Source organism: Bacillus sp. FH (assembly GCF_052216825.1).
GTDB lineage: Bacteria > Bacillota > Bacilli > Bacillales > Bacillaceae_G > Bacillus_A > Bacillus_A paranthracis.
Genome location: NZ_JBQOUU010000005.1, coordinates 120,343 through 178,013 on the forward strand (window position 1 = coordinate 120,343; position 57,671 = coordinate 178,013).

The window sequence follows — 57,671 nt, forward strand, 5'->3', positions numbered from 1 at the left end:
AGTCGTTGCCGCTTTCGTTAATGCCCAAAAACCAACACCAATTAAAACAAGACTAATCGGTGATAATCCGTCATTTCTCCATGCAAATAAATATACAAAAAGTGCTACAATCGTTGCCCCAATAAAAGCTGCTAACGGCATATAATGAATGCTTACAGTTAGCGCATTATTTTTATCACTAAATATAGCTAAAAATAATACCACTGCAACACTTGCACCACCTGTAATCCCGATGATATCCGGAGAAGCAAGTGGATTTCGAACGAGCCCTTGTAAAATACATCCTGCTACAGCAAGTGCGATTCCTACAAGGATAGCAATTAAAATACGCGGCATACGAAACTTATTTACAACCATATTGGACATCGCATCGCCATTTCCAGTAATCGCTTGCCATACATCATAAGGAGCAATTTTCATGTCTCCCATACCTGCACTCGCAAAAAACAATCCTATTAAAACAACTAGTAAACTGAATAAGACGAGACAAGCTCGTTTGTACATTAAAAACGAGAGCCCGCCTTTTCCTATACGAAACGGAATATACTTCTTCATTTGCTAAGCCCTCTCTTACGTGCAATATAAATAAAGAACGGCGCACCAATAAATGCTGTCATAACCCCTACTGGTACTTCTTGTGGCATAATGACATATCTTGCTGCGATATCAGCTAAGATCAATAGTATTGCACCTAATAAGCCGCTATACGGTACTCTCCACCTATGATCTACTCCAACAAGAAATCTGGCAAAATGCGGGGTAACAATACCAATAAACCCAATAGGACCTGCGACCGCAACTGAACCACCGGATAACAGGACAATAATAAGTAGTACGAATGATTTCATTAAAATCGTTCTTTGACCAAGTCCTTTTGCAACGTCTTCCCCCATCATCAATGTATTTACTTTCCCTGCCATCATAATAGATGCAATCCAGCCTATTAATAAATACGGGAATACTGATTGTAAAATTTCTAACTTTCTTCCTTGCACAGATCCGGCAAGCCAAAATAATACTTCTTCAAGCGCCTTTTCATTTAAAACAAGTAATCCTTGTGTTAATGATGAAAATAACGCACTAATTGCCACTCCTGCTAACGTTAATTTAAGAGGCGTTGTCCCCTCTTTTCCTAAAGAGCTAGAAGCAAATACAAGTACAGCTGCAATTGCTGCCCCTAAGAAGGCAATCCACGTGAAAGCTGATAATGATGTCACGGAAAAAATAACAATTGCTACAACTATGAAGAAAGCAGCACCTGAATTTAATCCAATAAAATCTGGAGAAGCAAGTGGATTTTTCGTTAAAGTTTGCATAAGACAACCTGCAATGGCTAAACTAGCACCAACACTCGCTGCAATTAATGCCCTTGGTAGACGCACATTTTGAATAATAATATGTTCATTGGACCCATTAAAATGGAAAAAAGCATCTAACGCTAATTTCCAACTCGTATTTGTATATCCGAAAATAATACTGCCCCAAATACAAGTAATGACTGCAATGATCCCAACAAATAATCCAATCCATTTTGCTCGATTTGTTTTTAATAACATGCAGCGTTTCCCCTTCAATGTATAATGATACGTTGTAAGTGTATTTCAACTTAATTCTCATTGTCAACGGAAATGAGAATTATTTTCAACCGTATGTATTGACAATCTAAAGATAAAGGCTTAATATCATGCTTGCTATTGAAAAAAATTCTCACTATGTAGGGGGTACATAATGAATTTCATGCGAAAGAAATCGTTTACAGTATTTGTATTTTTATTAGCCTTTTCACTACTTTTAAGTGCTTGTGGAAAATCAAATACGAAAGAAGAATCAAAAGAAGATACGAAAAAAGAAATGATTCCTGTGGAACATGCAATGGGTAAAACAGAAGTTCCTGCTAATCCAAAACGTGTAGTCATTTTAACAAATGAAGGTACTGAAGCTTTACTTGAATTAGGTGTTAAACCAGTTGGGGCTGTAAAATCTTGGACTGGTGATCCATGGTATCCACATATTAAAGATAAAATGAAAGATGTAAAGGTTGTTGGTGATGAAGGACAAGTGAACGTAGAAACAATCGCTTCTTTAAAACCAGACTTAATTATCGGTAACAAAATGCGTCACGAAAAAGTGTACGAGCAACTAAAAGCAATTGCACCTACTGTGTTCTCTGAAACATTACGTGGTGAATGGAAAGATAACTTCAAGTTTTATGCGAAAGCATTAAATAAAGAAAAAGAAGGCGAAAAGGTTTTAGCTGATTACGATAAACGTATGAAAGATTTAAAAGCCAAACTAGGTGATAAAGTAAATCAAGAAATCTCTATGGTTCGCTTCATGCCTGGTGATGTTCGTATTTATCATGGTGATACATTCTCTGGTGTTATTTTAAAAGAACTTGGATTTAAACGTCCTGGCGATCAAAATAAAGATGACTTCGCAGAGCGTAACGTATCTAAAGAACGTATTTCTGCAATGGATGGCGATGTATTGTTCTACTTCACATTCGATAAAGGAAATGAGAAAAAAGGCTCTGAATTAGAAAAAGAATATATCAATGATCCACTATTTAAAAATTTAAATGCAGTGAAAAATAATAAAGCATACAAAGTTGACGATGTGATTTGGAATACTGCTGGCGGTGTAATGGCTGCTAACCTACTATTAGATGATATCGAAAAACGCTTTATTAAATAATATTTCCCTAACCAGCTTCCCCTTCTATGGAGCTGGTTATTTTTCAATTCACTTAAATGTCACATTATTTCATTTTGTATTTTTATTCCCAATATGTTATATTATAAAAGTAAATAGAATATATTTTCTCTATATCAGAATAAATATTTTAATCTAAATTTTCTGATTAATCACTATTTTATTTTCTTTTAGAATTCAATTATTACATTTGAAAACGCTTATCATCTTGTTTTCAGGGCAAAATACAGTAACGGTCGAAGTAAAATAGAACTTTTTTAGAAATTTTCTTTCTATTTCCATATAATTCTATTGACTTCTAAATATTTTGTAAATTAAAATGATTACATAAATATCCGTTATACAGGATTAGGGGGAAACAAAAATGGATGCAGCTTTAAAATTAGACAAAGCTGGAGAGCAACAATCACCAAAAAAACATCCACCAGGGTTATACTTGTTGTTCTTTACAGAAGCATGGGAAAGATTCAGTTATTACGGAATGCGTGGCTTATTAGTTCTTTATTTAACAACGAGCTTAGTAAGCGGCGGTTTAGGATTTGATAAAGCAGTTGCAGTTCAAATTTACGGTATTTTCACAATGTTAGTATACTTCACACCGATTATCGGTGGTTGGTTAACTGACCATTTCATTACGAAGCGCCATGCTATTACTATTGGTGGTATCATCATGGCAATTGGTAACTTTGTACTATTCTCAATGAACACAAAAACTGGACTATTTTTAGGATTAGGATTATTAGTTATTGGTAACGGATTCTTCAAACCAAATATTTCGACTTTATTAGGTCAATTATATAGCGAAAACGATTCTCGTCGTGATAGTGCCTTCACTATCTTCTACATGGGAATTAACTTAGGTGCTCTTATCGCTCCATTCATTTGCGGTTACTTCGCAGACTATAGATACGGTTTCTTAACAGCTTGTATCGGTATGATTATTGGACAGCTTGCCTTTAATTTCTTAGCACCTCGTTACTTAGGGTCTATCGGAACAACTGTTGTAGGGAAAAAATCTAAAGAAAAAAATGCAAAAGCAATCGAGAAAAAACCTTTAACAACACAAGAGAAAAAACGTACTGCTGCAATTTTAATTTTAACTTGTTTCGTAGTATTCTTCTGGGCAGGATTTGAGCAAGCAGGTAGTTCTTTAACACTTTACACAGATAAGTTTGTGGATCGTACAATTGGTGGATTTACAATTCCAACACCTTGGTTCCAATCTGTAAACCCACTATTCATTATCTTACTAGCATTACCTGTTTCTGCATTATGGATTAAACTTTCGAAAACAAAAAATGGTGATTTAAAAATCCCAACAAAAATGGCATTTGGTATGATTTTACTAGGGATTGGATATTTAGTACTAACTTTAGCTGTATTAAAAACTGGTAGCGACGAAGGTAACATTACAATGAAAGCAAACTTACTATTCATTGTATTCACTTACATGTTCCATACAATTGGTGAATTATTCTTATCACCAATCGGATTATCTATGGTAAGTGCAATCGCTCCTGTTAAATTAGCATCATTATTAATGGGTGTATGGTTAGCTGGTACTGGCTTCGCAAACTTATTAGCAGGACAATTAGCTGCTTTCACTCAATCTTTAGGATATTTAGAAGTATTCGCAAGTATCGGTATTATCGTAATCGTACTCGGATTAGTACTTCTTATGTTCTCTAAGAAAATTGCACATATGATGGAATAAGAAATAAAAAGACGCTTCTAAACATTTAGAAGCGTCTTTTCTATTACTTCTCCTCTAAAGCCGTCACGTTCACGTGGACGCTTTCTCCAGGATTAGATACATCATACACTTGAGCAACCCCACTCTGCTCGTCACAGCTCTCAATCCATACTGGTACACCTTCATATGTAACGTCGATTCTACTTGAAGAAGATAAAATTTGTTTCACACGTTTTACATCCATTCTACTATCCCTCCTTTTACTTATTACACTCCTTTCTATCTTTTCTTTTCCTTTTAGAATATATTCCATATAGCAACATTTTAATGGTTAGCCTTTTTTCCTTACATATTAACATTCTTTCTCATATCACCTTCTAACAAATAAAAAAAGACGTAGATCCCACACGTCTTTTTCCATAATATTCAAATTTTAAGAAAATAATGTTTTTACTACTTCACTTACTTTATCGTTATGAATTTGATAATACACTTCCAGTCCTCGTCGTTCAAAGCGTACTACTTTATTTTGTTTTAATTTCGTTAAATGTTGCGAAACTGTTGATTGCGGAATTTCTAACACTTCCTGTAATTGTGTTACGTTACATGTTCCACGTTGCATTAGTTCCATTACTAGGCGTAGACGCAACGGATGCGCTAACGCTCTTAACATTTGTACATCTTCTTCTGAAATACGACATTCGAATTGATTTTGGCTCATAAAGTTCCCCTCATTTTCGTTTTTATTTTCTTTTTATTTATTTATATATCTGTTCTTATATTTCCTGTTACGACATAACTTTATCAACCTATAAAGCTGAAAATTTTTTCCACCTTAACCAGCAAAGGACTCAGGAAAAATTCCTTGCTGATTTTGAATATTATACTATACGATATAACGAAAAAGCAAAATAACGGGCTGCAAATACTTTGCTTGCAAACGTTGTTTTATCAGGCTTTTTGTTATATTTTTACCTCATTGCAATGTGCAGTAATGATATTGTAAAATACCGTCTATAATTGATAACCTATCGTAACGTATTTGGGTTATATTTAACCTCTTTGTTACGCTAAAAGGAATTTTCAGTAAAAAGAGCTGCCGTAACATTAAATATTAACTTATTACTTTTTAATTCATATTCACTAGCTTGAACTATGATGGAATACTTCCTATTAAATACATTTCCTGTCCCACTCCTAACTTGATCAAATAGGGCAAGCGGTACATTCTGCAGCTCTATATTTAATACAAAGACGGTCTCTATTATAGAGCTGTAGGATCAATAATGTATAAACAACTATAAGAAAAGAATATGTAAATCATTTATCTCACCCACTCAAATAGATTTGAGTGGGCTTTTTGTCTACTTTATGAACAAAGCATTTCTTTTAACACTATTATGGAATAATTATACTTTTTTACGTTGACAATAGTGTTGAAGGAGAATATACTAAGCATGTAAGTTGATTGTGAATAGTTTCACAAATAATGTGAATTTCTTCACATAAAATAGATAGGAGTTGTCATTATTATGAGTACTTGGACACAAATTTATGACCCATTAAACAATATTTGGTTATCTGCTCTAATCGCAGCACTTCCAATTTTTTGCTTCATCATTTGTTTAATGGGACTGAAAATGAAAAGTTATATCGCTGGGCTTTATAGTGTGATTGTCGCTATTATTCTTGCTATATTCGTTTATAAAATGCCAGCAACAGTAGCTGTAGCATCTGCCGGATTCGGTATTTTATCCGGATTTTACCCAATTTGTACTATCGTTATCGCAGCAATTTTCCTTTACAAATTAACTGTTAAAACAGAACAATTCAACATCATTCGTGATAGCATTTCAAGTATTACAAATGATCAACGTTTACAAGTATTATTAATTGCTTATTCTTTCGGTGCTTTCTTAGAAGGCGCAGCTGGTCTAGGTGTTCCAGTTGCTATTACAGCTGCACTACTTGTAGGTATGGGCTTTAATCCATTAAAAGCAGCAGGTATTTGTTTAGTAGCAAACATCGCTGGTGGTGCTATGGGTGCTATGGGTATCCCAGTTACAGTACCAGCACAATTAACTGAATTAGATGCATTAACTATCGGTCGTCAAACTGTTCTTATTCTACCATTCATTAGTATTGTATTACCTTTCTTACTTGTTTCAATGGTCGATGGAATTAAAGGTATTAAAGAAACTTGGCAAGGTATTCTTGTAAGTGGTATTTCTTTCGCAATTACTCAGTTCGTTGTAACTTACTTCTTAGGTGCAGAACTTACTAATATTTTCGCAGCCGTTGTAAGTATGATCTCTCTTGCATTATTCCTACGTGTTTGGCAGCCAAAATCTTCTGCTAAAGAAGAAAAACAAAAAGAAAAAGAATCTCATACATTCAATCAAATTTTATATGCTTGGTCTCCATTCGTATTCTTAACTGCATTTGTAACAATCTTTAATTTAAAACCAATTAAAGCTTTATTTGCTCCGGATGGCGCACTAGCAAACCTAGTATTTAACATTCAATTCCCTGGTCTTCATAACGCTGTTATGAAAACTACACCAATTACAAAAGCTGATACACCTTTCGCAGCGGTTTTCAAATTTGATGTATTCTCATCTACAACTACTGCAATCGTATTAGCAATTATCGTTTCACTTATCGTGTACCGCGTAAAAGGTAAAATGGTTAAAGAATTAATGGTTGAAACAATAAAAGAACTAAAAGCTCCAGTGTATACAATCTGTAGTGTTATCGCTTTAGCTTACGTGGAAAACTACTCTGGTATGTCATCTACACTTGGACTTGCATTCTCTTCTACTGGTAATGCATTCCCAATTCTTTCTCCAATCTTAGGATGGATTGGCGTATTCATTACAGGTTCAGTAGTATCAAGTGGTTCATTATTCGCACCGCTTCAAGCAGTAACTGCAGATCAATTAAACATCGTTCCTTCTACTCTTGTTGCATTAAACGTAGTAGGTGGTACAATGGCAAAAATGGTTTCACCACAATCTGTAGCAGTTGCTTGTGCAGCAGTTGGACTAGTTGGTAAAGAATCTGCCCTATTTAAAACAGCAATGAAATACAGTTTAATCTTCTTAGCTATCATTAGCTTACTTCAATTAAACGCTGTATTTAATATCTTTTAAAAATTAAAATAAGTGATAATAAAAAAGGAAAAAGTCCCGTTACAAATCGGGACTTTTCCTTTTTTCAATTTCTTAATAAATCATTTTAATGGTTAAATTTAGGAGGGAAGGAAGATTGAACAAAAAATTGATTATATTAATCTCAATTCTAATTCCTATCGTTTTAGTTACTGTATACATTTTATTTACTAAAGAACAAGCGAAAAAAAGTATTTATAACTATATATCCAAACAAGGAATTACAGAAAAGCAATTAAAATACGTTGATTTTAAAAAAGATTATAAACGCGGCGGATATAACTTGTTTACGTACGTAAATGATGAAAAAGAAAACATTCACTATGTATATCATTATCAAGATGGGAAAGTAACTTTCTCCGCTTACCTTAACGACCCAGATTATATTAAAGAGAAAGCTTGGGGTGGAAATAGGTTAACTGCTGAAGAATTAAGCATGCTAAAACATCCTCCATTAAAATAGTTCTTTAATCCATTCAAAAAACGTCTTTTTATAAGACGTTTTTTCTTGTTATATTGCTGTTCGTCTTATATAACTCAAACTCCCTCTCAACATGAAGTAAATTTGAATAGTGATAAAAAAACACCTCCTGAATTTGCATACTACGTATGTAAATTCAATGGAGGTGTTTTTTTACATTACATCTTCTTATTCTTTAGTAAAGAAGCTCCAGCAATTTCAGGATGCGTCATTTCGAATGGATCTAAAATAATATCCAATTCTTCTTCTGTCAGTACACCATGTTCTAAACATAACTCCCGAACAGATTTTCCTGTTTCAATTGCTTCACGTGCAATACGTGATGCTGCTTCATAACCAATATGAGGGTTAACTGCTGTAATAATTCCAACACTTTTCTCAACATATTGTTTCAGCAGTTCTTCATTTGCTGTAATTCCTTTAATACAATATTCACGGAATACACGGAATCCGTTATTCATAATACTAATAGATTGAATTAAATTAAATACAAGCACAGGCTCCATTACGTTGAGCTCCAGTTGTCCTGCTTCTGACGCTAAGCAAATTGTATGATCATTACCAATTACTTGGAAAGCGACTTGATTAATTACTTCTGCCATAACAGGATTTACTTTACCTGGCATAATAGATGAACCTGGCTGACGAGCTGGTAATTGAATTTCCGCCAATCCAACACGTGGACCAGATGCCATAATACGAAGGTCGTTCGCAATTTTAGACATATTCATCATACATACTTTTAACGCTGCAGATACTTCTGTGTATGCATCTGTATTTTGTGTTGCATCAACTAAATGCTCTGCACCAACAAGTGGGAATCCGCTAAATGTTCGTAAGTGTTTAACCACTTGTTCAATATAGGTAGGGTTTGCATTTAATCCCGTACCAACAGCTGTCGCCCCCATATTCACTTCATATAAATGTTGGCGAGATTGTTTAATTCTTTTTATATCACGCGCAAGCACTCTGCTATACGCTTCAAATTCTTGTCCAAGACGAATCGGAACAGCATCTTGTAAATGCGTACGTCCCATTTTAATGACGTGATCGAACTCGTTTGCTTTTGCACGGAAAGCAGCATGAAGTTCTTCCATTGTAATAAGAAGTTCTTCTAACATCATAAGAGTTGCAATATGAATTCCCGTTGGGAACGCATCATTCGTTGACTGAGCCATGTTTACATGCGTATTTGGGCTAATTTTTGCATACTCGCCTTTTTCATATCCCATACGTTCTAACGCTCGATTAGCAATTACTTCGTTTGTATTCATATTAATAGAAGTTCCAGCACCGCCCTGAATTGGATCTACGATAAATTGATCATGGAATTTCCCATCAACAATTTCTTGCGCTGCCTCCGCAATTTCATGTCCAATGTCTTTCGCCAAGTAACCAGTATCGATATTTGCAAGTGCCGCCGCTTTTTTCACAATTGCCATTGCCGTAATGAGTGACGGATGGATGCGATATCCTGTAATCGGGAAGTTTTCTACCGCACGTAATGTTTGTACACCGTAATAAGCTCTACTTGGTACTTCCTTTTCACCTAAAAAATCTTTTTCTATACGTATATCCTTCGTTGCTATCATTTTCATCACCTATACTTTTCATTCTAAATCCCTATTTAAAAAATTCGCCCTCTAAAAATACGAGTATCATTCAGAAGAATTTTTCAGTGTCCACCTTCACTATATAGTACCTTTTTTGAAAGCGCAAACATTTAATTTTCTATATATACCTTTTATAGAAAATCATTCTTCTCCCTTCTTTATTTCCACTCGTTTAATTTGATGCATATCTTTTTCCAGAACTTTAAAAGAAAAGCCGTGTTTTTCAATAATATCTCCTTCAGCAACGATTTGCTTTTGTACCATAATCCATCCACCAATTGTATCTACATCATCAGCGATTAAGTGTATGCCAAATAAATCATTTACTTCACTAATAAGCACTTTCCCCTCTACAATTTTACACCCTTCACTTATATGCTCTATAGGCGGGTGTTCATCTTCATCGTATTCATCTCGAATTTCCCCAACAATTTCTTCTAAAATATCTTCTAATGTAACAATCCCAGCTGTACCACCATATTCATCATACAACACAGCTAATGGAATGTGTTTTCTTTGCATTTGTAATAGTAAATCATGAATTGGAATATTTTCTAGCACTTCAATGACCGGCCTTGTATATGGCATAATCGAGCACTCCTCGTCCCGATTACCATCCATATAACGAATAAATAAATCCTTTACATTAACCATTCCAATGATTTCATCTTTATCTTCACCAAATACAGGATACCTCGTATATTTTTCTTGTGCGATTATTTTAATATGTGTTTCAAATGGTTCGTCCTCATATAAACCTACAACTTCCGTACGAGGCACCATAATTTCCTTTGCCACTCTATTATCAAATTCAAAAATATTATTTACATATTTAAATTCCCTTTGATTAATCTCTCCGCTCTCATAACTCTCAGATAAGATTAATCGTAATTCTTCTTCCGAATGAGCAACTTCATGTTCAGAAGCCGGATGTAATCCGAATAACCCTGTTACAAGCCTTGCTGAACCATTTAAAGCCCAAATAAACGGATACATTACTCGGTAAAAATAAATAAGTGGTTTCGATAATAATAAGCTAACTTGCTCTGCTCTTTGTATGGCGAACGTCTTAGGAGCAAGTTCACCAATAACAACATGTAAAAACGTAATAACTGCAAAAGCAATAATAAATGAAACGGTACTTGCAATTGCAGAAGATAGGTGTAGTTTTAAAAACAACGGCTCTAGTAAATGTTTTATAGTCGGCTCGCCTAACCACCCAAGCCCTAAAGCGGTAATGGTAATACCTAACTGACATGCTGATAAATATTCATCTAAATTTGAAGTTACTTTTTTTGCTGCCAATGCTCCTCGTCGTTTCTCACTAACGAGTTGGTCAATACGACTGCTACGCACCTTAATAATTGCAAACTCAACAGCTACAAAAAAACCTGTTAATGCAATAAGAATGACTACCATCAGTAATTTTAAAATATCCACATATATCCTTTAGCTTTCTTAGCTAAAGTGACACCTCCTTTAAAAAAGAAGTTTCACTTTAGTTTCTTCATTTACTCAAAAGCAACCCTATATAAAATTCACCAATTTCAAACCTCATACAATTCTAAAGGTAAACCATCCGGATCTTGGAAAAAAACAAATTTTTTCCCGGTTATCTCATCAATACGTATCGCCTCAGTTTCAACACCACATTGACTTAAATGTTGCACGGCTTCTTCTATATTTGTAACAGCAAATGCTAAATGCCTAAGTCCAGACGCTTCTGGAAAACTCGGGCGCTCAGGCGGACTAGGGAATGAAAATAATTCAATTTGATACTCTCCCCCTACACATAAATCTAACTTATAAGAATCTCGTTCCTTTCTATATACCTCATTTACCTCTTCAAAACCTAATATCCTAGTATAAAAATCTTTTGACACATCATAATTTGAACAAATAATTGCAACGTGGTGTACTCTACATATATTCATACTCTCTCTATTCCTTTCTTTACCAAAGATGCATATTCTCCCTTGAAATGAAAAACATATATAGCAGAATATCTCTTTTAGGGGGCTTACTATGAAATTTATTACCTTTTTCTTAGGACTTATCGTCGTCTTCTTCCTTGCTTATATCGCTAGTAACAATAAGAAGCATATTAAATTTAAACCTATTTTCATCATGCTTCTTATACAGTTAATTTTAACCTATTTATTATTGAATACAGAAATCGGTCTCATACTTATTCGGTTCATCTCCAGTTTGTTTACAAAGCTACTCGAGTATGCTGCTGATGGTATAAACTTCGTATTTGGCGGCCTTGCCAATAAAGGTGAAATGCCCTTTTTCCTTACTGTCTTATTACCAATTGTCTTCATTTCCGTCTTGATCGGTATACTGCAACATTTCAAAATACTACCATTTTTCATTCGTTGGATCGGTTACTTCCTCAGTAAAATAAATGGTCTTGGGAAATTAGAATCTTACAATGCTATCGCATCTGCCATTGTCGGCCAATCAGAAGTTTTTATTACGGTCAAAAAACAATTAGCTCAAATTCCAAAACACCGTCTTTATACACTTTGCGCATCTGCTATGTCAACTGTATCTATGTCTATCGTAGGTGCCTATATGACAATGATCGAACCTAAATATGTAGTAACCGCACTCGTTCTCAATTTATTTAGCGGTTTTATTATCGTACTGATTATTAACCCCTACGACGTGAAAGATGATGAAGATATTTTAGAAATAAAAGGCGAAAAGCAAAGCTTTTTTGAAATGCTTGGAGAATACATTCTAGATGGCTTTCGAGTAGCTATCGTTGTCGGTGCTATGCTTATCGGATTCGTCGCATTAATGAGCTGCATTAATGATCTATTCCTCATTATATTCGGCATTACTTTCCAGCAATTAATCGGCTACGTCTTTGCACCAATTGCATTTCTTATTGGTGTACCAAGTTCTGAAATTGTCGCGGCTGGTAGCATTATGGCAACGAAGCTTGTAACGAATGAATTTGTAGCAATGATGGATCTTAGTAAAATTTCTAATAGCCTTTCTCCTCGTACAGTTGGTATTATTTCTGTCTTCCTCGTCTCTTTTGCCAACTTTTCTTCTATCGGCATTATTTCAGGTGCGGTAAAAGGATTAAACGAAGAACAAGGAAACGTCGTTGCCAGATTTGGCCTTAAATTACTATACGGAGCGACTCTCGTTAGCATTTTATCTGCAATTATCGTAAGCATTATGTTGTAATTAGGTAAAATTTTATCATTTTCTTATCCCTATCTTTTGTATACAATAACGAATAGATGTCTTTATAAATAATCAAGACATCTATTTTTTATACATGTACAATCGCTTTTATTTAGCGTACAATATTTTTTATGTGTTTAAATGCGCTTCTAGATGTATATACTTTGATAGTTTTAAAGGAGAAAAAATGATGAAATCCGATATGCACAAAGATACTCGAGCCAAAAAGGGACGCTCAAAGAAAAAACGTCTACTTTGGTTCCTTCTTATTCCATTACTGATTATAGCACTTGGAGCAGGAGGCTACTCCTTCCATATATACAGTAAAGCAAAATCAATTCTAAGTAATGCCTATTCTGAACTTGGTCGCGGAGACAAATCCAGCAAACGTGAAAAAGCCGTTAAACCTATGACTGACAACATTTCCGTACTTATTATGGGTGTTGATGAAAGTGATATTAGGGACAAAAATTATGGGAAAGCAACTCGTACAGATGCACTATTACTTGCAACCATTAATAAAAACGATAAATCTGTTAAGCTTGTCAGTATTCCACGTGATTCACGTGTCTATATTAAATCACGTGATAAATACGATAAAATTACACATGCGCACGTATTCGGTGGTGTAGACAGCACGATTGATACAGTTGAGAAATTTTTAGATGTTCCAGTTGATTACTATGTAAAATTCAACTTTAAATCCTTTATCAAAATTGTTGATTCCCTTGGTGGCATTACTGTAGATGTTCCAGTGGAGTTCACAGAACAAAATAGTAAAGATGAAGCAGATGCAGTTCACCTTAAAAAGGGACGTCAACATTTAAATGGAGAAGAAGCACTGGCACTAGCGAGAACTCGTCATATCGATAGTGATTATATGCGCGGTCAACGACAACAGCTTGTTTTAGAAGCTATTGCTGAAAAGGCATTATCTCTGAATTCCATTAATAAAATCGGTGGTTTATTAGACGCTGTTGATAAAGACTTAAAAACAAATTTAACTTTTGATGATATGATGACAATTGCGAAAAATTCAATGGGTTCAAACTTAAAAATGGACAAATTGCAAGTAGAAGGTACTGATAAATATATAGGTGGTATTTATTATTACGTTCCAAACGAAAAAAGCGTCGATAATATTTCGACAACACTACAAGATCATCTCGGTGTTACGAATAAAAATGAACATAAAAAATTATAATAAAAAGGCTGCTAGAACTTTCTAGACAGCCTTTTTATTATAATTTTCAACATATTTTTCGTACACATTGTGACAAAAAGAGACAATTATTACAACAGTGTAACATATTTTATAAAAACATTACACACACAATGAAAATAATAGTATACTAGTACGTACATAATGTTATTTTCATCATTTTTATACAAAAAATGTAATACATATATTTATACAAAAATTTCTGGGGGGAAATAAATGAAGCTAAGTAAAATACTGATCGGTTCTGCAATTGCTGGAGGCATATTACTTTGTGTTGGCGGTGTTGGCGGATATCAATATGTATCCAAACTAAATAATCAATTAGATACTACTGCATTACCCAATACTACATTTGAAGGTATTTCTCTCGATGGAAAAAATAAAAAAGATATTCAAGCTATTATTAATCAAAAAATCACTGAATTAGATCAAAAATCACTTACGTACATATTCCAAAACGATAAACAAACTTACACATGGAAAGATTTAGGGATAAATTATAAAGAAAAAGATATTATCGACAAAATCTTTAAAGAACAAGAAGGCAACGCAATAAATCGTTACAAAATGCGGAAACAAGCTGAGAACGGTGAATTAAAACGTGACTATAAATTAACACCTCAATTAAATACAACTACTTATAAAAGCTTTATGAAGGATAAATATAATGAAACATTAAAAAATCCTGTTAATGCAGAATTAAGTATTGAAGGCACTACAGTAAATATTAGCCAGAGCCAAAATGGAGAAAAAATCGATAAAGAAAAGTTAACTGATTTAACGCGGCAAGCCATTACTTCTGGCACATCTGACGTTACATTACCCGTTACACTATTAAAGCCTGAACGTTCTACAGAAGATATACAGAAAATGGGGATTAAAGAAGTAATTGCTGAATATTCAACTCCAATGGCTGGCCGTAATGGGAATCAATCCTTTAACGTAAATAAGTCAGCTAATACTTTAAGTGGAGTGATTGTCGCACCTGATGAAACATTTAGTTTTAATGGCCGCGTTGGCGTAACGGATGCTGCTCATGGTTATAAATCCGCAGCTGTATATTCACAAGGGAAAGTTATACAAAGTGCAGGCGGAGGCGTTTGCCAAGTGAGTAGTACTTTATATAGCGCAGCTTTAAGAGCAGATTTAGGAATTGTTTCTCGAAGCAACCATTCTATGCCCGTAAATTATTTACCACTTGGGCAAGATGCAGCAGTAGCAGATTATGGTCCAGATTTAAAATTTAAAAACAATACAGGCAATCATATTTATATTCAAGCATTTTCAAATGGAGGTAGTATTACTACACGTATTTTCGGCACAAATACTGGTAAAAATGTTGAAGTTTCTTCTCAAGTAATTAGTAGGACTAATGATAAAATAACAGCAGTTACATATAAAAAAGTTACACAAAACGGTGAAGTAATATCTAATGGGCAAATTTCAAAAAGCGTATATAAAAGCGCTCCAAAACAATAAAACACTATTAAACGAACGAATTCCAAAAAGAAAAAGGCGTGAGTAGATCACGCCTTTTTCTTTTGCAATAATACTAAAAAGGTTGCAAGATGGTCTTTCGTTTCTTCTAACGACCACATACGATTTCCTTGCTTCGCAGCTAGTACGCACGCCTCTTCCCAAGCATCCTTTTTCTTCATATATAATAATTCATCGCGTAATTTCAAAACAATTTCTTCGTCTTCTTGCTCTATAAACTCTTCCATCACGCCTACTATTTCATCTTCATGAATACTTAACGTACAATACGATTTGAAAAAATATTGTAATGTCGTATACATATTTACTCCCCCTTCTTATTTATCAGATGGATAAGAAGTAATGATCTTATATCCTAAATCCCCTGACTTATCTCTCGCTAAAACAGTAACAGTTTTGACTAACTTGTCTTTTACATTCATATTTTTCTTTATTACCGTTTTTCCAACCGGGAATGAATGTGTTGTATTTAATACGAGACGAGCCTCTTTAGAATTTTTTAACCAATCTTGAATTTCCTTATCATGCTGCTTCAAACTATCTTTTACAGCTTTCGTTGCCGTTTCCTTGTCATAGTATGTACTTGCTGCTGATACTTTATCTGTCTTCAAGCGATTCTTCAAATCTTCTTCTGATTTGCCTACATGTCTTTCAATCGTATGACCATTTTTAGGTGGCCCTTCCATTTCGTCTAAAATATTATCACTAATTTTTTCTACTGATGCCGATTGATTCCCTGTTTGTTTCTCTGTTTTTTGTTCTTTTCCTGCACATCCACTTAAGATCAGCATGAGTGCCAATAAACTACTCACGAAAAGACTACTTATTCGTTTCATCATATCACCTCTTTCATGATTATTATCGTAACTTCACTAAAAGTCAATTTCACATCGAAAAAACATACACATTTTTCAAACTCCTCATCTATTTTGCCAAATTACCACCCGTTTTTCATAAAACCGCTATTTTCGCCCTTACATAAATATACCCCTATGTTTTTATGATTATTTCCCGAGTTAAACCTCCCCCTAAAATCATCTATTAACCTTTTAAATAAAGGTTTTATTTGTATTTTTTTAAAAAGTAAAATATACCCCTTACTTCATATACCTAATACCCATATAAGGTATAATAATGGTGTTTTTTAACGTTTTTCTACATTATGTAAATTTGTACTTGCCTACACAATGGAAATATGGTGTAATGCAAAAAAAGATAAAGGATTTTAAACAATGGCTGAAACAATTCAAAACTTCTTAACAGACTATTATTCAATCGCAATTCCACTTAGTATCTTAATCAACATAGTCATTAGCCTTTTAGGTGTTATCCCTAGTATTTTTTTGACCGCTATTAACATACAGCTCTTTGGTGTAACAAACGGAACCCTTATTTCGATCGCAGGTGAGGCATTAGGGGCTATTATCTCGTTTTATATTTATCGTATAGGCCTTCAGAAATTCACTCACAGCAAAGTAAATAAGTATCCAAAGGTAGAACGCCTACTTTATGTAGAGGGTAGAGAGGCCTTTCTACTCGTCCTATCGTTCCGCCTCATTCCTTTCATTCCGTCTAGTATCGTGACTTTATTTGCAGCTCTAGGCAAAATGTCATTACTATCCTTCAGTATTGCCAGTACGATAGGGAAAATACCGGCTTTGTTAATCGAAGTATATTCGGCCTATCATGTCATGAACGGAACAAATGAAGCGAAGTGGATTGTAACAATCGCGGGCACTATTGGATTGTTTTATTTGTGGAAAAAATGGAGAAAAAAATAAAGAAGGAGCCTATGCTCCTTCTTTATTTTTGAGGTATTTTATTAATAGCTATCTATCCTTTAGATCGTTAGTTAATACCAACAGCACTAAATGATTGCTTAACTGCATTTACTTCAGCAGAGTTCGCACCATATAAATCAGCTGCAGCTTGTACTGCACCAGCACGCGCTTGACTAAATGTAGTAGATTGCGTGAAATATTGTGTGTTTGCACGGTAATAAATTGCACCTAGCTTATCTTTACCAATACCAGTTACAGTTACACCGTAATGCGTACCGCCATTTGCTAATAAATAAGCTTGTTTGTTAATAATACCACTGTTCGTATGAACCCCACCGTTATCACTAGTACCAGTGTAACGCTTAGAATAATGATCTGGATCACCATATTTCGTTGGATCACTCATAGAGCGAAGCGCATCTCCTGCTTTACCAGGCGTATAAATATCTTCACCAATTTCCCAATCTGGGTTACGGTTATCATAGAATTCTACTAAAGTACCAAAAACATCTGAAATAGCTTCATTTAATGCCCCTGATTCATTTTGATAGATTAAATCTGAGCTATACTCTGTAACAGCATGCGTTAATTCATGGCCAATTACATCAATTCCACCAGACAATGAAGTGAATGTTACACCATCACCATCTCCGTATACCATTTGAGAGCCATTCCAGAACGCATTATTATATCTACTTCCATAATGAACTGTTGATTTTAATGGCGCTCCTGCATCATTAATAGAGTTTCTATTAAAAGTAGCTTTATAGTAATCATATGTTTTACCCGCATAGTAATGAGCATCTACCGCTGCTGCATCATACGCTGCATTGAAAACATTATCTGCATCTACCCATAATGTTCCTGGCAATGTAGTACGATTTTTCGCATCATATGTGAAAATCGTTGCTCCGCGCGTATTATCTTGTAAGTAGTAAGATGAGCCAGATAACGTTGTATTAAGCGACTTCGTATCTCCTAATACACCTTTACCAGTACCCACTGCATTTGTTCCTGTTACAGGCTTTACAGCTGGTTTCGCTTCCTGTTTAGGTGCCTCTTGCTTAACTGGTGATTTATCTTCATTTGCTACATGATCAAGTTTATTATATTTATTTAACACTTTACCGCTGTCTGCTTCAATGAAATAGTAGTAGTTTCCTGGACTCGGGTCTAAGAAGTTTAAATTTACAACGTATGCATATGTTGTTTCTTCACCGTTTTGATATACATATAAGTCCGCTTTTGGTTCTACCTCATATTTAGGTGTAATCCCTAAATCTTTTTGCGCAATTTCAATTGCTTTTGCGCCTTCGATCTTATTTTTATTTTTCAATTTTTCTTTTTTGTCTAAATCAGGCGCAACTGTTCCAGACAATACTTTTAAAGAACCATCTTTACTTACGTGAGCTACTTGCGTAGACCCCCATACAGGTACTCCTTCATATACTTGTTGCAAACGTAATACTGTTGAATCAGTTACAGCATCTTTCTTCACTTGTTTCACTTTGAAAGAATCTTGCGCACTCTTTTCCCCTAACTTGTAATCACCTTTTGCTGCGTTTAAGTAATCAAACACAACAGATTCTGCTTTCTTACCAGTTGCCCCAGTTAGATCCCCAGAAACAAACTCCGGTGACTGTACTGTCTCATTGTACTTCTTCGTAGAGAGCACATTTTTAGAATCTGCAAATGCAGAGCCTGTCCCTCCGAACGTTGTAACTGCCATTCCTGTCGCTAACACTAATGCTAAACTTTTCTTTTTCATGAACCTTCCCCCTAATAAATTATTTTTTGAAAAAGAGTAGTTTCATATTAGCATTATGTTTCCACTATTAATATACTAAAAATTCAATTAATTTTTTTCTCAAGTTTTGTAGAATTTTGAGGAACAAATATTGAAAAACCCCTTTCCGGTTGGAAAGGGGGTTTTTCATTACGATTCAATTGTTTCAACTATTTGTTGTGTTCCTTGCGTCAAAACATCTGGTCTTGATGAATACTGTTCAATAAACTGTGTCAAGAATACAACCCCAATTACCATACCTAAAAACATCAACTTTTTCATATTATTTCTCCTCCCCTTTTTCCAGTAATGAAATAGTTTCTTTATAGTAGCGACTACTCTCTTCGAAGTTACGAATCCCTTCGAAATAATGTGCAATTTCTAAATATACTTGTTTTAAATACACTAAATTACCTTCACTTTTAAAAAATGGTATAGCTTCTAATTCTAGAAATTTCTTATATTCATCCGATGTACGGAAATATTTATATTGTAAAATAATTAATAAATATAATACCCTTTTATGCTTTTCATGGCGCTGAGCAATAGAGATACCTTTTTCTATCCACTGGTTTGCTTCATCCATTTGTTTTAAATGAATGCACTGTAATGCTGTATGATATAAAGTATCTAAGTAATTATCATCTTCATGTTGATGATATTGCAAACTTTTCAAATAATATTCCTTAGCCTTTTCATATTGTTTTTGGTTACCATAGACTTCGGCAATATTACTTAATGCGATACTCATAATTACCTCATTTTCAGAAAACGAACTCGCTTCACGTAAAATACTATTGTACATATCCAAAGCCTCTTTGTACTGCCCTTGCCTTACAAAACAAATTGCAATAATAAATTGACAGTTTATCACATTACGGAATTTATATTCACTACGGAATCCCTCTATTGCAATGTTAGCAAAATGCAGAGCTTTATACGGATTTTCTAAATGACTATACGCTAATGCTAAATTATAATAAATACCATTCTCATGATAATTTAGCTCTTTCGCCATTTTTTCTGTTTCAATTAAACTCTCTAATCCTATCTTCCATTTGTTTTGTAAACAATTCAACAACGAAACATTATATGTGAATAACATTTTTTGAAACGGGGATAATTTTTTATACCCTTTTTTTAATTTATTTAATCTTTCCACTCCGTTATCAATATCACGTTTAATCATAAGATAACGTACATATAATAGCTCATAATAATTCATAATTTCAAAATCCGTTACTTGCTCCATTTGTTCTTGTAAATCAGCATATATTTGCTCAATGCGTTCTCTTTCTAAATGGACGATAGCTTTATGCCAATCCTCCAACTTCCCCTTCACATCTTCTTCTACATCTCTCAAATCCGTCACGGCAATTTCTAATCTTGCGCAGAGCAATTGTAGAATCTCTTCTGATGCTTCGATTTTTCCATTTTCGATTTTACTTAAGTATGAGACAGAACAAATGCCCTGACATAATTCTTCTTGTGTCATTTTTTGCTGTAGCCGTTTGTAAAAGACTTGTTTGCCTATTTTTTCTAATGTTTGTTGCATTGTCCTCCTCCATTCTCATTTACCCCCATTACTTTAATAATACATAAAATCTTGAGAAATATAAATTGATAAATGTTAATTTTCTAAAAAATATGCAATATTTCATTTTTTTCCCTCTTGACTATACTTTCATATCTATTCTTTGCTACGATCCGTGAAAAATTGGTATACTATAACCAAATTATGGAGGTGTTTTCGCGATGACTTATTATAAAGACGATAGCTATGCCTTACATACAGATTTATATCAAATTAATATGGCTTATACATATTGGAAAGATGGTATTCATAACCGCCGCTCGGTGTTTGATTTATACTTTCGAAAACTTCCATTCGAGAACGGTTATGCTGTTTTTGCTGGCCTTGAAAAAATTGTAGAGTACATAGAAAACTTCAGCTTTACCGAAAGCGATATCGCTTATTTAGCAGAATTACAATTTGAAGAAGAATTTCTTCAGTATTTACAAAATATGAAATTCACCGGGACGATTCGAAGTATGCAAGAAGGTGAAGTTGTCTTTAATAACGAGCCTTTATTACGTGTCGATGCACCGCTCGGGGAAGCACAAATTATTGAAACCGCCCTGTTAAACATTGTGAATTACCAAACATTAATTGCAACGAAAGCAGCTCGTATGAAGCACGCTGCAAATAACGATGAACTTTTAGAGTTCGGAACAAGACGTGCCCACGAGTTCGATGCAGCCCTTTGGGGTACACGTGCTGCCTTTATCGGTGGTTTCTCATCTACGAGTAACGTACGGGCTGGAAAACGCTTTGGGATACCTGTAGCCGGCACACATGCGCACTCTTTTGTTCAAGCTTATCGCGATGAATATGTTGCTTTTAAGAAATACGCTGAAACTCATAAAAAGTGTGTCTTTCTCGTTGATACATATGACACATTAAAATCTGGTGTTCCAAATGCAATTCGCGTGGCAAAAGAGTTCGGGGATCGCATCGATTTTTATGGCATTCGCCTCGATAGTGGTGATATGGCTTATTTATCTAAAAAGGCAAGAAAACTACTAGATGAAGCCGGGTTTACAAATACAAAAATTATTGCTTCTAGCGATTTAGATGAATACACCATTATGCATTTAAAATCTCAAGGAGCAAAAATTGATGTATGGGGCGTTGGAACAAAATTGATTACGTCCTTTGAGCAACCAGCATTAGGGGCTGTTTATAAACTCGTTGCGATTGAAGATACTGATGGAAAGTTAAATGATACAATTAAAATTTCATCTAACCCGGAAAAAATCACTACTCCAGGACTGAAACGAATTTATCGCATTATCAACCGAGTTAATGATCATGCAGAAGGCGATTATATTGCATTAGATTGTGAAGAACCAGGAAAAGAAGAACGCTTAAAAATGTTTCACCCTGTTCACACGTATATAAGTAAATTTGTAACAAACTTTGAAGCGCGCGAACTGCATAAAGACATTTTCGTTAACGGTGAAAGAACATATGAACTACCTGACATATTGGATATTCAAAAATACAATGAACAGAGTCTCGCGTTATTTTGGGAAGAGTATATGCGAACTTTAAATCCTGAAGAGTACCCTGTCGATTTAAGTCAAGAATGCTGGGATCATAAAATGAATTACATTCAAACTGTTCGAGAACAAGTTGAAAAAAATATACAAAAATAAAACAGAGAAGCTGCTCCTTCTCTGTTTTCTTCAATGCTATATATCTTTGTAAAAAATATATTAAAATAACAAGACAAATATTTTTTATTTGTAAATTTTAATATTACGTTATTTATTTTAAAAATAATATTTGTTATTATTTTATTGAGTCAATTTCAACAGAATAACCTAAAAAAGAGGACGCAGGTTGCGTCCTCTTTTTTATCCCGCATTAACGGGCAGTAAGCCCCCCAAAATTCAGCAAAAGCAAGGGCGTTAGATGGGGGATCAACTGTCCGTAAAAGCCCGATTGGTGAAGGCTAATAATCAGCGGGGGATGAAGCCCCCCACTGATTAAGGTTTCACTTTATAAATCTTTCACTCGTAGTACACGCATTGCATTTAACACTGCCAGTAGTGTCACACCAACATCTGAGAAAACCGCTTCCCACATTGTTGCAATACCGAAAGCACCAAGTAGTAAAACTAATCCTTTTACCCCTAATGCAAAGATAATATTTTGCCATACAATGCGTCTTGTACGTTTTGCAATGTTTACAGCTGTTGCAATTTTTGAAGGCTCATCAGTCATAATAACGATATCTGCTGCTTCAATTGCTGCATCTGATCCTAAACCACCCATTGCAATACCAACATCGGCTCTTGCTAATACCGGTGTATCATTAATACCATCACCAACGAAAGCAACTTTTTCTTTTCCATGCTTCGCTGCATCAATTTTTTCAATCTCTTCTACTTTTTGTTGCGGTAATAGTTCTGCGTGAACTTCATCTAAACCTAACTCTTTACCAACAGCTTCACCAACTGGTTTTGCATCACCAGTTAACATGACTGTTTTCTTAATACCTAGTTCTTTTAACTTTTGAATTGCTTGTTTTGAATCTTCTTTTACCTCATCAGAGATAACAATATAACCTGCATATTTTCCATCTACAGCAACGTGAACCAATGTACCTACTGTTTCTGGTTGCTTAAATGTAATGTTCTCTTTTCTCATTAATTTAGCATTACCTGCAAAAATTTCTTTTCCTTGTACTTTTACGACTGTACCGTGACCAGAAATTTCGTTATAATCATCGATCATTTTTTCATCAACTGATTTTCCATATGCATTTCGAATCGATTGTGCAATTGGATGGTTAGAATACACTTCAGCAAATGCTGCATACTCTAATAATTCTTCATTTGTAATGCCTTCGCTCGGTTCCATTTTTGTAACTTTGAAGACACCTTTTGTTAATGTGCCTGTTTTATCAAAAACAATATATTTCACATCATTTAAAGCTTCTAAATAGTTACTCCCTTTTACTAACACACCACTTTTAGATGCACCACCGATACCTCCAAAGAATCCAAGAGGAATAGATACAACTAACGCACACGGACAAGAAATTACTAAGAACACTAAAGCTCTATAAATCCAATCCGAGAATGTAGCTCCTTCTAAAATAAGTGGTGGAATAAACGCCATGATCGCTGCTGTAATTACTACAACTGGAGTGTAGTAACGCGCGAACTTCGTAATAAAGTTTTCTGTTGGCGCTTTTTTACTGCTTGCATTTTGAACTAAATCTAAAATTTTTGATACAGTTGATTCACCAAATTCTTTTGTAACTTCAATTGTTAATACACCATTTTGGTTCACAAAACCACTTAATACATCATTTCCAATTTCAACTTCACGTGGTACAGATTCACCAGTCAATGCTGAAGTATCTACCATTGATGTTCCTTCAACTACTTTTCCGTCTAACGGTACTTTCTCACCAGGTTTCACGATAATATAATCGCCGATTTGTACATCTTCTGGTGATACTTGTTTCGTTTCATTTCCAATCTTTACATTCGCGTAATCAGGACGAATATCCATTAATGAAGTAATTGATTTTCGAGAACGGTTTACCGCAATACTTTGGAATAGTTCTCCTACTTGATAGAATAACATTACTGCAACTGCTTCTGGGTATTGTTGAATTGCGAAAGCTCCTAGTGTTGCAATTGCCATTAAGAAGTTCTCATCAAACACTTGGCCACGAGTTATGTTTCTTACTGCTCTCCAAACGATATCTCCACCAATTAATACATACGCAAGGACGAATAACGGAATTGTGATCATTTGTGGTAAGCCAGCTAATGCAGCAATTGCTGTCAAAATTCCTCCAACCACTAATCGTCCTACCATTTTTTTCACATTTGCTTCTCCATGATCGTGACTATGTCCATGGTCATGACCACCCTTTTCTTCACGAACAACTTTCACATCTGGTTCTAACTTTTGAACGACATTTGTTATATTGGCTACAGTCGTTTCTAATTCTCTTTTATTCGCTACTTCAATTCGTAATTTCTTTGATACGAAATCAACAGTTGCTGCTGAAACCGTCGGCATTTCCTTAACTTTATTTTCAATCTTCATCGCACAATTTGCGCAATCTAAACCTTCTAATATAAACACTTCTTTTGCCATTTTTGTGTTTTTTTCTTCTTGCACTTTAATGTGCGGTTCTAATTTTGTAACGAGTTGTTTTGCTTCTGTAACAACTTCGCTTTCTTTATTTTGCGCTGTTTCTAAAACCATTGTTTTTGTCGCGAAATTTACAGAGCAAGAATTTACTCCTTCTATATTCCCAACGCCTTTTTCAATTTTCATTGCACAGTTTGCACAATCTAAACCTTCTAACATCAGTTTCTTTTTCACTAATGCCTCAGCCATCGTTCTCCCTCCTCGCGTTCTATTTATTCTTCCTCGTTTACGTGTTCAAACGCTTGCTCGAAGATATGAATTACGTGTTGGTCAGCTAACGAATAATAAACGACCTTTCCTTCTTTACGATTCTTTACAAGTTTCGCTTGCTTTAACACACGAAGCTGATGTGAAATAGATGATTGTGTCATTCCTAATAAATACGCTAAATCACAAACACACATTTCAGCTTCAAATAACGCATGTAATATTCTTGTACGTGTACGATCGCCTAATACTTTAAATAATTCTGCTACTTTACTTAAACTTTCATCCGTTGGAATTGTTTGTTTTACTTGATCAACAACTTCTTCATGAATTATCGTTTGAGAACATGTCTCTTGTGGTGTTTCTACTTTATTTCCAGCCATTATAGCTCACCTCTTTATTTGAACATATGAACAATCATTCATATATCTTATACCTTTATTATATGAGCGTCCATTCATATGTGTCAATGAAATCTCATACATTTTTTTGAACATTTCGTTCACATTTTAAAAAGATCTACACATATTTTCCGCATCCATTACATTCTCATACAAAAAAGAATATACACTTTACACAAAAGAAAAAGCCTTGCGCGTTCCCTAGACGCACAAGGCTTACTATACTTATATCCCTTTTAACTAAGCTTTTAATTAGCTTGTTCTAAATTATCCTGCGAACTTCCATCGTCTTTTAAATGACTATGTTTTTTCGAATAAACAAAGTATACAACTACTCCAATTGCTAACCAAATACCGAAGTAGATCCATGTTGTTAATGGTAGGTTAAACATTAAGAATAGACAACATGCGATTGAAATAAGCGGTAGCGTTGGTACAAGTGGTACCATAAAGCCACGTTTTAAGTTCGGATGTGTTTTACGAAGAATAATAACTGACACACCTACCATCGCAAATGTTAACAATGCTCCAATATTCGCTAAATTCGACAATTCTTTTAAATCGATAAATCCAGCAATTAAAGCACTACCAATACCTGTTAACCAAGTTGAGAATACTGGCGCTTCTGTTTTCTTATTAATTTTCGCAAATGATTTTGGTAATAAACCGTCACGGCTCATCGCGAAGAATACACGTGTCGTTGCATAAATGTAAGCAAAGATTACAGCCATAATACCAATTACAGCTCCAACTGCGATTACACCCGCTACTTTATCTTGTCCTACAACTTCTAATACATATGCCATAGCTTCTGGTACATCTAATTCTTTATAAGAAACCATACCTGTCATAACGAGACATACTACAACATAAATAATTGTACAAATAACTAATGAAGCAATAATACCAATCGGTAAATCACGTTGTGGATTTTTTACTTCTTCAGCAGAAGTTGCTAATGCATCAAATCCTAAGAAAGCAAAGAATACTGCTGCTCCGCCGGCAAAAATTCCGCTAATACCGTATGGTGCAAATGGTGTCCAGTTTTCTGGTTGTACGTAGAACGCACCAACTGCAATGAATAAAATAACAATACCAATTTTAATTAATACCATTATGTTATTCACACGCTTACTTTCTTTCGTACCTCTTGATAGTAACCAAGTTAAAACTAATGTAATGACTACTGCTGGTAAATTCACGATCCCACCTTGTGATGGAATCTTTAACAACTCTGTTGGAATTTCTAATCCGAATCCACTCACTAAGTTATTAAAATAACCTGTCCATCCACCAGCTACTGCGGCAGTTGTTACGACATATACAGATAGTAATGTCCATCCCATTAGATGGGCAATAAACTCACCAATTGTCGCATATGAATATGTGTACACACTACCTGAAACCGGAAGTGTAGATGCAACTTCTGCATAACACAACGCTGCAAATCCACAAACAATCGCTGCAATCATGAATGAAAAGATAACTGCTGGACCAGCATCTCTTGCTGCTACTAATCCTGTTAATACTAGTACTCCTGTACCAATTATCGCACCAATCCCTAGCATTGTTAGGTCAAATGCCCCTAGCGTTTTCGTTAAAGTTTTACTTTTACTTTCCCCTAACAATTGCGTAACGGATTTCTTTTTAAATAGGTTGGCCACGATGTATGCCCCCTTTTGCCAAGAAGAGCTAAGAGATATTCACTCTTAGCTCTTATCATGTTGGTTTATATATTGTTCGATTTTGTTTTGTATAATGCTTGTATTAGCAAGATACTGTTTCTGCTTCTAATAATTCTTTAGCACCTTTGTACTCTACACCGTGAGCTTCTGCAACTGCTTCGAATGTTACATAGCCATCTAATGTGTTAATACCTTTTAGTAATGCAGAGTTGCCTAAGCAAGCTTCTTTGTAGCCTTTGTTAGCAATTTGTACTGCGTATGGTACTGTTACGTTTGTTAATGCAAGAGTTGATGTACGTGGAACCGCACCTGGCATGTTTGCAACTGCATAATGAACAACGCCGTGTTTTTCGTAAGTTGGGTTATCATGAGTTGTAATACGGTCAGTTGTTTCGAAAATACCACCTTGGTCAATCGCGATATCTACAACAACAGAACCTGGTTCCATTGATTTAATCATTTCTTCTGTTACAAGTTTTGGCGCTTTTGCACCTGGGATTAATACTGCACCGATTACAAGATCAGACTCTTTTACAGCTTCTGCAATATTGTACGGATTAGACATTAAAGTTTTTACTTGGTTTCCGAAAATGTCATCTAATTGACGAAGACGTTCTGCACTTAAGTCGATGATTGTTACATCCGCACCTAGTCCAACTGCAATTTTAGCAGCATTTGTACCAGCTTGTCCACCACCGATGATTGTTACTTTACCACGTTTAACCCCTGGAACACCTGCAAGTAAAATTCCTTTACCGCCTTTGTTCTTCTCAAGGAATTGTGCACCAATTTGTGCAGCCATACGACCAGCTACTTCACTCATAGGTGCAAGTAATGGTAGAGAACGGTTTTCTAATTGTACTGTTTCATATGCAATAGAAACAACTTTCTTTTCGATTAATGCTTTTGTTAATTCTGGTTCTGGAGCTAAGTGTAAGTATGTGAATAAAATTAAACCTTCGCTGAAGTGTTTGTATTCGCTTTCAATTGGTTCCTTAACTTTCATAACCATTTCCATGTTCCAAGCTTCTTCAGCTGTATCAACAATTTTCGCTCCCGCTTCAACATACTGAGCATCTGTGAAACCAGATCCTAAACCTGCACCCTTTTGAATGAATACTTCGTGATTGTTACGAATTAAATGTACAACACCTGCTGGTGTCATTGCCACACGGTTTTCGTTGTTTTTAATTTCTGCTGGTACCCCAATACGCATAATGAAATGCCCCCTTATAATTAACAGAAAAAAGAAAGTCTTTTTTCTTTTTGTAATAATTAATAACTTATGTCCTTATTCTAGCATAACTTAAAAGTTATGAAAACGCTAACATACCATATTTTTAAAGTTTATATATTTAGAATAGTGTAAATATATAAAACATTGATTCTATTAGCCTCGTTGTTCCATCTCATTATCTATCACTCTATTTTTATTATACTCCTTTAAAATAAGCAGCAATCATTTATTATTCGACAATAATGTAACAATGTAAGAAATACCAATGATGCCGTATACATATACAGTTATAAGTTTAAACAATACTTTAGGGATATATTCTTTCCCTAAAAAAACAGCTGCTAGCATTTAACTAGCAGCTGGATAACTTATAAATAACTTGGAAAATAAATCATCTGTTGTTTCCGTAATTTTATCAAACAGATCACTTTCTTCCTCTTCTTGCTCTTTTAACATCTTAATTGTTTCACGTGCCGATTCAGGATAATCGGTAATGATACCATCTACGTTCAATTTATAATATCCCTTTAAACTTTCCATATCATTTACCGTCCATACGTAAATTGGTTTATTTAACTTCCTTGCTTCTTTTACTAATTTCTTATTTAACATGTATTCTTCCGCTACATAAAAATCAGCCTTTACATTCTTTAAGTGAGCTCTACTTGCATATAATATATATCCTACTTTTATATTTGGATTTGCACGCTTAAACTCTTTTATAAGCGGATAATGTAACGTTTGAATAACACATTGCTTCTCAAATTCATTATCTTTAATCGTTTTTAATACTTTGTTTACAAAGTCTTTTTCGCCCCCATGAAGCTTCACTTCAATATTGAGTTTGATTTTACCCTTTGCCAACTTAATGATTTCATCCAGCGTACTGATTTGTCCTGAAAAACCATCTTGACTAAGGGTAAGCTGCCTTAACTCTTCCATCGTTAAATCCGAAACATGAACGTTAGCATTGGCAAGACGTTTCAACTTCAAATCATGTATAACTGCTAGTTCACCGTCTTTTGTTTGTAATACATCTATTTCAGCGTAGTCTGCTTTCGCATCAATAGCTCCCTGCACAGCTTCTTTCGTATTTTCTACACCTTTTGAAATATAACCGCGATGAGCCATAATAATCGGTTCTTTATATGTGTTTGTAATAAAGGTCACAATGAAAGCAACAACCATTCCCGCCGTAATAATTCCTACAATATATACACCAATAAATTTCCAACGATGTTTTTGGAAGAAACATTTATCTGCCTTCGTCTTTGAATAATCTAATCCTTCTTCTAATAAAACATCTTCGACTGGAACCTTTTGTAAATACAATCTTGTTAACGCCATAATATAGAACGGCGTCATAATAAAGCTAAATAGATACAATGTACTTGTTAGGAAAACTGAAATAGTTGACTCTGCTAGTAGTGCAAATGTCCCTTCTGGGTTTGTAAATTCATATACTCCCCACAGACAAAGTAAATAAACTCCTACACATAAAAGAAAAACAATTCCTACAGATATGAAAAAACCTACTAAAAAGAACAAAACTTTAAAGAAGCTTTCTTTTACTAAGTTTGCGCTTTTGCGTGCTGCCGTACGGAACGGCTTCTCCTCTAAAACGATAATAGGTAAAACAAAAATCCAACGAAGGTTCAAATAGGCAACTACAGCAAAGAAAGTATAATATCCAACTTGCCCCATTGTTGTCTTAAATAGTTCACCTGTAATAAAATTAGGAATTTGAATTTCAGGAATCAATGCAGATTTATATCCCATACTTAATAGTGGTAATAGTACAACTGCATACAAAACAAAGCCAGGTAAGCAATATGTAAACAGAGAAGGTAAATACGTTACTGTTTTATATAAAATCGGACGTAATCTCACCTTTTGCCTTTTATGAGCGAAGTACGAAATGATAATAAGTACTGCAAACTCTGTAAAAATCAGGAACAATGCCAATATAGATAAAATTACGATCGCCAAAATCCCGTATGGGGTTTTCAAAAATGCTAATAACTCATCATTTGTTGCGTTTGCATACCCACCAAAGTACAACAACTTATTGAAAATAATACCGAAAAGCGGGATAAACACAATCGCTGCTAACAATTTATAAGCAAGTTGGAATGTTAACACATTCCAAAAGGCAAATCTAACAGTTTGAAAGGAATGTCTCATTACTCCTGGTATAGATAGTCTTTTACGGTGTTGCATATATTCCTCCACATTCTAAAACGATATTTGAGATGGATTCCACATTTCCATTTCTACCCCATCCCTTTAATAATAATATATTCCGCTTAACATGAACACTCTTATACATACAATGAAAAAAGTGATGGCTACTTCCCATCACTTTTCACTTACTCTATTTTTTCTCTAACCCTTGTCCAAATGCTTTCAAGAAGCTAAATCCGAATGTGATGGCTCTATTGATATCTGGATCTTTTAACACTTTAAAGAAGTCCATCACTTTTGTTTTTTTACCATTCTTTAATTCATCTGTTGCAAATTGCAATCCAGTGACTAAACTCGATGTGATTTGCTTTGTTACTTCTGGGTCAACTGAGGACAGTGCTTCCCCCGCCCCCATCATGTTGTTAAGTGCATTTTTAACTGGTTCACGATTTAATTGCTCCACAGCGATTTTTGAAACATCTTCCTTAGCAGCAAGTAAACTAATCGCCGCATCTAATATTCCAGCCTTCTGTAACTGCGCTAACAGCTGCATCGTTTCTTCTACTGCTTCACGATAATTAGATAGCTCATTTAGAAGTTCATCTGCTACTTGCTGTTTCTGTTCTTCCTCTGTTACAACTTTCTTTTTAATTAAAGTAATCTCTTTCGCCACTATCTCCGCCCCCTAGTCCACGAGTGATACGTATTGTTTTCTTTGCCATTTTTGCTCGATTTCAACACCATTTTGCGGATTACGCTTTTTATCTCGCGGGTTTGAAGATGGTAACGGACGATTTCCTTTTTCACGTAATACACGCATTTTCACCATCGTTTGTTTGTACGCCGGTGTACACGTATAAAGGTCTGTTGCCGTCCCAGTTAAAATATTGATCGCTTCTTCATTTATCGTTGCATGCATCGGTAAGTATAGCTCTTTCCCCGTTACACGCTCAGTAATAAGCGCTTGTACTTTAATTTTGCCAAATGGTGATGCTAATTCTACAAGACCACCATCTTTCACATTGCGCTCTATAGCAAGCTCAGGTGAAATTTCAACGAACACTTCAGATACTTTAGATAAAATACCAGCCGACTTATTCGTCATATTCCCTTCATGGAAATGTTCTAGCATACGTCCATTATTTAAAAGTAAATCATACTCATCTGGCGCTACAACTGGTGGTATCCATTCATCTAATGATAAACGAGCTAGTTTATCTGGGAAGTTAAATCCATCTACATATAATAGCGGTGTATCACTACCATCATGACTACCCCAACATAAACTATTCCATCCTTCTAGACGATCGTACGTTGCTTGAGAGTATAACGGTGCAAGCGATGCGATTTCGTCCATAATTTCACTTGGACTTTCGTAATTCCAATCCCCGCCGAGTGCACGAGCAACTTTTTGTAAAATCCACCAATCTGGTTTTGAATCACCTAGTGGTTTTAATACTTCATATAATCTTTGAATACGTCGCTCTGTATTCGTAAACGTTCCTTCTTTTTCTAAGCTTGGTGCCGCTGGTAAAATAACATCAGCAAAACGAGCTGTTTTTGATAAGAACATATCTTGAACAACGAGGAAGTCTAAATTCGCTAAAATATGTTGCACATGGTTCGCATTGGAATCGACTAAAGCCATTTCTTCCCCCATGACATACATACCACGTAGTTTTCCTTCTTCTGCCGCAAGTAACATTGCGATATTATTTAATCCTGGTGCTTTCGGAATCGTTGTGCCGTATGCTTTTTCAAACTTAGCACGAAGCGTATCATCCGATACTGCTTGATAACCTGGAAGCCAGTTTGGTAATGTCGCCATATCACAAGCACCTTGTACATTATTATGCCCTCGTAATGGATATGCGCCTGCACCAGGACGACGATAGTTCCCCGTAACAAGCAGTAAATTGGAAATGGCAGCAGATGTTGTACTTCCTCCTGTATTTTGCGTTACACCCATTCCCCAAAGTATACAAGTTCCATCTGCTTCATATACCATACGAGCCATTTCTTTCAGGTTTTCTTTCGAAATTCCCGTAATTTCTTCTGTATAATCAAGCGTATACTTTTCTAACATTGTGCTATATTCATCAAAGTTCTTCACATTTTCAGCTATGAACTTTTTATCATGCCAATCTTGATCAATAATATATTTCGTAATACCAGCAAGCCATACGTAATCTGTACCTTGGCGCGGATGAATAAATAAATCCGCACGCTCTGCCATTTCATGTTTACGAAGATCTGCTACAATCAGTTTTTGCTCGTGTAATTTATGAGCACGTTTTACACGCGTCGCGAGTACAGGATGTCCTTCTGTTGGATTCGCACCAACGATAATGACAAGGCCTGCTTCAGCTATATCTTTCACTGTTCCAGCATCGCCGCCCATACCGACAGTTTTAAATAAACCATCTGTTGCTGGAGATTGGCAATAACGCGAGCAGTTATCTACATTATTTGTTCCATATATTTGACGAGCTAGTTTTTGCATAAGATAATTTTCTTCATTCGTTACTTTCGAAGAAGAAATAAATCCAAATGCATCGCTGCCGTATTCTGATTTAATATGTTGCATGTTAGAAGCAACAACTTCTAACGCTTCTTCCCATGAAGCTTCAACAAACATATCTCCTTGGCGAATTAATGGCTTCGTAATTCGATCTTCACTATTTACAAAGTCCCATCCAAATTTACCTTTTACACATGTGGAAATACCATTAACCGGTGCATCTGAAACAGGTTGCACTTTTAATATATGGCGATCTTTCGTCCATACTTCGAATGAACAACCGACACCACAAAATGTACAAACTGTTTTTGTTTTATTCACTTTCGTCTTACGCATCGCAGCCTCTACTTCTGAAACCGCTAAAATACTACTATATCCAGGCTCTACATCCTTTACAAAATCAATCATCGGATCTAACACATCTGGTTTTAACCCTGTCATGAATCCAGCTTCACCTAACATTGATTTTTCCATTAACGCATTACATGGACATACTGTTACACACTGCCCACAACTTACACAAGATGAGTCATTTATACTTACACCATGATCCCATATAACACGCGGACGATCTAAGCTCCAGTCTATCGATATCGTTTCATTAACCTGTAGGTTTTGACATACTTCTACACACTGTCCACAAGCAATACATTGATTTGGATCATACCGATAAAACGGATGTGACATATCCACTTCACAAGCACTTACTTTCGGCTCATACGGATATTTCTGTTCTTCAATTCCCATCATGTGTACTGTATTATGAACCTTACAATTACCGTTATTGTTATCACATACGGTACAATACAATAAATGATTCTCTAATATTCGATCCATCGCCTCAGTCTGCGCCTCTTTCGCACGCTGTGACTGTCTTTCAATATGCATACCATTCTCTATTTGCGTTGAACAAGCACGCATTAACTTCCCATCTACTTCTACAATACACGTATCACAAGTTTGAATTGGATCTACTTCTGGTACATGACAAATTTGAGGATGTTCCAAATTACTCTCGTTAAATAATTGTAGTATCGTCTTTTCACCTGATGCTGAAAATTCTTTACCATCTACGGTTACACGGACTGTCTGTTCTGCCATAGTTTCCCCTCTCCTTACAACCAACTGTACAACACACTTGTGAATCCGTTTTCACAAATGAATTACTGTACATATTTTTGAAACGCCCTGCCTAAATACTTTTCTTATGAAGTCGATTCTAGATGTTTATAAGGTATCACTACGAAAGCTTGAAAATTTCACTATTCTACATTTCTATTATATCGTATATATACAATAATAACCAAAATAATCTGATACCTTCCTTCTAATAGATGTTTTTATTTTTTCAATGTTTTATGATGAATGTGGGAGAAAATACATATAAAAGGGGAATTTCATATGGGACCTACGCAAGAGAGTTATACAATTGTACGCTATCACTCTGGTACATTTTCAAAACAAACTGATGAGATTGTTACAGAATCTCCTATTACTATTAAATTGAATGGTGAAGAATATGTAACAGTCGTATGTACACCAAATTATATTGAAGATATGGTAATTGGTTTTTTAATTTCTGAGGGGATTATTTCTTCCTATAAAGATATTGAAGAACTATGGGTTCAAAAAGATAACGGAATTGTCCATGTAACATCATCAAAAATAAATCCGCTCTATCAAAATTTATATAATAAACGATACATCACTTCCTGCTGCGGAAAAGGTAGACAAGGTTTTATTTTCGCTAACGATGCAGCAAAAGCAAAAGATTTACATGATATACATGTAAAAATTACTCCTGAAGAATGCTTTTACTTAATGAATACTTTACAACAATCTTCTACTACCTTTCGCCAAACCGGCGGTGTTCACAATACCGCGCTATGTGATCGAAACAATATCCTCCTATCAAGAATGGATATTGGAAGACATAATGCATTAGATAAAATATATGGACATTGTTTACGCAACGATATATCTGTTAAAGGAAAAATCATTGCATTTAGCGGGCGTATTTCATCCGAAATTTTACTCAAAGTTTCAAAAATCGGATGTGAAATTGTTCTATCTAAATCCGCTCCAACAAAACTAGCATTGCAACTCGCTCACGATTTAGGCATTACAGTCGTAGGATTTATTAGAAATGACTCTTGTAATATTTACACGCATCCAAATCGAATTGATGGTTATCAATCAAATAACTAAAATAACTCCTCAATCGAGGAGTTATTTAGTTATAAAAATGTAATATATTAAACACTTGAATAGTTAATAAAGTTAATATATAATTTCATTACATATTAAAAAACAAAACATTGTAGCATATATCTTTTCATTCTTTTACAAATTAAAAGAGACTGCTCACAAAACACATACACAATCTTATAAAAGGTTCACTTTATTTGAAATCGACCAAGGAGGTTACAACGATGGAAATTCGCTTATTAACGACAGAGGACGCAGAAATATATTTAAAAGTTTGTATGGAAGGTTTAACGAAGAACCCGGAAGCTTTTAGCTCTTCTTATGAAGATGTTCTTAAACATGAGGATCCTGTAGCTGCTATGGCAAAACGATTAAGCAATCCGGATAAGTATACTCTAGGTGTCTTCAAAGATAACGATTTAATCGGCATTGCTACTTTAGAAACAAAGCCTTTCATTAAACAAGAACATAAAGCAAAAATCGGTTCCGTTTTTGTTTCCCCTAAAGCACGTGGCCTTGGAGCAGGACGAGCTCTTATTAAAGCAATTATTGAAAATGCCGATAAATTACATGTAGAACAACTTATGCTCGATGTTGTAGTTGGTAACGATGCAGCAAAAAAATTATATGAGTCATTAGGTTTCCAAACTTACGGCGTACAAGAGCGTTCATTAAAACATAACGGTCAATATTGGGACGAAGAACATATGGTTCTATTCTTAAATGATTAATACTTCAATCTAGTTTTCCAAAAGCATCTTTTTATTAAGAAAGATGCTTTTTTCATTACAACAATGTAATCTTCATGTCACCTTTATCGATCGTACCAAACCTTTCCATTCATTATACTAAAAATATAAAGTGAAACTTTACTCAGTGGGGAACTACATCCCACGCTGATCGCATGTACTTGATATGTAGAGGAGAATGTGACATGAAACAAAACAAACGAGCTATGCTTTTAATATTTACTACAGCAATTGTAACTTCTGGATTAGCAATTTTACCTTGGTTTATTATATAAAAATACTCCCCCTAACAACGAAAAAAGCTTATTGCTTCTTAAGAAGCAATAAGCTTTTTTTATATTATAAAATCCCCAAAATTTTATTTACACAACTTATAATAATAACCATAGATACGGCAACGCACATGACAACCGTATTACGATCTTGCTTTTCTTTTTTTGAAATTTCTTCTTTTGGATTCATGTGTATGATCTCCTTTTAAAAAAAGTGTGAGATAGGAAATTTTTCTTATCCGATGCGAGGTGAATACGAAAACCCTCTCTATCTCACATACACAATAGAATGGAATTGTCATTTTATAAATAAAATGACATGACGTTATGTCGCAACATAGGGTATTTTGTGTCGCTACGTTTTCTATTATAAAAAATAGTTGTGCAAAACTAGTGCATTTTTTATGTCAATTACTCTGAGCGAGAAATCACTCTTCCACTCAATCACATAAAAAGAGTTTTTTATCATTTTCATGTAAACTATACAAGTAGAATGAACAGTTTGGGGTGCACAAGATTATGGTAAAAATTTTATTAGTAGACGATGAAGAACGTATGTTACGATTATTAGATCTGTTCTTAAGTCCTCGTGGCTATTTTTGTATGAAAGCTACCTCTGGCCTTGAAGCACTAAAGTTAATAGAACAAAAAGACTTCGATATTGTTTTGTTAGATGTAATGATGCCAAATATGGATGGATGGGATACTTGCTATCAAATCCGTCAAATTTCCAACGTTCCAATCATTATGCTAACAGCTCGTAATCAAAATTACGATATGGTAAAAGGCCTTACGATCGGCGCAGATGACTATATTACAAAACCATTTGATGAGCATGTATTAGTTGCACGAATTGAGGCTATATTACGCCGTACAAAGAAAGATGGATTTGTTAGCTTCAATGGTATTGAGTGGGATAAAACGAAACATACTGTCACAGTGTATGATGAAAAAATCTCACTGACTCCTATCGAATTTTCGTTACTTGGACTATTTTTACAAAATACAAACCGTGCTTATAGCCGAGATGATTTAATCGAAAAAATTTGGGGTTATGAAACAGACATTGAATATAGAACAATCGATTCACATATTCGCAATATCCGTGATAAATTACGTAAAAAAGGATTTCCAGTTGAAAATTACTTAGAAACTGTTTATAAGGTCGGATATAAATGGAAAAGTGAATAATTACTTCGGTCAGTGGAAACTAGTATACCACTGACCCTTTATTATGAATAAGGTATGGTGAGAAAATGAGTAAACTTTCACTTAAAATCGGGACATACTTTTTAATATTAGCTTTATGCATTGAAACAATTGCTTTCGTATCTTTTTACAAAAGTATTTCTAAAATGCGCATTGAAGAGGAAACACTCGCTCTTTTAGAAAAAGGTAATCGCTATAGTAAAAAAATTAAAAACCGCGAGAGACGGGATGAATATTATAAAGAAATGCAACACACTGAACATAATAAAAATCCTAAACGCCCCGTGTACCCCGAGTTCGATATTGCGAATGCGGCTGCACACTTAGTTGAATCGGAATCAATTTCTAACTCCGATATAGCTATTATTATTACTGACCATAACGGCAAAATTATTTCCACCTCAGAACCCGTAACAAAAGAAATGCAAAAACAACTTACTTGTAAAACAGAATCTGTCCCAGAAAGCGGATTAATCGTTGAAAGAAACTGGAAAAAGTCAAAATTCATCACCACAGTAAGCCCACTTAACACAACAAAGTTTCAAGGAAAGTTATATATGTTACTAAAAACATCTTTCTTAGAAAATATGTTACTTAAACTCATGAACCAATTTCTTATCATTAGTGTTTTGACTGTTATTTTAACGACTATTTCTGTCTTTGTTTTTTCTCGTGTTATTACAGAACCGCTTATAAAAATGAAGAGGGCAACAGAAAAAATGTCAAAATTAAATAAGCCAATTCAATTAGGTATTAAACGGAATGATGAACTTGGAAGCTTAGCAAAAACGATTGAAGATTTGTCCAGTGAACTAACTTATATGAAAAAAGAACGCAATGAATTTCTTGCTAGTGTCGCCCATGAACTATTAACTCCATTGACCTATATGAAAGGTTATGCGAAAGTAGCAAAGAGAGACACTTTAACGAAAGAAGAGCGAGAAGAATACTTGCAAATCATCGAGGATGAAACAGATAGTGTAACTGACCTCGTCCAAGATTTATTTATGCTTGTACAATTAGAACAACACCAGTTTGTTATAAAAAAACAAAAAGTACTTCTTAGACCATTTTTAGAACGAATGGTTGAAAAAACAAAAACAACATTAACAAATAAACAAATGCAACTTCATGTATATTGCAAAGATGATTTAGAAGTTTGCATAGACGAAAGACGTATGGAACAAGTTATGTTAAATTTATTACACAATGCTTATCAACACTCACTAGAAAACACTACTATTACGATACGCGTACTCGCTGAAACAAATTCTTTTACAATAAGTGTACAAGATGAAGGTGAAGGTATTCCTGAAGAAGATATTCCGCATATTTTCGATCGTTTTTATCGTGTTGATAAATCTAGAACGAGAGCTACTGGGGGACAAGGTATCGGGCTAGCTGTTGCTAAAGAAATTGTGGAATTGCATAACGGTGCCATTCTAGTAACAAGCAAATTAGGGGTAGGAACTACCTTTATAATTGAGCTACCTTTTGAATAATATGTGTGTGAAAACACCAGTAATAGTAAAAACTACTGGTGTTATTTTGTTCATAAAATCAGCTTATATAAGCTAAGCTTTTGAAATTATTCTTATTTCAATATAAAATAAAGATACATTTGTCAAAGATTTGGAGGGTGATATAATTGGATATCCATGTATTAACAAAAGACGAAGCGGAAATTTACTTAGAACTTCGTGTAGAAGGATTAAAGCAAAACCCTGAGGCTTTCAGCTCTTCTTATGAAGATATTATTAATAAAGAGTGTGCGATTGAATATAAAGCACAAAAATTAGCACAAGATGAAAACTATACGCTAGGTGCATTTAAAGATGGAAAATTAATCGGGGTTGCAACGCTGGAAACGAAACCATATGTAAAACAAGAACATAAAGCTAAAATCGGTTCTGTATATGTATCTCCAAAAGCACGCGGACTTGGAGCAGGAAAAGCACTTATTAAAGAATGTCTTGAACTTGCTAAATCTTTAGAGGTGGAACAAGTTATGCTTGATGTTGTTGTTGGCAACGATGGAGCAAAAAAACTTTATGAATCATTAGGATTTAAAACATTCGGTGTGCAAGAACGTTCATTAAAATATAACGGACAATATTGGGACGAAGAGCATATGGTCTTATTCTTAGATGAAAATAAATAATAAAAAACATCCTCTCGTGTATGAGGATGTTTTTTTATTTTTTTCGAAACCACGCTGTATTTAATAGTTGAATCGCTTGCGCAATTTCTTCTTCTGATAAAATCGCAAAACCAAGTAAAACTACATTTTCAGGTGCAGTATCGTCTTTGTAGTACGTAGAAACAGGATATATTTTAATACTATATTTTGCAGCTTCTTTAATTAGTTCTTCTTCTCGCATTCCATTATGCACTTTTAATAAAATGTGTAATCCCGAATCTTCCCCTATTACCTCAACACGATTAGAGAAATACTTTCCTATTTCAAAAACGAGTCGATCCCTCTTTTTCCGATAGACGACACGCATTTTATGAATATGTTTTTCCCAATAACCTTCATTTAAAAACTTTCTAATCACTTCTTGGTCCATTCTTGAAACACTTTGTGTATAAAACAAATATTCCTTTTGATACTTTTTAATTAAATTCTTCGGTAATACTATATAGCTCATCCGTAGTGAGGGCAACAAAGCTTTTGATAACGTCCCCATATAAATAACTTTCCCATCTGTATCTAACCCTTGTAGTGCCGGAATTGGCTTTCCTGAATAACGAAATTCACTATCGTAATCATCTTCAATAATATACCTATCTTCTTCTTTCTTTGCCCATTGTAAAAGCTGCGTCCTTCTTGTAATAGGCATAATCATTCCATATGGAAACTGATGAGAAGGAGTTACAAATACAACATTTGCAGTGCTATTTTCTAAATCTGCCATACAAATTCCGTCCCTATCTAAAGACAACATTTGAACCTTCTTTTCTCCCTGTTCAAAAACGACCATTTTCCTATGGTACCCTGGATTTTCAACAGCGTAATTACTTCCCTTCAACAATTGAAAAAGTAACTTCACTAATATTTGTGTTCCCGCACCTAATACAATTTGACTAGCTGAACAACGTACACCTCTAGATTCATACAAATAGTTCGCAATTTCCTCTCGTAAGCTTAATTCTCCTTGAGGGTGTCCAAGAAAAAGTAAATCATTATTACGCGGCTGCCATACATCATTTATAAGCTTGCGGTACATAGTGAATGGAAAAGTTTTTGTATCAACCCCTGTTTGTGTGAAATCAAATGTATAGTTCTCCTCCCGAAACGATACTTCTTCTACTTTCGCTTCGCTTCCTTCTACATCCATCATTTGTTCAAATTTACATACAAAATAACCTTTTCTTGATATCGACTCAATGTAACCTTCTGCAAGTAATTGCTCGTAAGCCGCTTCTATTGTATTCTTACTCACTTGTAAATAGCTCGCCAGCTTTCTCTTTGCGGGTAATTTTGTAAAAGCGGAAATCGTTCCATCCTTAATCTCTTTTTTTATATACTCATACAATTGCACGTACAATGCCTTTTTACTATTCATATTTAAATTAGGCGTTAATTCTAACATAATATCTGACCCCTTAATAAAACTAAAATCTGATACTTTTTACAGTACCAGAAGTTATATATAATTCCTTTTATCATGTCACACATAAAAAATCAAATACTCGAGAGGAGATGCATGATTATGAACAATAGTAGACGGATTGGACTCATTATGATTATTACAGGAGCTACCTTATGGGGATTATCTGGCCCGATGATTCAGTGGCTATTTCAACATACTAACGTATCATCAATTGATTTTTTAACAATTCGCTTGTTGCTTGCGGGATTATTTATTTTATCTTTTTTACTTATAAAGAAACAAAACATATTTCAAATTTGGAAACACTCTAGACATTCTATACAACTTATTATTTTCTCTATTCTCGGCATGCTCGGTGCGCAATATGCCTTTATCGAAACAGTTCATATTAGTAATGCGGTCACAGCGACATTATTTCAATTTCTAGGTCCTGTTTTTATTACCATTTATGTCGCATTTGGACAAAGAAAATTCCCTGCTTCTATGCAACTACTCGCAATTATTACTGCACTAACGGGAACGTACTTTATTATTACAAACGGTTCAATTGAAAATATTGTTTTATCGAAAGAAGCCATTATTTTTGGCCTATTAACAGCAATTGGATTTGCATTTTATACCCTCCATCCAGCTTCTCTTATTAAAGAATGCGGAACAACCATAGTAATTGGCTGGGGGATGCTAATCGGCGGCATCGCTCTGCTTATTTTTAATCGCTCGTTTGGATGGAGTCAACTTTCACAAACCTTTACACCAAAAACTTTTTCTATGCTTATCCTTATCATTATAAGTGGCACTCTTTCTTTCCTTCTTTATATCGGTAGTCTGAAATATTTAGCAGCAACAGAAACGAGCATTTTATCTAGCATTGAACCACTTGTAGCAGCTATCGTTTCAATCGCTTGGCTAAATGAATCATTTGGAGCGTATCAATTACTAGGCGGCGTATGTATCGTTCTTTCTGTTATTTTCTTAACGATGCCTCAAAAAGAACGAGAACCAACCTTTTCAACTGAACAAATATAAAAAATGTCAAAAGAGGTCGTACAAAACTTACGACCTCTTTTTATACTTTAAAGGAATTGTCCCTCTTTCTGGCAAATACAATTACACTAACAGTAAAAATTAGGAGTGTGACACCATGAAAAAAATTGGAACTATGCTACTTTTCTCCTTTCTCATCGCTGGATGCTCGCAAGCTCAACCCGATTCCGAAGTACCTAAAAAAGAAGCTGTCACAACATCATCCAATCAAGTTAATGCACCTTCCTTCTTTCATCTTAGTGTTTTAAAAGATGTGAATTGGGAAGAAGCTCCATCCTTCGTAGATGGAAAAATACCTTTAAAAGGCATCGAAGGAAAAATCGCAATGGCTGATACCTCTATTATCTCAAATGAACAAAATGAAATAATGTGGTACTTTTTAGATTCTGAAAGGCCAACTGGAAAACTATCTATTATTGCACTAAAACAAGGATCAGTAACCCCAACACCCGTACTCTTTCAACAAGAAACTTCTAAACCAACTTGGACTACTTCAAATACAATTGATTCTACTACAACCGAACTCCCACTCACTATGTCACTACCTTCATCTGGATTATGGGTATTAAATATATACGTGAATGAAAAATATTATGATCAATTTGTAATTACTACTGAGTAAAGTGACAGAACTAAAATAGTTTCTTACAACAATGTAATTTCCACGTCATATACTTCGATAGTTGAAGTCTCTCTCTTCTCTTATACTTAAAGTAAGAAATAAAACGAGGAGAGATGAGAGATGAAAAAAATGATAGAAGTGATCGTAGCAGTAACTGAGGTTTTAGTAAATGGTAAACAAGTTGCAATGGAATTAAATAAATAGTGAAGAAACATAAATAAATAATTTTACACTTCTTCATTATTTTGATTTCTTATCTCAAAAAAAGCAGTGCCTTTTAGGCACTGCTTTTAGCTATTAATAACTTGGTATTTTCGTAATTTGCGCCACGCCTGAATCAATAGCTGCCTTCGCCACAGCTTCAGCAACACTTGGAACAACTCTTTTATCTAATGGATTCGGGATTACATAATTCGCATTACGTTCTTCGTCCGTAATGATGTTAGCGATCCCATACGCTGCCGCTAATTTCATTTCTTCTGTAATATCAGTCGCGCGCACATCTAACGCACCGCGGAATATTCCTGGGAACGCCAATACATTATTTACTTGATTCGCATAATCTGAGCGCCCGGTTCCTACTACAGCTGCCCCAGCCTTTAATGCATCCTCTGGGAAGATTTCTGGAATTGGATTCGCCATAGCGAACACAATTGCTTTCTCATTCATCGTCTTTACAAGCTCTTTCGTTAGTACATTAGGAGCAGATACACCGATAAAAATATCAGCTTGATAAATCGCTTCTTTTAACGTTCCACGTACATGTTCTCGATTTGTCTTTTTTGAAACCTCAATTTGCGCTTCGTTCATCCATGCTTCACCTTCACAAACAATACCTTCTAAGCTAACTAACGTAATGTGCTTTGCACCAGCCTTTAATAATAATTTTCCAATTGCAATTCCTGCCGAACCAGCACCGTTAATAACAATTTTCACATGATCCATTTGTTTGCTAACAACTTTTAATGCATTAATAACAGCTGCTAAAACGACAATAGCCGTTCCATGTTGATCATCATGGAATACAGGAATACTTGTTTCTTCTTTTAATCGTTTTTCAATTTCAAAACAACGTGGTGCCGCAATGTCTTCTAAGTTAATTCCTGCAAACGTAGGCTCTAAATTTTTCACAAGGGTAACGATTTCATCCACATCAGTCGTACCTAAACATAATGGGAAAGCATCTACATTCGCAAATTTCTTAAATAAAATACTCTTCCCTTCCATAACAGGCATAGCTGCTTTCGGTCCAATGTTCCCTAAACCGAGTACCGCTGTTCCATCTGAGACAACTGCTACCATATTACCGCGTGCTGTATAGTCATACACTGTTTCTTCATCTGCTGCAATTGCTTTGCAAGACTCCGCTACACCTGGTGTATATGTCAGACTTAGATCATCCGCTGAATTTACTTCTACTTTACTTGTAATTTCAATTTTTCCTACTAATTCTTTATGCAATAACAATGATCTTTCATTAATTTGATTTTCTAACATACTTATAATCTCTCCTTAATTTGACAAGCTAGCTATATGAATATAGCTAGCTTGTTTGATCATGAAAACATTTTTAATAAAATTGTCGCTGTTACAACCATTGCTGCCCCGCCTAAACGAGTCGAAATTTGCGCAAACGGCATTAATTCCATTCGATTTGAAGCTGATAAAATAGCAACATCTCCAGTTCCACCTAAACCACTATGACATCCAGTTACAATTGCTGATTCAACCGGATACATTTTCATCACTTTCCCTACAAGGAAACCTGATGCTACCATTGTAAGAACAACTGATGCGCACACGACAACATATCCTACTGAAAGAACTGCTGCTACGTCTTTTAGCGGAATATATAGTAATCCTAGTCCAACCATTAAAGGCCAAGTTAAATTCTTCGAAATGAATTTATATAGATGGAATGCTCCTTGCTCCATCTTTGCTGGCATTAATTTAAAGTATTTCACAAGTGCTGCTGAGAAGATCATAATGATTGCCCCAGGAATACCGATGAACTTAGAAGCAAATCCTCCGAAGATGAAGAATGTACACGCAATTAATAAACCTGCTCCCATTAATGAGAAGTCAATTGGCTTCTCTGTATTTTGTTCTTTTAATAACTCGGCTTGATTATCTGTTTTTACTAATACACCGTTACCACTAAGCTCCGGTTTCTTCTCACCTAAACGCTTCATATACCCTGCACTCACAATAGCGAACATATTTCCAATAATAGCCGCTGGAATAAGCTGTGATACAAATGTTGCTGATGATTCATTTAAAATATCACTATAAGCTAGCGACAATGGTAAAATCCCTTCCCCGATACCACCACTCACAATTGGTACGATGATAAAGAAGAATGTTTGCTTCATTTCAAATCCAAATAGTGAACCAACCAATAATCCTACTACTACAGAAGCTAACGTCCCTACCACTAAAGGTATAAACATACGAACGAAACCTTGCACTAATACTTTACGATTCATTCCTAAAATACTTCCGACTACTAAACAAGAAATATATAAATATAAAAAGTTCGATTTTTTCATTAACATAGTCGCAGCTTCCATTGAAGCTGGATTCATCCAGTTAAAAAATACAAGTAATGATGGAATAAACAACGAAAGTATTGCTGGACCACCGATATTTTTTAAAATTGGAATTCTCATCCCAATGTCTCCTAAGAAAATACCCATGATCATAATAACTGCAAATCCACCAATCATATCTGCTGGCAATTTATTATATACAGATGCCCCATAAATAATAGCAGCCAATACTACATATAACGGTAAAGGTATAACACCGATTTTCACATTCATAATTTTAGAAGCGAAAGATTCTCTTTGTACTTCATTTCCTTCAGAAAATGATACCGCTTCCACATTCTTTTGAATTCCCATATGGCACCCCCTTGTTTTCTTAATAACAATATTAAAACGCTTTCAATAGTAAAAATAGTTTTTGTAAGTTTTGTAATTGATTTTGTAATTAAAAAAAGTATAAGCGACTTATAATAAGTCGCTTATACGTAAAACTCTATTTTATTTTGGTCAATACATCTTAATTTACTCACTGGTCTCCCTACATGTTGATACACCATTTCGTTTTCTAACACTCCAATTTCAGTCAAAAACATTACATACTTTCGAATAGAAACCCTTGAAACACCAACTAATTGCGCCATTTCCTCTGTTGTAAATGCTTGTCCATTTAGCGACTCGATCTTCCGCCAAATTAATTGCATCGTTTGCTTCGTTAATCCTTTCGGAAGCTCTTTCGTGACAGTAGGTTCTCTTTTTTCTTTTTGCAAAATTAACGAATCTAATTCCGATTGACTAATTTTTTGTTGTTCTTTCATGAAAGTAAGTTTTTCTCGATATATAGTTAACGCCTCTTTAAATCGTTCAAATGTAAATGGCTTAATTAAATAATCTACTACGCCATATTGTAATGCTTTTTTAATACTCCCCATATCATGTACAGCTGAAATCATCATAATATCGATTTCTTTTTCTTGGTTCCGAATATGCATTAAAAGCTCAAATCCAGTCTCTTCAGGCATAAAAATATCAAGTAATACTAAATCTACTCTTGATTCCTCTAATACTTCTATCGCCGATTTTACCGAATTAACTGCTTGAACAAGTTCAAACCCTCCTACTTGCTCTAAATAATGCGTATTTAACATTGCTACCATCGGGTCATCTTCTACAATTAAAACTTTAATCATATTTGCCTCTCATCCCTACCTTTAGGTATTTCAATTGTTATCGTTGTTCCCTTTCCTACTAATGAATACACATGAATTTCCCCATTTATTCGCTGTATACTTTCTGTTACAAGATACAAACCATAACCACGGTTATCTCCCTTTGTGGAATAACCTTTCGTAAATAATGCCCCTATTTCTTCTTCTTGTATACCTTTTCCCGTATCTTGTACTGTAATAATTAGTGTATCCCCATATTGTATCTTAACTTCAACTTGCTTCTTTTCACAATTTGCCACTGCCTCTAATGCATTATCAATTAAATTTCCTACAATCGTAATCAGTTCATGAGTAATACTTTCATCCTCTATTTCCGGCATGTAAGAATCTTCACTTATAATTAATTTTATATTCTTCTCTCTAGCATAGCTAAGTTTCCCGAGTAAAAAACCAGCAAATACTGGACTTTTTATTCTTTTCATAATCCCACCAATTTCATATTGATGCTCTGATACCATACCGCTTATATATTTCTGTAACTCTTCATACTGCTTCATGTGTGTAAGCCCTAATACGACATGCATTTTATTCATAAATTCATGCGATTGTGCCCGTAATGCTTCCGCATATAACCTAATACCAGTTAATTCTTCTGCTAATTTTCTAATCTCTGTTTTATCACGAAATGTTGCAATCGCACCAACTATTTCTCCTTTTACATATAAAGGAACACGATTCGTCACAATCGTAATTCCATAAATATTTTGTTCTTCGTTTAATTGTACTTCTCCCGTTTGTAATACTTCTTTTATACGTGAATTAGGCATATACAACTCAACATCTTTACCAATAAAATCTTCTTCAAGACCACTTTTCTTAAACAATCGTTTTGCCTCATTATTTATTAAAGTTACATTGGCCTCTTTATCTACAGCAATAATACCTTCCTTTACAGATTGTAACATCGTATTTCTTTCTTCGAGAATTTTCGCTATTCTGTGAGGTTCAAGACCGAATAAACTTTTCTTTATATGTCTAGCTAGCAATATTGCTCCTATAATTCCGACTAGTACTCCAACTCCGACACCAATATAAATGATATGTCTACTTTCCTTAACTCTCTCTTTTACATTATCTGCTGAAATACCAACGGCCACCGCTCCAAGCTGTTCACCTGTTTCAGAAAATACAGGTACAAACACTCGCATTGAAATACCTAAAGTTCCTTCTGCCAGCGATACATGTTCCTTTCCTTTCAATGCAGGCCCTTCATCTCCCCCAATAAAATGATGACCTATTTTTTGAGGATTTGGATGTGATTTTCTTATTCCATTCATGTCCATAACTACAATAAATTGAACACCTGTGTTTTTTAATATTCTATTTGTATACGTTTGGATTGCAGCAGTATCCGCTTTCCCAATTAAACCATCGATTACAATCGAATCATTCGCCACAATGTGTGCAATTGTTTTTGCTTTCTCTGCTTGGCTATCCTCCGTTGTCCGTTCTACATTATGACTAATTAATATATCTGTCATAAGTAAAGAAAAAATTACAACTGTACAAACTAACAATGTAATCGTTTTCCATAAATTCCATAGTCTTTTTCTTTTTTTCATCCCATTAATGACTCCCCTAATTGCTGAATAGAAAAATAAGTAAGGTGATATTATTTTCACCTTACTTATCTGCTGTTATTATACTTTAAATTTACTAGTCATCGCTTGTAGTTCTTCGGCCATCTCAGCTAAATTTTGTGAAGCTGAACTAATTTCTTCCATTGAATTCATTTGTTCTTCTGTCGAAGCAGCAACACTTTGTATACTAGCTGTATTTTCTTCTGCAGCCGCTGCAATTTCATCAATAGCATTTGTCACTTCATTTGCATCTCCAGCAATTCTCTTCGTTGTTTCTACCATTTGATTCACTTGAGAAACAATATGTGTAGTAGAACTTAAAATTTCCGTAAAACTTACTTTCGTTTTTGTTACAACATCAAGGCCTTGTTGGACTTCCCCATTCACATTATCCATCGCCTTAACAGTCTGTTCAATATCAGCCTTAATTTCTGCAATTAAATTCGCAATCTCTCCAGATGATTCTCCTGATTGCTCCGCTAATTTTCTAACCTCATCTGCTACAATAGCAAACCCTCGGCCCTGTTCACCTGCTCTTGCTGCTTCAATAGCCGCATTTAAAGCTAAAAGGTTCGTTTGAGTAGCGATATTTTGAATTGCTTCAGAAATAGCTCCTACCTGCTTTGATTTCTCATCAAGAAGTTTAATAATGGCATCTGACTCGGATACCGACCTAGAAATAGACTGCATTTGTTTTGCTGTTTGTTCAACCAATTCCTCCCCTTCTTCAGCTCTTTCTCTCGCATGCAATGAGGAGATAGAAATTGATTCTGCACTTCCAGTTACATCTTGAATTGCTGTATTTACTTGTTGTAATGTAGCCGCACCTTCTTCAACACCTTGACTTTGTGATTCAGCCCCACCTGATACTTGTTCCATTGCAATTGTAATTTGATCTGTCGCATCATTTGCTTGCTGTACGCTCGCTGTTAACTCTTCAGCCGATGCCGCCACATGTTCTGCTGAAAAACTAATTTGAGTAACCACATCTTGTAAAGAGGCAGACATTTCATTAAAGGAATTCCCTAATTTCCCTATGTCATCCTTGGAATAGATTGTAATTTTCTCTGTTAAATCTCCCTTACTAATTTTATGTGCCGAGTCAGCTATTTTTCTTAATGGTCTTGTAATAGACTTTGTAATGAAATAAATTAATACACTACCAAATACAATAGCGATAGCAATAACAATAAAAGTCTTATAAAATACTGGATTCGCAGCTTGGGTAATTTCTTCATCAAACATAACTCCAACTACTTTCCAGCCCGTTTTCTCATTTGTTGCAAAGATTAAATTCTTTTTATCATCTTGTTCTGTATAAGAGACATTTCCTTGTTTTTCTTCATAAATCGGTTTAATCCAAGGGTCAGTAACTTTTGCACCTGGTTTTCTAGATGGATGACTAACAATTTGCTTATTTTGATCTAAAATAACTGCATAACCTTTTTCACCAATGTTAATCATTTTGGAAATTTTCAAGATGTTATCTAAATTTAAGTTAATTCCTATAACACCTTTACCATCTTTTACTTCTTTTGCAATTGTCACTACCATATTTTTTGTAGATGCTGATTGATATGGTGCAGTAACAATTACTTTCCCTTTATTTTCATGTGCTTCTTTATACCAAGATCTATCTGTTGGATTATACCCATCATCCATTTTGATAAATGGTTCTCTTATAAACTTTCCTGTCTGCGTTCCAATATAAATACCTTCTACTTCTGGATGAAGTTTTATATATTGCGCTAATTTCGTTCTTACTATTTCTTCTTGTCCGTTTGGATATGTATCCTCTGTTAAGATGTCCGCAAAGTATGCTGCATCAACAAATTTCTCTTCTATATTTTGAGAAATAACAGTATTTAAAATCGAAATATTTTCCTTTGCTTTACCTGTGATTTGTTGTTCAAAATTTGTTTTGGCAGTTTGATATGAAACACCACCGATAATAAGTCCTGGTATAGTTAAAATAAGAAAAAATGAAATGATTAATTTTTTCTTGATACTCATACATTTAACCCAGTTAAATATTTTTTGCATAATAAGCCTCCTTTATGGAATGTGAATACTTGTGTAATTTTATACAAACGACATATATAAAACAATATATAATGATAACATGTAATATTTTTGTCAATTATGCATTTTTACATATTCACTCCTTCTAAAGATTTAATCATAAAAAATAAGAGAACTTCAGCTTATTATATATGCTGAAGTTCTCTTATTTCGTAACAAAAAGCCCCCACAAAAACTCCTCTTACAATTCCTTACATCCCTTTCCTTACTAATTGCTTTTCACATAACTAATCGCCTGACTCCCCATTTGCACCCATGCCTGTTCAAAGTTTTCTCTCGGTACTTTTACATCTAAACTATCACTTAGAGGATCTCGAATGTATACAAATTCCTTATCATATCCAATAAGTACTACACAATGTTCATTATACGTAATAGAAACATCTCCACTATTTGTTTCCCATGTAGTAAATTCATCTTCATCTAATGGCGCAAATGTTGCATTTGTAATCATAACTACCGGTTGTCCTGATTTTACACTCTTATAAAGTTCTCCTATACTCTTCCCTGTTAAGTCCACAGCTTTGTTAGGTAAATACTTTTTCGCTAATTGAAAAAGTGGTCCATGATATACACCATATCCTGATTCAGAAAAGGTATAAATATTTCCTACGAATCCTTCATTCGGATTCCCACGTACACCATCGTTCATAAAATCAACTTTCTTTATTTCGTTTGCTAATTTCATCTTATCCACTGTAATACCTGCGTATTGTAACATCATCGCTAAGCTCGTCACTTCACAGCCTCTATCTAACTCTGGTAACTGCTGAATGAAAGGTACATTTGATAAGATGACCTTTTCACCATTATTACTAAACTCCGCTTCTTTTTCACTTTGTATATTGAAGAATGTTAACTTTTCCATATACTTTGTAATTCCATTTGTATATACATTCCATACCGCTATAGCTAGTAATGCTATACATATATACCACTTAAACCTTCGTATCACTCTCACGCCTTTCTTAGTTCGTTAAATAAGAATAAAACGCGTCAGCATCCGTGCGAATCACCGGTACAAAATTTAGTTCTTTTCCTTTTTCAGGCTGATCTTTTTTTATTTTTTCTGCTAGTTCTTGAGCATTCATATTCGTTTTATCGATATTAAGCTCATCTGCCATTTGTAACACCTTTTGTTCATTAATTTCACTTAATACTTGATATATATCTTTCCCATACAAATCAATATGATATTTTTTTGCCTCTTCTTGCACTTTTTGTTCGTATACTTCTTGTGCTAACTCTTCTATCTCTTTTCCTTTTTGTGAAATACCTAACTTCCCTGCTTCCTCTCTTACTTTCGTTCCATAGATTTCTTCCGCAATGTCCTCTATTTCTTTTCCATTTGTTGAAATACCTAATTTATCCGCTTCATCGCTAATTTTAATCGTATTAATTTGAGTAATCAAATTTACAATTGATGTGTTTTCTATTGATAGGCCTAGCTTTAACGCTTCTTGCTTCACTTTTGTTTCATAGATTTCTTCTGAAAGAGTTCCAACATCTTTTCCTTCAATCGAAATTCCTAGCTGCTTCGCTTCTCTTCCTACTTCCGTCTCATGGATTTCTTTTTCTAACGTAATTTGTTCTTTCCCTGCCGTTTCAATCCCTAAATTCTCCGCCTTTTCTTCTGTATGCACAGCATGTATCTTTCCGTTGTTTAATTGTTCTTTGCTGCGCTGTGTGTAATCTGTCTTTCCTTTTGATGTTTCAGAAGGAGAGGCACCCCCTAATATACTTAAACTCATTACTCCAATAGTGAATACCGTCATCATTTTCTTTTTCAAAATTAATTCCTCCCTCTTACACTTTCTTTTCCATCATTCCCTATTCATAATCGAAATAACATTATGATCGATGTAATCTACTCAAATACCTTTTTATAATCGCTTCTTTATAGGGCGAACTTTTCTGTATATAATACATGTTAAAAATAGTTTCTTAACTTTCCCTTAAAAAAAGACGACCTTGTAAAAACAAGATCGTCTTCTCACTTATATTCTTTGGTGTTTAGGGAAAATCACTTCAAAACAAGTGCCCTCTTCCCATTTGCTCTCTACTGATATTTTTCCGTAATGTTTTTCTACAATCCAATTTGCGATTGAAAGACCTAATCCAGCTCCTTCTGACGTACTTCTTGCTTTATCCCCTTGATAAAAACGATTGAATAATTTCGGAATATCTTCTTCTTTCACTCCTATCCCGTCATCTTTCACCTGTATACGAATTGAACTACTCGTTTGCGTGCAATTGATTTGAATATGACCGCCTTCGTTCGTATACTTCATCGCATTATCTAACAGTATGACCATCATTTGATGAATCCGCTCTCTATCACCCATAAAAGATACGCCACGTTCTACTTTTAATATCATTTCTTTTTCTTGATAAGAAGCAATCTCCTTATATGGAGCTACTATTTCTTCTAACAATTTATCGAGTTCAAACGTTTTCTTATCCATCTCAATTTGATTAGAATCAGAGCGTGCTAGCAATAATAAATTACTAACGAGTTTTGATAACCGCCTACATTCTTTTGAAATTGTAGAAATATCCATCGCTTTTTCTTCTATCGTAGCGGATGGTGACTGGAATAAAACATCTGTTTTTGATTGAATAACTGCAAGCGGTGTCCTTAGTTCATGTGACGCATCAGAAACGAATTGCTGCTGTTTTTCCCATGAATTTTGAATAGGTACGAGTGCCCTGCCAGCTAAGAAAAAGCCGATTCCTATTGCACATAAACTTCCTACGCTACAACCTATCACAAGAATTAAAAATAAAGTATGTAACATTTCTTTTTCAGCTGTTATATCCCTTGCAATTTGAACTATTTTTGCATCTTTTTGAAATGAAAATATTCTAAAATATTGTCCTTGTACTTCTATATCTTGCAAAGTTCCTAATTTCTTTGGAGAGAACTTCTCCAAATTGTCTTCAAAAATAAAACGACGTTTGCCGTTTTCAATATCTATCTCCACCGTGTTTCCAAGCCAAGTTAACTCCATTATCCTTGGATCCCCAATTGGAGGATATCCTCTAATTTTTTTAGGTAGTTTTTTATCATCTGCATTCTTTCTATGTTGAACGGCTTTTTCTATCGATTCATTTACTCCACTATAAATACGCTTATATGTGTAAGAATAAATGATACTACCTAATACGCCTATCAAAATGATAAATACTAATGAATTCAATATAGTCAATCGAATACGCGTCTTCTGAAACATACTTCCCTTTTTCATTGTTCTTTTAATATATATCCAATACCTCGAACGGTTTGAATATCTTTCTGATAACCGAATGGCTCTAATTTTTTACGTAAATGATGTACATACACTTCTACAATTGCCACTGTCGTATCTGAATCAAATCCCCAAACACGATCAAAAATTTGTTCCCTCATTAAAATCTTTCCGCTATTTTGAACAAGGTACTCTAGAAGCTCATATTGTTTTAATGTTAGCTTCATACTTTGTCCATCTACTTGAACATCTTTATCTTTTCCGAACAGTTCAATTCCTTTATATCGAATAGTCTGCTTTGTTGTTAAACTACCACTTCTGCGTAGTAAAGCACGAATTCTCGCTTTTAATTCAGGGGCCTGAAATGGCTTAACGATATAGTCATCTCCACCAAAGTCCAATCCCTTCACCCGATCTTCTAAAGAATCTCTCGCTGTTAAAAACAGGACTGGTGTTTCAATCTTTTCATCACGTATTCTTTGAATTACTTCAAAACCATCCATCTCTGGCATCATCACATCAAGCAAAATTGCATCATATATATTTTGTAACGCTAGAAATAACCCCTCTTCTCCATTCAATGCTGTATCTACTTCAAATTCATCACGCAAAATTTGTACGATAGACTCTAATAACGAAGCATTATCTTCTACTACGAGTAAGCGCATATTCTCACCTTCCACCATATCGTTCGATTCTATTTATAATCACATTCCTGCTTTTCCTAACAAAAGAATATCATTATATTTTGTAACTTCATTTTTAATTCGTTCTTTCTACACTTTTTCTTGATACAGAATTTTAAAGATTAATTATAAAGACTCTTTCTTAAATTTAGCTTAATAAAAAATTGAAAGAAATAAGATTTCCCTTATCTCTTTCAATTTTTTACTACATATACCTTTTTACTTGGCAATTCCAAACAATTTAGCTGACCACCATACACAGCCCCGCCATCAATTCCAATAATTCGATTACTACCAAAATACACGCCACAATTCTCACTACCGTGAAGCGTTTTTGTTTCCGTATGGCCAAATACAACAACCTTTTCGCCACTATATCCATTATGAAACTCATTACGGATCCACATTAACGTATATGGTTCACATTCAGAAACTCGTTTCATAGGCTCAACACCAGCATGTACAAATATGTACTCTTCTGTTTCAATGTAATGATCTAATTCTTGAATAAACTTTACATGATCTTCTAAAACATGCGATTGTAAAATTGGTTTTTGGAAGTCTTCCTCATTAACTACAATATCTTCTTCTACAAATCCATAGCTATATAATGTCTTATCTCCACCATTCCTTTTTACCCAATGGTTCCATGAACGTTCCTCATCAGTCGTTAACGCCTTAATCATCATATCTTCATGATTTCCCTTTAGAACGAGGGCTCCATCTTCTTTTAACTCTTTTACCCTTTCAATTACTGCACGTGCATTTGGACCACGATCTACATAATCCCCTAATAAAATTAGTTGATCCTTTTTTGCATCGTATTGAGCTTCTTCTAATAACTGTTCGAACTTTTTTATTTCTCCATGAATATCACTAATAACAAGAATTCTTTTCATATTATCACCCCTTTTTCTAATTATAGTTCAAAACAACAGAAACTTCAGAATTGCAATTTAAAACCGTATTTATTACAGATACAACGATTATCCTTACAACAATGTAAGTCTCTTGTCATCCAATTCGATAGTTGCGATTGCTATATTTCCTTATACTAAAAGTAAGAAATGGAACAAAAAACAAGGAGAGATGAGAAATGAAAAAAGTGATGGAAGTTTTAGTAGCAGTGGCAGAGGTTTTCGTAAATGGTAAACAAGTTGCAATGGAGTTAAACAAATAATGAAAAGGACAAGATTCATTCTAGACCCTTTACTCATATAAAAGAGATAAGACTTCTTCATTTTTTTGATCCCTTATCTCCTAAAGAAAGCCGTATCCTTTTTCGGATACGGCTTTCTCTTATTTTTGACTCGTACGAGCTGAAATGCTAATTGCTCTATCTGTCGCTTTGGCAGCTTCATCTAACGCTTCTTTACTATTCTTTCCGTCATACATTGCTTCTAATGCTTTTACAACTGCATCTCGTGATTCTGGGAATACACTAATTAAAGCACCTTGTGTTGCTGGAGATTGTTTCGTCGCTTGCAATTGATCTACTGTTACTTTTAACTGTGGATATTTTTCATATTGCTCTTTTACTAATGGTTCATTATATGCATCTGGATTAATAGAGAAATAACCTGTTGCAGTATGCCATTTTGCTTGTACGTCTGACTTCGTTAAATATTTCATAAAGTCCCAAGCACCTTGTTGTGTTTCTTCTGAAACCATATTCGTCATCCATAATGATGCTCCTCCAATAACAACACCATTTTGTTTCGAATCCTCTGGATATGGAATATATGACACGCCTACATTAAACTTAGATGCATCAATTAAGTCGCGAACACCAGCTGAAGAATCTAAATACATAGCAACTTGTCCAGACTGGAACGCGGCACGAATATCATCCCAACTTGCTCCATACTTTCCTAGTGCACCAGCTTTATTTAACTCATCTAGCATCCCAAATACTTTCTGTCCTTCTTTACCGTTAAATACAGCTTTCTTTGCAGCATCTTTACGACCATTTTCATTATCTACATATAAAGCGCCTTGTGTCGCTAACAATTCTTCAAAGAACCAACCATAATTCAGCATTGAAAATCCATATTGTTTTACATTTCCGCCTTCTTTAATCGTTAACTTTTTCGCTGCTTCTTGCAATTCCGCATATGTTTTTGGAGCTTTCTCTGGATCTAAGCCCGCCTTTGCGAAAGCATCTTTATTATAAATTAATACTGGTGTAGATGAATTAAATGGCATAGAATACATTTTTCCATCAACTGAATAATAATTTGTAATTGCTTTTTCCAACTTTGAAGTATCATACTTATCTTTTTTTATCCAACTATCAATTGGCGTAATCTTTTTACTATCAATCATATATTTTGTTGTAATTTCACTCGACTGAACAAGAGCTGGCGCTTCTTTCGTAGCAGACATCGTTTTAAATTTCGTTAAAGACTCTTCATATGTCCCTTGGAACTCTGGCTTTATCTCGTATTTATTTTGTGACTTATTATAGTCCGCAACAAGTCCCTCTAATACCCCTTGTGTTTTTCCACCCATCGCGTGCCAAAAACGAATTACAGTTTTATCACCATTTTTTTCAACTGGTGCTACTTTCGCCTGTGCTTCAGGTTTTCCTTCTGTTTTACTATTTGAACAAGCAGCACTAGATAATGCCATTGTTGCTACCATTAATAGAGCAGCACCTTTTTTAACTAGACTCATTTTAATCTCACCTTCTCTTAGTTATTTAATTGCACCTTTTGTTAATCCTTGTTGTAATTGCTTTTGTCCTAAAAATAATAGAATCAATGTTGGTATAACGATAACCGTAACGCCAGCCATTACGCTTCCCCAATCAGTTGCAACTTCTTGAGATTGAAGCTGCTTCACACCAATTTGAACTGTTCTTACCTTTTCATCAGTGGTCACTAAAAGTGGCCATAAGTACATATTCCATGTTGTTAAAAAACTATATACGCCAAGCGTAATAAAACTCGTTTTACAATACGGAATTACAACGCTGAACAAAAATCTTACATTTCCAATCCCTTCAATAAAAGCAGCTTCTTTCAGTTCATTCGGAAGTGTCATAAAATGTTGGCGTAACAAGAAAATACCGAAAGCTGTTGCAAAAAACGGCACTGTCATCCCAGCGAAACTATTGATCCAGCCAAAGTTTTGAATCGTTAAAAAGTTAGGTACCATCGTCGCTTCCCACGGAATAAGCATCGTTGAAATAAACAGGAAAAAAATAAGATTTCTTCCCTTAAACTGAAGAAAGACAAAAGCATACGCCGCTAAGCTTGACACGATAAGTTGTCCAATCATAACAACTGTCGATACAACTAAGCTGTTATATAAATATGTAAAAAGTGGTACTTTTTTAAAAATATTAATGAAATTATCAAAAGTAAATTGAGTTGGAAATATCCTTCTCATTTGAATATCGTCTGGTGTCATAAAGCTTATTAAAAACGCATACAGCACAGGA

49 protein-coding genes and 1 pseudogene (2 of these 50 only partly in view) are annotated in these 57,671 nt (G+C 34.7%); 16 read left to right on the forward strand and 34 right to left on the reverse strand.

The genetic code is table 11. The annotated features are described in order from the left end of the window. Both ACTT1L_RS14705 and ACTT1L_RS14710 read right to left on the reverse strand, forming a co-directional pair. Window positions 1–555, reverse strand: the 5' portion of a protein-coding gene (locus ACTT1L_RS14705) for a FecCD family ABC transporter permease (protein WP_000760066.1). Its footprint begins 504 nt before the window's first position; only the first 555 of its 1,059 coding nucleotides appear in the window; it begins with the start codon at window positions 553–555; its stop codon lies off the left edge, out of view. Continuing rightward, window positions 552–1,556, reverse strand: a complete 1,005-nt coding sequence (locus tag ACTT1L_RS14710; RefSeq protein WP_000925216.1) for a FecCD family ABC transporter permease — start codon at window positions 1,554–1,556, stop codon at window positions 552–554. Before ACTT1L_RS14710 ends, ACTT1L_RS14705 begins: the two co-directional genes overlap by 4 nt. A gap of 172 nt (window positions 1,557–1,728) precedes the next feature. On the opposite strand from ACTT1L_RS14710, the gene ACTT1L_RS14715 reads away from it, so the two are divergent. Both ACTT1L_RS14715 and ACTT1L_RS14720 read left to right on the forward strand, forming a co-directional pair. Continuing rightward, window positions 1,729–2,694: an ABC transporter substrate-binding protein gene (locus tag ACTT1L_RS14715; protein ID WP_071742053.1), complete on the forward strand. Its 966-nt coding sequence runs from the start codon at window positions 1,729–1,731 to the stop codon at window positions 2,692–2,694. 382 nt (window positions 2,695–3,076) lie between these two features. Beyond that, window positions 3,077–4,426 carry a peptide MFS transporter gene (locus ACTT1L_RS14720; RefSeq protein ID WP_000338308.1) on the forward strand — a complete coding sequence of 450 codons (1,350 nt, stop codon included), beginning with the start codon at window positions 3,077–3,079 and terminating at the stop codon, window positions 4,424–4,426. 43 nt (window positions 4,427–4,469) lie between these two features. Here the strand turns inward: ACTT1L_RS14720 and ACTT1L_RS14725 are convergent, their stop codons facing one another. Both ACTT1L_RS14725 and ACTT1L_RS14730 read right to left on the reverse strand, forming a co-directional pair. Then, the gene (locus ACTT1L_RS14725; protein WP_000382683.1) at window positions 4,470–4,649 is read right to left on the reverse strand and encodes an acid-soluble spore protein H; all 180 of its coding nucleotides are present in this window, start codon (window positions 4,647–4,649) and stop codon (window positions 4,470–4,472) included. A gap of 189 nt (window positions 4,650–4,838) precedes the next feature. Beyond that, window positions 4,839–5,126 carry an ArsR/SmtB family transcription factor gene (locus ACTT1L_RS14730; protein ID WP_000081429.1) on the reverse strand — a complete coding sequence of 96 codons (288 nt, stop codon included), beginning with the start codon at window positions 5,124–5,126 and terminating at the stop codon, window positions 4,839–4,841. Window positions 5,127–5,937: 811 nt separating this feature from the next. On the opposite strand from ACTT1L_RS14730, the gene ACTT1L_RS14735 reads away from it, so the two are divergent. Both ACTT1L_RS14735 and ACTT1L_RS14740 read left to right on the forward strand, forming a co-directional pair. Further along, window positions 5,938–7,557 (forward strand): L-lactate permease, encoded by a 1,620-nt coding sequence (locus tag ACTT1L_RS14735; RefSeq protein WP_442821979.1) that lies wholly within the window; start codon window positions 5,938–5,940, stop codon window positions 7,555–7,557. 115 nt (window positions 7,558–7,672) lie between these two features. Then, window positions 7,673–8,038 (forward strand): DUF3139 domain-containing protein, encoded by a 366-nt coding sequence (locus tag ACTT1L_RS14740; RefSeq protein WP_001035535.1) that lies wholly within the window; start codon window positions 7,673–7,675, stop codon window positions 8,036–8,038. Window positions 8,039–8,214: 176 nt separating this feature from the next. Here the strand turns inward: ACTT1L_RS14740 and aspA are convergent, their stop codons facing one another. From aspA to gloA2, 3 genes are all read right to left on the reverse strand, one after another. Beyond that, window positions 8,215–9,648, reverse strand: a complete 1,434-nt coding sequence (gene aspA / locus ACTT1L_RS14745) for an aspartate ammonia-lyase (protein ID WP_000562151.1) — start codon at window positions 9,646–9,648, stop codon at window positions 8,215–8,217. A gap of 162 nt (window positions 9,649–9,810) precedes the next feature. After that, window positions 9,811–11,109 carry a hemolysin family protein gene (locus ACTT1L_RS14750; protein ID WP_000353305.1) on the reverse strand — a complete coding sequence of 433 codons (1,299 nt, stop codon included), beginning with the start codon at window positions 11,107–11,109 and terminating at the stop codon, window positions 9,811–9,813. A gap of 107 nt (window positions 11,110–11,216) precedes the next feature. Further along, on the reverse strand, window positions 11,217–11,603 hold the full coding sequence (gloA2, locus tag ACTT1L_RS14755; protein ID WP_001017666.1) for an SMU1112c/YaeR family gloxylase I-like metalloprotein: 387 nt from the start codon (window positions 11,601–11,603) through the stop codon (window positions 11,217–11,219). 91 nt (window positions 11,604–11,694) lie between these two features. On the opposite strand from gloA2, the gene ACTT1L_RS14760 reads away from it, so the two are divergent. The 3 genes from ACTT1L_RS14760 (at window position 11,695) to ACTT1L_RS14770 (ending at window position 15,574) form a co-directional block, all read left to right on the forward strand. Next, complete coding sequence (locus tag ACTT1L_RS14760) at window positions 11,695–12,873, forward strand: NupC/NupG family nucleoside CNT transporter (protein ID WP_000668836.1); 1,179 nt, start codon at window positions 11,695–11,697, stop codon at window positions 12,871–12,873. A gap of 190 nt (window positions 12,874–13,063) precedes the next feature. Next, entirely contained in the window at window positions 13,064–14,077 is a 1,014-nt protein-coding gene (locus ACTT1L_RS14765) for an LCP family protein (protein WP_074544157.1), read from the forward strand. A 234-nt stretch (window positions 14,078–14,311) separates the two neighbouring features. Continuing rightward, on the forward strand, window positions 14,312–15,574 hold the full coding sequence (locus ACTT1L_RS14770; protein WP_071742055.1) for a VanW family protein: 1,263 nt from the start codon (window positions 14,312–14,314) through the stop codon (window positions 15,572–15,574). Between the two features lie 47 nt (window positions 15,575–15,621). On the opposite strand, the gene ACTT1L_RS14775 is transcribed toward ACTT1L_RS14770, so the two are convergent. Then, on the reverse strand, window positions 15,622–15,894 hold the full coding sequence (locus ACTT1L_RS14775; protein ID WP_046198932.1) for a hypothetical protein: 273 nt from the start codon (window positions 15,892–15,894) through the stop codon (window positions 15,622–15,624). A gap of 15 nt (window positions 15,895–15,909) precedes the next feature. Then, complete coding sequence (locus ACTT1L_RS14780; protein ID WP_000822717.1) at window positions 15,910–16,428, reverse strand: RNase A-like domain-containing lipoprotein; 519 nt, start codon at window positions 16,426–16,428, stop codon at window positions 15,910–15,912. A 396-nt stretch (window positions 16,429–16,824) separates the two neighbouring features. Here ACTT1L_RS14780 and ACTT1L_RS14785 point away from each other — a divergent pair, with 396 nt between their 5' ends. Further along, the gene (locus ACTT1L_RS14785) at window positions 16,825–17,373 is read left to right on the forward strand and encodes a TVP38/TMEM64 family protein (RefSeq protein ID WP_074544159.1); all 549 of its coding nucleotides are present in this window, start codon (window positions 16,825–16,827) and stop codon (window positions 17,371–17,373) included. Between the two features lie 67 nt (window positions 17,374–17,440). Here the strand turns inward: ACTT1L_RS14785 and ACTT1L_RS14790 are convergent, their stop codons facing one another. The 3 genes from ACTT1L_RS14790 to ACTT1L_RS14800 form a co-directional block, all read right to left on the reverse strand. Next, window positions 17,441–19,141, reverse strand: a complete 1,701-nt coding sequence (locus ACTT1L_RS14790) for a M4 family metallopeptidase (protein WP_000730398.1) — start codon at window positions 19,139–19,141, stop codon at window positions 17,441–17,443. Window positions 19,142–19,309: 168 nt separating this feature from the next. Beyond that, the gene (locus ACTT1L_RS14795; RefSeq protein ID WP_000735750.1) at window positions 19,310–19,441 is read right to left on the reverse strand and encodes an NprX family peptide pheromone; all 132 of its coding nucleotides are present in this window, start codon (window positions 19,439–19,441) and stop codon (window positions 19,310–19,312) included. A 1-nt stretch (window position 19,442) separates the two neighbouring features. Further along, window positions 19,443–20,714, reverse strand: coding sequence for a tetratricopeptide repeat protein (locus tag ACTT1L_RS14800; protein ID WP_061131298.1), 1,272 nt, complete (start codon window positions 20,712–20,714; stop codon window positions 19,443–19,445). Between the two features lie 200 nt (window positions 20,715–20,914). Between ACTT1L_RS14800 and ACTT1L_RS14805 the strand changes: the two genes are divergently transcribed. After that, window positions 20,915–22,378, forward strand: a complete 1,464-nt coding sequence (locus tag ACTT1L_RS14805; RefSeq protein ID WP_000222900.1) for a nicotinate phosphoribosyltransferase — start codon at window positions 20,915–20,917, stop codon at window positions 22,376–22,378. Window positions 22,379–22,724: 346 nt separating this feature from the next. Here the strand turns inward: ACTT1L_RS14805 and ACTT1L_RS14810 are convergent, their stop codons facing one another. From ACTT1L_RS14810 to fdhF, 7 genes are all read right to left on the reverse strand, one after another. Then, window positions 22,725–25,091, reverse strand: a complete 2,367-nt coding sequence (locus tag ACTT1L_RS14810; RefSeq protein ID WP_076873834.1) for a heavy metal translocating P-type ATPase — start codon at window positions 25,089–25,091, stop codon at window positions 22,725–22,727. Between the two features lie 23 nt (window positions 25,092–25,114). Then, window positions 25,115–25,492, reverse strand: coding sequence for an ArsR/SmtB family transcription factor (locus ACTT1L_RS14815; RefSeq protein ID WP_000918377.1), 378 nt, complete (start codon window positions 25,490–25,492; stop codon window positions 25,115–25,117). Between the two features lie 266 nt (window positions 25,493–25,758). After that, complete coding sequence (locus tag ACTT1L_RS14820) at window positions 25,759–27,174, reverse strand: amino acid permease (protein ID WP_001284877.1); 1,416 nt, start codon at window positions 27,172–27,174, stop codon at window positions 25,759–25,761. A 103-nt stretch (window positions 27,175–27,277) separates the two neighbouring features. Further along, complete coding sequence (ald, locus tag ACTT1L_RS14825) at window positions 27,278–28,411, reverse strand: alanine dehydrogenase (protein ID WP_001219742.1); 1,134 nt, start codon at window positions 28,409–28,411, stop codon at window positions 27,278–27,280. Window positions 28,412–28,780: 369 nt separating this feature from the next. After that, entirely contained in the window at window positions 28,781–30,652 is a 1,872-nt protein-coding gene (locus ACTT1L_RS14830) for a glycerophosphoryl diester phosphodiesterase membrane domain-containing protein (protein WP_001164743.1), read from the reverse strand. A gap of 154 nt (window positions 30,653–30,806) precedes the next feature. After that, window positions 30,807–31,289 (reverse strand): DUF1641 domain-containing protein, encoded by a 483-nt coding sequence (locus ACTT1L_RS14835; RefSeq protein ID WP_442821980.1) that lies wholly within the window; start codon window positions 31,287–31,289, stop codon window positions 30,807–30,809. A gap of 12 nt (window positions 31,290–31,301) precedes the next feature. Beyond that, window positions 31,302–34,238, reverse strand: coding sequence for a formate dehydrogenase subunit alpha (gene fdhF, locus ACTT1L_RS14840; protein ID WP_000840655.1), 2,937 nt, complete (start codon window positions 34,236–34,238; stop codon window positions 31,302–31,304). 300 nt (window positions 34,239–34,538) lie between these two features. Here fdhF and fdhD point away from each other — a divergent pair, with 300 nt between their 5' ends. Further along, entirely contained in the window at window positions 34,539–35,345 is an 807-nt protein-coding gene (gene fdhD, locus ACTT1L_RS14845; protein WP_061131295.1) for a formate dehydrogenase accessory sulfurtransferase FdhD, read from the forward strand. 224 nt (window positions 35,346–35,569) lie between these two features. Continuing rightward, a complete protein-coding gene (locus tag ACTT1L_RS14850; RefSeq protein ID WP_000405875.1) occupies window positions 35,570–36,076 on the forward strand; it encodes a GNAT family N-acetyltransferase in 507 nt (168 codons plus the stop codon). A gap of 357 nt (window positions 36,077–36,433) precedes the next feature. Here ACTT1L_RS14850 and ACTT1L_RS14855 read toward each other — a convergent pair whose 3' ends face one another. After that, window positions 36,434–36,556 (reverse strand): hypothetical protein, encoded by a 123-nt coding sequence (locus ACTT1L_RS14855; RefSeq protein WP_001068392.1) that lies wholly within the window; start codon window positions 36,554–36,556, stop codon window positions 36,434–36,436. 329 nt (window positions 36,557–36,885) lie between these two features. Here ACTT1L_RS14855 and ACTT1L_RS14860 point away from each other — a divergent pair, with 329 nt between their 5' ends. The 3 genes from ACTT1L_RS14860 to ACTT1L_RS14870 all read left to right on the forward strand — a co-directional run bounded on the left by ACTT1L_RS14860 (window position 36,886) and on the right by ACTT1L_RS14870 (window position 39,736). Then, window positions 36,886–37,557 (forward strand): response regulator transcription factor, encoded by a 672-nt coding sequence (locus ACTT1L_RS14860; protein WP_000238954.1) that lies wholly within the window; start codon window positions 36,886–36,888, stop codon window positions 37,555–37,557. A gap of 65 nt (window positions 37,558–37,622) precedes the next feature. After that, a complete protein-coding gene (locus ACTT1L_RS14865) occupies window positions 37,623–39,077 on the forward strand; it encodes a HAMP domain-containing sensor histidine kinase (protein ID WP_442821981.1) in 1,455 nt (484 codons plus the stop codon). Window positions 39,078–39,223: 146 nt separating this feature from the next. Beyond that, window positions 39,224–39,736 carry a GNAT family N-acetyltransferase gene (locus ACTT1L_RS14870; RefSeq protein WP_000351212.1) on the forward strand — a complete coding sequence of 171 codons (513 nt, stop codon included), beginning with the start codon at window positions 39,224–39,226 and terminating at the stop codon, window positions 39,734–39,736. Window positions 39,737–39,770: 34 nt separating this feature from the next. Here the strand turns inward: ACTT1L_RS14870 and pdxR are convergent, their stop codons facing one another. Continuing rightward, window positions 39,771–41,171: a MocR-like pyridoxine biosynthesis transcription factor PdxR gene (gene pdxR / locus ACTT1L_RS14875; protein ID WP_240814446.1), complete on the reverse strand. Its 1,401-nt coding sequence runs from the start codon at window positions 41,169–41,171 to the stop codon at window positions 39,771–39,773. A gap of 120 nt (window positions 41,172–41,291) precedes the next feature. On the opposite strand from pdxR, the gene ACTT1L_RS14880 reads away from it, so the two are divergent. Continuing rightward, the gene (locus ACTT1L_RS14880) at window positions 41,292–42,218 is read left to right on the forward strand and encodes a DMT family transporter (RefSeq protein ID WP_001066056.1); all 927 of its coding nucleotides are present in this window, start codon (window positions 41,292–41,294) and stop codon (window positions 42,216–42,218) included. 115 nt (window positions 42,219–42,333) lie between these two features. Then, complete coding sequence (locus ACTT1L_RS14885) at window positions 42,334–42,858, forward strand: DUF4871 domain-containing protein (RefSeq protein WP_250670153.1); 525 nt, start codon at window positions 42,334–42,336, stop codon at window positions 42,856–42,858. Between the two features lie 297 nt (window positions 42,859–43,155). Here ACTT1L_RS14885 and ACTT1L_RS14890 read toward each other — a convergent pair whose 3' ends face one another. The 13 genes and pseudogenes from ACTT1L_RS14890 to ACTT1L_RS14950 all read right to left on the reverse strand — a co-directional run. After that, a complete protein-coding gene (locus tag ACTT1L_RS14890) occupies window positions 43,156–44,355 on the reverse strand; it encodes an NAD(P)-dependent malic enzyme (RefSeq protein ID WP_000892425.1) in 1,200 nt (399 codons plus the stop codon). A 59-nt stretch (window positions 44,356–44,414) separates the two neighbouring features. After that, on the reverse strand, window positions 44,415–45,761 hold the full coding sequence (locus ACTT1L_RS14895) for a 2-hydroxycarboxylate transporter family protein (protein ID WP_000512726.1): 1,347 nt from the start codon (window positions 45,759–45,761) through the stop codon (window positions 44,415–44,417). A gap of 122 nt (window positions 45,762–45,883) precedes the next feature. Continuing rightward, complete coding sequence (locus ACTT1L_RS14900) at window positions 45,884–46,591, reverse strand: response regulator (protein WP_000598675.1); 708 nt, start codon at window positions 46,589–46,591, stop codon at window positions 45,884–45,886. Continuing rightward, complete coding sequence (locus ACTT1L_RS14905) at window positions 46,588–48,192, reverse strand: sensor histidine kinase (RefSeq protein ID WP_061131291.1); 1,605 nt, start codon at window positions 48,190–48,192, stop codon at window positions 46,588–46,590. Before ACTT1L_RS14905 ends, ACTT1L_RS14900 begins: the two co-directional genes overlap by 4 nt. 78 nt (window positions 48,193–48,270) lie before the next feature. Beyond that, the gene (locus tag ACTT1L_RS14910) at window positions 48,271–49,218 is read right to left on the reverse strand and encodes a methyl-accepting chemotaxis protein (protein WP_442821986.1); all 948 of its coding nucleotides are present in this window, start codon (window positions 49,216–49,218) and stop codon (window positions 48,271–48,273) included. Then, window positions 49,210–50,253, reverse strand: a pseudogene (locus ACTT1L_RS14915) (HAMP domain-containing protein); the annotation flags it as partial. The gene ACTT1L_RS14910 and the pseudogene ACTT1L_RS14915, both read right to left, overlap by 9 nt. Before the next feature lie 247 nt (window positions 50,254–50,500). Further along, window positions 50,501–51,247 carry a C39 family peptidase gene (locus ACTT1L_RS14920; RefSeq protein ID WP_061131289.1) on the reverse strand — a complete coding sequence of 249 codons (747 nt, stop codon included), beginning with the start codon at window positions 51,245–51,247 and terminating at the stop codon, window positions 50,501–50,503. 13 nt (window positions 51,248–51,260) lie between these two features. Beyond that, window positions 51,261–52,082 carry a transporter gene (locus ACTT1L_RS14925; RefSeq protein ID WP_071742062.1) on the reverse strand — a complete coding sequence of 274 codons (822 nt, stop codon included), beginning with the start codon at window positions 52,080–52,082 and terminating at the stop codon, window positions 51,261–51,263. Between the two features lie 207 nt (window positions 52,083–52,289). Next, a complete protein-coding gene (locus tag ACTT1L_RS14930; protein WP_282957204.1) occupies window positions 52,290–53,525 on the reverse strand; it encodes a sensor histidine kinase in 1,236 nt (411 codons plus the stop codon). An 11-nt stretch (window positions 53,526–53,536) separates the two neighbouring features. Continuing rightward, window positions 53,537–54,208, reverse strand: coding sequence for a response regulator transcription factor (locus tag ACTT1L_RS14935; RefSeq protein WP_001238633.1), 672 nt, complete (start codon window positions 54,206–54,208; stop codon window positions 53,537–53,539). A gap of 212 nt (window positions 54,209–54,420) precedes the next feature. Beyond that, entirely contained in the window at window positions 54,421–55,125 is a 705-nt protein-coding gene (locus tag ACTT1L_RS14940; protein WP_000821992.1) for a metallophosphoesterase family protein, read from the reverse strand. Window positions 55,126–55,525: 400 nt separating this feature from the next. Beyond that, window positions 55,526–56,902: an ABC transporter substrate-binding protein gene (locus tag ACTT1L_RS14945; protein WP_071742064.1), complete on the reverse strand. Its 1,377-nt coding sequence runs from the start codon at window positions 56,900–56,902 to the stop codon at window positions 55,526–55,528. A gap of 21 nt (window positions 56,903–56,923) precedes the next feature. Beyond that, window positions 56,924–57,671, reverse strand: partial view of a carbohydrate ABC transporter permease gene (locus ACTT1L_RS14950; protein ID WP_442821982.1) — the 3' portion only. It continues 74 nt past the right edge of the window; only the last 748 of its 822 coding nucleotides appear in the window; the start codon falls outside the window, past its right edge — the gene reads right to left on this strand; its stop codon occupies window positions 56,924–56,926.

Coding starts and splice junctions, on each gene's coding strand:
- ACTT1L_RS14735 (WP_442821979.1), top strand. CDS start 5,938: ATGAGTACTTGGACACAAATTTATGACCCATTAAACAATATTTGGTTA.
- ACTT1L_RS14910 (WP_442821986.1), bottom strand. CDS start 49,218: ATGTCTGCCTCTTTACAAGATGTGGTTACTCAAATTAGTTTTTCAGCA.
- ACTT1L_RS14940 (WP_000821992.1), bottom strand. CDS start 55,125: ATGAAAAGAATTCTTGTTATTAGTGATATTCATGGAGAAATAAAAAAG.
- ACTT1L_RS14905 (WP_061131291.1), bottom strand. CDS start 48,192: ATGAAAAAAAGAAAAAGACTATGGAATTTATGGAAAACGATTACATTG.
- ACTT1L_RS14710 (WP_000925216.1), bottom strand. CDS start 1,556: ATGTTATTAAAAACAAATCGAGCAAAATGGATTGGATTATTTGTTGGG.
- ACTT1L_RS14780 (WP_000822717.1), bottom strand. CDS start 16,428: ATGAAACGAATAAGTAGTCTTTTCGTGAGTAGTTTATTGGCACTCATG.
- ACTT1L_RS14770 (WP_071742055.1), top strand. CDS start 14,312: ATGAAGCTAAGTAAAATACTGATCGGTTCTGCAATTGCTGGAGGCATA.
- fdhF (WP_000840655.1), bottom strand. CDS start 34,238: ATGGCAGAACAGACAGTCCGTGTAACCGTAGATGGTAAAGAATTTTCA.
- ACTT1L_RS14805 (WP_000222900.1), top strand. CDS start 20,915: ATGACTTATTATAAAGACGATAGCTATGCCTTACATACAGATTTATAT.
- ACTT1L_RS14890 (WP_000892425.1), bottom strand. CDS start 44,355: ATGTTAGAAAATCAAATTAATGAAAGATCATTGTTATTGCATAAAGAA.
- ACTT1L_RS14775 (WP_046198932.1), bottom strand. CDS start 15,894: ATGTATACGACATTACAATATTTTTTCAAATCGTATTGTACGTTAAGT.
- ACTT1L_RS14935 (WP_001238633.1), bottom strand. CDS start 54,208: ATGCGCTTACTCGTAGTAGAAGATAATGCTTCGTTATTAGAGTCTATC.
- ACTT1L_RS14765 (WP_074544157.1), top strand. CDS start 13,064: ATGAAATCCGATATGCACAAAGATACTCGAGCCAAAAAGGGACGCTCA.
- ACTT1L_RS14880 (WP_001066056.1), top strand. CDS start 41,292: ATGAACAATAGTAGACGGATTGGACTCATTATGATTATTACAGGAGCT.
- aspA (WP_000562151.1), bottom strand. CDS start 9,648: ATGATAGCAACGAAGGATATACGTATAGAAAAAGATTTTTTAGGTGAA.
- fdhD (WP_061131295.1), top strand. CDS start 34,539: ATGGGACCTACGCAAGAGAGTTATACAATTGTACGCTATCACTCTGGT.
- ACTT1L_RS14730 (WP_000081429.1), bottom strand. CDS start 5,126: ATGAGCCAAAATCAATTCGAATGTCGTATTTCAGAAGAAGATGTACAA.
- ACTT1L_RS14860 (WP_000238954.1), top strand. CDS start 36,886: ATGGTAAAAATTTTATTAGTAGACGATGAAGAACGTATGTTACGATTA.
- ald (WP_001219742.1), bottom strand. CDS start 28,411: ATGCGTATTGGGGTACCAGCAGAAATTAAAAACAACGAAAACCGTGTG.
- ACTT1L_RS14725 (WP_000382683.1), bottom strand. CDS start 4,649: ATGGATGTAAAACGTGTGAAACAAATTTTATCTTCTTCAAGTAGAATC.
- ACTT1L_RS14800 (WP_061131298.1), bottom strand. CDS start 20,714: ATGCAACAAACATTAGAAAAAATAGGCAAACAAGTCTTTTACAAACGG.
- ACTT1L_RS14810 (WP_076873834.1), bottom strand. CDS start 25,091: ATGGCTGAGGCATTAGTGAAAAAGAAACTGATGTTAGAAGGTTTAGAT.
- pdxR (WP_240814446.1), bottom strand. CDS start 41,171: ATGTTAGAATTAACGCCTAATTTAAATATGAATAGTAAAAAGGCATTG.
- ACTT1L_RS14885 (WP_250670153.1), top strand. CDS start 42,334: ATGAAAAAAATTGGAACTATGCTACTTTTCTCCTTTCTCATCGCTGGA.
- ACTT1L_RS14785 (WP_074544159.1), top strand. CDS start 16,825: ATGGCTGAAACAATTCAAAACTTCTTAACAGACTATTATTCAATCGCA.
- ACTT1L_RS14760 (WP_000668836.1), top strand. CDS start 11,695: ATGAAATTTATTACCTTTTTCTTAGGACTTATCGTCGTCTTCTTCCTT.
- ACTT1L_RS14790 (WP_000730398.1), bottom strand. CDS start 19,141: ATGAAAAAGAAAAGTTTAGCATTAGTGTTAGCGACAGGAATGGCAGTT.
- gloA2 (WP_001017666.1), bottom strand. CDS start 11,603: ATGAATATATGTAGAGTACACCACGTTGCAATTATTTGTTCAAATTAT.
- ACTT1L_RS14945 (WP_071742064.1), bottom strand. CDS start 56,902: ATGAGTCTAGTTAAAAAAGGTGCTGCTCTATTAATGGTAGCAACAATG.
- ACTT1L_RS14720 (WP_000338308.1), top strand. CDS start 3,077: ATGGATGCAGCTTTAAAATTAGACAAAGCTGGAGAGCAACAATCACCA.
- ACTT1L_RS14830 (WP_001164743.1), bottom strand. CDS start 30,652: ATGCAACACCGTAAAAGACTATCTATACCAGGAGTAATGAGACATTCC.
- ACTT1L_RS14795 (WP_000735750.1), bottom strand. CDS start 19,441: ATGAAAAAGTTGATGTTTTTAGGTATGGTAATTGGGGTTGTATTCTTG.
- ACTT1L_RS14715 (WP_071742053.1), top strand. CDS start 1,729: ATGAATTTCATGCGAAAGAAATCGTTTACAGTATTTGTATTTTTATTA.
- ACTT1L_RS14930 (WP_282957204.1), bottom strand. CDS start 53,525: ATGTTTCAGAAGACGCGTATTCGATTGACTATATTGAATTCATTAGTA.
- ACTT1L_RS14900 (WP_000598675.1), bottom strand. CDS start 46,591: ATGATTAAAGTTTTAATTGTAGAAGATGACCCGATGGTAGCAATGTTA.
- ACTT1L_RS14850 (WP_000405875.1), top strand. CDS start 35,570: ATGGAAATTCGCTTATTAACGACAGAGGACGCAGAAATATATTTAAAA.
- ACTT1L_RS14815 (WP_000918377.1), bottom strand. CDS start 25,492: ATGGCTGGAAATAAAGTAGAAACACCACAAGAGACATGTTCTCAAACG.
- ACTT1L_RS14855 (WP_001068392.1), bottom strand. CDS start 36,556: ATGAATCCAAAAGAAGAAATTTCAAAAAAAGAAAAGCAAGATCGTAAT.
- ACTT1L_RS14865 (WP_442821981.1), top strand. CDS start 37,623: ATGAGTAAACTTTCACTTAAAATCGGGACATACTTTTTAATATTAGCT.
- ACTT1L_RS14895 (WP_000512726.1), bottom strand. CDS start 45,761: ATGGGAATTCAAAAGAATGTGGAAGCGGTATCATTTTCTGAAGGAAAT.